Source organism: Gluconobacter kondonii (assembly GCF_002723995.1).
Lineage (GTDB): Bacteria > Pseudomonadota > Alphaproteobacteria > Acetobacterales > Acetobacteraceae > Gluconobacter > Gluconobacter kondonii.
In genome coordinates, this window is the sequence record NZ_BEWP01000002.1 from 1 (window position 1) to 55,682 (window position 55,682).

Genomic DNA, 55,682 nt, shown 5'->3' on the forward strand with positions numbered 1-55,682 from the left:
TGGAAAACGATATTTTTTAAAGGATTTTTCTGAAGTAATTGTAATTACTCATTCTATGGGCGGTTTTTTGGTTTTTATCTAAATAAGTATATAGAAATTTATCTATGCATTGTTTGTAGCCCATATTTATCTCTTTCTTCAGAAGAAATGGACCTTAGCGACAACGATAATAGGGTATTACAGGAGAGGATAAATGGATTTTCCATAGAAAACTATTGTCTAAAGGATGTTAAAATATCAAATTTGGAATTAAAGAATCAAGAAAGACTAATTTTGATAATCGATCCAATCTCGATTGATGATAAAAAAACAGTTCATATGATCGACAAATTTTTAAAAAAATTAACGTTATAATACTCCAAAATTGTGGCCATTTATCGCTATATTACCTAGAAATAAGTCACATAATAAGTTCATTAATAAGAAACAAGATAAAAAATATTGATAATTCATTCATAAAAAAACAGTTATCGAAATATTGCCATTTTATCTTAATTGTGTTTATTTTAGGAGTTCAAAAATTTGCATTAAAAGCCAAATTTATTATAATAATAAAGAATTTTACGGCGATTATTATTCATTTGTGTACAATACATCCATCTCAGAGAGCAATAGCTATTATTGTATAATCCTCAATAAATACGGTTGTATTATGAGTTTTTTCCTTTCAAAATTAGGCATTTCTTGGTCATCAATGCCTTTCGCAGAAGGAAAATTTTCTGCTGTTATTATAGATAGTCACAAAAATATATGTTTTTGCTTCTACGACGAACAATTAATTGAAATGGATTATAAAAAAATTCATTCGGAATTAAATAAATCCGAACATGAGTTTTCTAAAATCCCTTTTTCAAAAGATTTTTTTATAGACTACTTTAATAAACTTACATTTAACGATAAAATTGATCTTTATTCAATAATAAATAGAAAAAAGGTACAAAAAGTCCATTTGGTTCCATTTTTAGAAAAGCTAATTGGATTATAATATATTCATATTAAGAAAATTTCTCCGACCAAAAACCAATGAAGTATTCCGTTAATTATACATGCGTGATGTGATCTGAGTTTATCTGTTTACTATGAAAATTCTCTGTACTGTGGAATAAATATTGTATTTCTGTATTTTTCAAAACCAAACTGGATCAAACATAAAACACCAGAATCAGATTTATTTTGGGGAATGGTTCCGCCAAAGTGAGCCAGAGACCTGTCAGACAGGTTGACGTCAGCATGTCCTTTTAACGTCTCAGCCAGAATAGTTTTTCTCTGTCTTGATGGGGTGCGAGCATGTTGATTGGAACTATCGCTTCGGGGGGCACTGAAGGGAGCGCTCAGATCGCTGGTGGGGAACTGGAACAGGCTGGTACGGATAGTACCAAGACGGGAAAGAAAGCCGACAAGAACGCTGCTTATAATCAAAATCTGGAACAGGGAATGGATACGCTTCAGCAGAGCGATCCTGCCTTGTTTTCAAAGATCATGACAGCCGGAGAGTCCGGAAACGGCAACAGTCTCGTCGAGGATGAGCTTCAGGCTTACAAGGAAGGCGATCTGACCAAAAATCAGGCGATTGCGGCGATTTCCGGTGCCCAGTCACTTGCAAACAATAATGGCGGCGGGCGGATCAGCAAGAAAGAGCGAGCCGAGGCGAAAGAGGTTCTGGGAGGAAGCTATATCAAAGGCGGCCAGACCCGTGCCGGTCATGCGATCCTCAAATTCCTCGAAGATACGTCCCCGATTGCGCAGATCGTGAAGGGTATCAAATCCACGACGTCTGACGGTCCGGGTAAGGAAACGATCCTTCAGGCAGGAAGTGGTGCTTTGTCGACCGCGACACAGCAGGCCATGTCTGATCTGGAGCAGACAGATCCTTCTCTGGCCCAGCAGTTTTCGACCGATGCCAGCAAGAAGAATGGCAATGCCATGGCGCAGGATCTGGAAGTTGCTGGTGAGGAGGCGGCCAGTTCTGGCGGGGCATTCTCCGATGCGGATGCTGCGGCACTGGGAAGCCAGATCGGACAGATGGGGGCAGGCAAGGTCTCGAAGAAGGACGCTGCGGAGTTCGAGGCAGAATTCGGTGAAGGCACGATTGATCGTGGCAGCACGAAGGCCGCCAAAGGATGGGACAAGTTTGAGACGGGGATAGGTAACTTTCTGTCTTCTATGGTCTCTCCGCTGACGGACGGTGTCGGCATGATCGACCAGTTTGCCAAGGGCAACAAAAGTCAGGGTTTGAAAGATCTGGGCGGAATGTTCGAAGGCGTTGCCAGCGATGCAGCGCTGCTTTTTGTCCCCGAGATCGCGCCGGAAGTTGATGGGGCTGAAGCTGCTGCCCGCGCGGCTGATGGTGTTGCGCAGAGTGCTGAAAAGGGAGCATCTTCGATTGGCGATATTCTCAAAAGTGCTGCCGGGAAAGTCGGCAACGGACTTATGACTGGTCTGGATACAGCCGATTATGGCTATAATCTTTACAGCATGGGCCAGGGCGACCCAATTGTGCAGCAGCACAAAAATACAGGCGAAGCCTGAGAGAGACCGTGTTACGCCACTTTGGTGGCGTTTCGGTTTGATGTTCTGAAATCAGAAGCCATGAGCCGGAGCAATATCGCCCCGGTTCATGGCTGTTTCGCCTGATGCCGGATCAGGCGTCTCCGAAATCTGCCGTGTAATGCTGGCTTGTATCCTGTGCCATAGTCATCGGATTGGAACTGGTCGCGTTACGATCGTCATCCGGATGGATATAGGCGTTCCCCGTGCCCAGTTTTGACTCCATATAGGCTCCGCCGTCTTTCATGTCCTGCGTTGAGCCGTCATACCATCCGGTTACGGTCGCACGCCCACCTGCGTCCTTCGTGATGGCGTTGGAAGGGGCATCGTTAGCAATGCTCTGGCTATCGCCTGCGGTTTTGCCGTTGCCGTCAGAGACCTTGATGGAGGCGTTGCGTCCGTCGATGTAGCTGACATCGTCGTTATTGACGCCCTTGGCATCCGCGTAGAATTCCAGACGGCTGGCGGTGGACTGGAAATTGCCGGACGAGTCTGCTTCGGCGTCATAGCCGCCTTGGCCATTCTCGTATTTCAGCGTGCCGGTCTGGCCGGGTTTGAGGTCGATCTCGGCTGTAGGCTGGGTCGTGGAGCCGCCATTGAGAAACTGACCGATCTTTTCGTCGTGATTGCTGGTATTTGTGATGGTGGTCGTGTTGGGGCCGTCTCCTGCACTGGTGCTGGACGTGCCAGACGTTGTGGCAGCAGGGCTGGACGCGTCACTCGAAGCCGGGGTTGTGGGCGACGTAGATTCTGCGGTCGGTGTCGCAGAGGCGGAAGAGCCAGCAGCCGGAGAGATAGCCGGGCTTGTCGTATCGGAGCCGGAGTTTGTGGAGCCTTCCTGGTTCCCCTGCTTCAACAGAGCCATAAGTTCCTGAAAGACTTCCGCAAGTTTGGCCTCTTCCTGCGAGTTCTGGGTCCCAGTGCTCTGGCCTGTGCCGCTTGCGCTTCCGGTCCCGGAAGACAGGCTTCCGGACTGCATTGCGGCCAGCAGTTCCTGGATCAGGCTCTGGGTGTCGGGCGTGATTGAAGTGCTCATGTCGTCCTCATCGTGCGGCTGAAAGCGGGCATGGCAAACGGATTCATGGCCGCGTTTTTCTGCACGGTCTGTTTACGATGCAAAGCTGACGTCAGCCTGATTTGAGCCCTAACCACATTACGAGGGAAGGTTCTGAAGAATACGCGCAACCGGCTGAAAAAATTCAGGCGTGATTGTTGTTCCGGGTTTGAATTTTTCCGCAAGGTTTCGCGCAAGTTCATAATCCCAGACGACAGGAATACGGCTCTCCTGAGCGATCGTGCGATAGATCTCCGCCTGTTCTCCATGCGCCCGACAGACAATGCGCGGAAGAGGCGTCTGCGGCGGTTGATAGCGCAGGCCGATGGCAACAGCGTTTCCACAAATCATGACGCTGGCCTGCTTCGGGCCAAGCGGTGCGGTATTGCGACGGGCCTGGCTCTGGAGGCGCCGCTGCTGGCGCTTGATGAGCGGATTGCCCTGACTTTCCTTGCGTTCGTTCTTCGCTTCGGTGGGCGTCATCCGCATTTCCTTGAGGAACATCTGCCGCTGGATCAGCAGGTCGATCACGCCGGCAACCATGTAGAAAACACAGGCGGCACTGAAGATCGGCATCAGCAGCGTGAAGAGAATGCGGGGCAGTTCGGTAATTCCGGCTTCCGGCACACGGACGAGGCCGCCAATCGCACCATGAATAATGAGCGCCAGTGTTCCGCCGAAAAACAGAACTTTGACCAGTGACATGCCCAGATCCACGAAAGTCCGGGCTTTAAAGAGATTTGCGAACCCCGAAACCGGATTGATCTTCTCAAACTTCGGCATCACAGGATCGAGTGCGAAAACAAACCCGCCATTGGTCAGCAGCCTGACGAGAATGCCCGTGACGACGGCCAGAGCGAGAGGAGTCAGGGCGTCTTCAAAGCAGATGGTCCTCAGAGCCTGACCCACGCTTGCGATCCCGGATCTGAAATCCATCGTAAGCGCGTTCCCGACCGCATCCATCATCGCTTGCAGATGGATGGCAATCGCGTTTCGCCGCAGGAGAAGCCAGCCGATCAGGATGATGGTCACCACTCCGGACTGAAGATCCGGAGCCTTGGCGATATGGCCTTTGCGACGTTCATCCGCGAGCTTCTTGGCAGATGCCGGGAGAGATTTTTCTTCGCTACTGCTTCCGCTCATGGCTTCAGCAGTTGGTGCATGGTGCCAAGAACATCCCGCGAGGCGACAAGATCATGCCTCATGTATGACACGAGCCACGCGCAGTAGCCGAACATCATCAGGATGAAGACCAGATTGCGCAGGTTCGGGGCGAGATCATAGAGGTGCAGTTTCGGGATGGCGCGCATCAGGAGAATAACGCTCGCCTCACACAGCAGCATCGCCAGCATGACGGGAGCGCCGATTGAAAGGCTCACAGTTTCCAACCGGTCAAGCAGACCCAGCAGAACCATGCCGAACCCCGGCTGCGGCGCCAGCGCCAGAGCGAGCGGAGGCCAGAGTGTTTCGGACGACAGCAGCGTATCGGCCAGAAGATTGAGCCCCCCTGACAGGACAAACAGCGTCGTGACGGCAAGGGCAAAAAAACCGGCGGTTGTGGACTCCTGATTGCCGCTCCCCGGATCTTCGGCCTGTCCCTGCGTTGCGCTGCGCTGGGTGTCGAGCAGTTCGCCCGCGCACTGTACGCCCCAGATCGGCAGACCGATGAGCAAACCGATGATGACGCCGATCACCATTTCCTTGGCCCCGAGCATACCGAGCGCCATCAGGGAGCGGGGATCGGTGAGCAGTCCCGCATGGATCATGGGGGTTGCGGGAATAGCGAGCGCGAAGGCAATAGCCCCCGTGATGGGGCCGCCAAGCTGCATGCGTGTAAAGACCGGCAACACGATGGCCGCCCCCGCCGGGCGGCTCATCGCCAACGCGATGGAGCTCAGCCAGGGCATCATCTGTTGTAGGACAGTAATGGCGTCAGTGGCAGGCACGGCTCAGAAGCGCGTCATGGCCGGGAAATCGGTCAGGACGTGTTCGGTAAAGGCCAGCAGAGGCGGAAAGAGTGTCGAGGCCATAAGCACCAGTGTCGCGCAGACGGCGACGACCTTGAAGGTCAGCGGCATTGTCTGGTCTTGAAGCTGAGTTACAGCCTGCAAAAGCCCGATCAGAAGCCCGACCACCAGCGCGATCGCCAGCGGCGGTCCCGCGATTGAGGCGAACAGGAAAAGCGCGGAAGAGAGTTCCTGCGTAAGGGCCGCATCATCCACAGGCAGTGTTCTTCCGCAGATGCGCGCGAAGTGGCGGCCTACGCATAGCTCATCACCAGTCCGTGCAGCAGGCGTGTCCAGCCGCTGGCCAGAACGAACAGCAGCAGCTTGAGCGGAACCGAAATCGTGTTGGGCTGCACCTGAGACAGGCCCATCGCGATCAGGATTGTGGTCACGACGAGGTCAATGGTGATGAACGGCAGATAGATCAGGAAGCCGATTTCAAACGCACGTTTGAGCTCTCCCGTCAGGAAGGACGGCAGAAGGATCGGGAGAGATTCCGGCGTCAGGCTGTCGCGCATGTCCTCGGGCCACAGGCGCTGGGTGGCGTTCATGAAGAAGTTGCGTTCGGGCGCCTGTGTGAAGCGGAGCAGATGCTGGGCGACAGGCGCCTGTACGCGTTCATAGGCATCCACATAATCCGTCAGTGTCTCGTATTTCTGGTCGCTCTCCATGGCCGCCTTGTAGATGTCGTGGCCGAGAGGCGCGGAAATGAAGAGCGTGAGGATCAGCGAAATCGCATAAAGCACGATATTCGGCGGAGACTGCTGGATGCCGAGCGCGGTGCGCAGCAGGAACAGGACGACCGAGATTTTCACGAACGACGTAGTGGTGATGACCGCGAGGATCAGGACGCCGAACCCAAGGGTCAGGACAAGGGCCGTGACGAGATTGGTCGAGCCGATCATGCGGTGATGATCCGCGTTACCCGGATGGCGACGGAGGACCCGAGATCCACGAGTTCGCCTTCGCCAATGCGGCGGCCATTGGCCATGATCGACACGGAACGCTCCGTGAGCGCGCCGATATCAATCACATGTCCTTCTCCGATCGTCCTCAGCTCAGCCAGCGAAACCGGCATCCGCGCCAGTTCAAAAGTCAGGGGGATCTGAAGCTGTTCGATGGCGGAGGCTTCGACTGTCGTGGACTGGTGAGGGTCGGTCGCGGAGGACGGAGGTGTTTCAGTCATGCTATTCCAATCTGCTGGCCAAATCCGGGCGAGAGGCAGAAACCCGCCCTCAAAAACAATCCTGCTGCCGTCATGCCGGACCGCTGCGCCCAGCATCTCGCCCGCAACAATCACATGTCGGACTTGCGCTGCCGTCCCGAGGACCAGTCCGAAACCGGGGCCGAGCGCCATGAGGTCTTCGGGCGAGAGCAGAACGCTGCCGATCCTCAAAGATAACATCACCGGCGGATCGGGAAAGCGGCGCACAAGCGACGGTGCGAGAGGGTGCAGCACAGGCATTAATGCCGGAGGCAGACGCAGCAGTCCGCAAAAGCTGTCCGCTGTGTCAAAACGGGCTTCAAATCCGATTTCGACAAACGCGGGCATGTGGGATGTGGCCTGCTGCGCCGGTTCGATCCGCGTGAACCGGATCGGTGCAATTATCGCTGCCTCCAGCGTCGTCAGGCCCTGATCCAGCAACATCTCAAGCAGCAGCAGGGCTGCCGGCGCTTCCATCGGGGCGCGAGGCTTCGGCTCCGCCAGCGAAACCAGCCTCTGAAGGGTCTCGTGAGGGAGAACACATTGCCCCTCCCTATCATCGATCCGAAAACAGATCGCACTCCACTGTGCTGGTAAGAGGATCGGCGGCGTAAAGCGCACCGAAAGCCGCTCTTCACCTACAAACAGCGCAAAGTCTTGCCGCCCGAGCAGACCTGCTGCCGAAGCGTCATAGCCCAGCGGCCTCGGTGTAAGGCGATGTATCGCGCGTGATAGAGACAGCGTCATGGAGCGTTGAACCGCGACGTTGTGCTGCGTTGGCGGGTGAGCCGTCCGCTGCTCTGGCGCATCATGGCAAGTTCCGCGATGTCCTGTTCCTCGTGCTGTTCCTGCGCCGTGCGGCGTTCTGTCAGAACGCGCTCCAGCAGGTCGCGCGCCTGTTTTTCGCGCTGTTCGTACTGCATCAGGAGGCGACGTGCTGCGGCGACGAGCTGCCGAGCTTTTTCGACGTCCCGTTCCGCTTGCGCGATCCCGTCTTTCAGGCGTTTTTCGTGACGGGCGAGCTCTTCAATATGCTCATGATCCCGACGCAGGAGCACGGCGCTGACCGGCGCATTCTGTGCGCGTGCAGCGATCTCCGTCTGAACCCCAAGCTGATGTGCTTGATGGTCGGACAGGATCTGGCTGGCGTGGTTGAAACGAGCCAGACGCTGATCGACCTGCGATGTTGCCGCCGACAGAAGTTGACGCGCCTCTGCGGCACGGCGCTGGCGCAGCGTCACAAGCTGTCCCGCCGCCTGCGGGCTCAGGCGCAAAGACGGTTCAGCCATTCCAGCATCTCCGCAAAAGACGTCCGCTCGTCATTGCCCTGACGCAGGAAACCCCGCAGCGCGCCGATTTTGGCAATCGCCTCATCCGCCAGTGCGTCACCGCCGGGCTTGTATTCGCCGACCTGCAACAGAAATTCGATCTCCTGATATTTCGCCCACAGGCTCCGGATTTTCGTGGCCGCCGCCTGATGACGGGGATCGGTCACGAGAGACATCACGCGCGACCGGCTGGTCAGGACGTCAATGGCCGGATAGTGCCCCGCCGCCGCCAGTGCGCGCGACAGAATGACGTGGCCGTCCAGAATGCCGCGTGTTTCTTCAGCAATCGGATCATCCATCCCATCCTCGACCAGCACGGTATAAAATGCCGTGATCGACCCCCTCACCCCCATGCCCGCGCGCTCCATGAGCTGGGGCAGAGCCGCGAAAACCGAAGGGGGGAAGCCGCGCCGCGTGGGCGGTTCCCCGGCAGCCAGCCCGATCTCGCGCAGGGCCCGGGCGTAACGGGTGACATTGTCCACGAACAGCAGGACCTTCAGCCCCTGATCGCGGAAATATTCCGCAACTGTCGTGGCGGCCTGTGCACAGACGACACGCTCGGCGGCGGGCCGATCGGAAGTCGCGACGATCAGGACAGCATTTTTCAGCCCGTCCGCCCCCAGATTATGCTCGACGAATTCGCGGACTTCACGGCCACGCTCGCCCACCAGCGCCACGACCGCGACATCGGCAGAACTGCCCTTGACGATGGCGGACATCAGCGTGGATTTGCCCGCCCCGGCCTCGCCATACACCCCGAGCCGTTGCCCTTCGCCACAGGTCAGCAAGCCGTCCAAAGCCCGCAGCCCGACGGGTAGCGGCCGGGCAATAGGCTGACGCTCCATGGCAGGAGGGGGCGCGGCATAGACAGAGCGTGATGGTCCGGCTGGCAGTGGTCCCAGACCATCAATCGGCGTACCAAGCGCATCAAGCACCCGGCCCAGCAACCGTTCGCCGACCGGGAAGCTGCGTCGCCCTCCGGTCGTGACGACTTCCGTGTCCACTGAGACGCCTTCGAGGCCGCCCATCGGCGTCATGAGGACTTCGTTTCCGTCCAGCCCCACCACTTCGGCATCCAGAAACCAGTCCCGGTCGCGGTTCTGCAACCGGCACAGATCGCCCACGGCTACATTCGGCAGAATGGCACGAATGATGGTTCCAGTGGCGCTCACGACACGTCCCTGCATGGGATGTGTGTCGATCCCCGCCGCACGTGAGCGCAGCATGGGCAGGAGGGTTTTCATCCGCGCGATAACATGATCCGCCGTCTGCGACGGATCGCGGCTCACCTGCATCCGGGGCAGAGGATCAGCCTGCCGGTCCTGCATCACGGGCGCGCCGGAAAGACGGGGCATGTTTTCCGGCTCCGGGTTTTCTGAAGCCGGATCGCGTTTGATGAGAGACGCTTCGGACTGATTGGTCCGGGCGTCTTGTGTTTCGGGACCGGGACGGGAAACGGCCTGTTCCGCGTCTTCGGGGGGCAGGTCCTGCTCCGGCTGCGTCTTGTCTGTCTGCTGAAACATGTGCAGGCGGACGAAATCTGCTTCCAGCGCACTGGCGAGAGACACAGCCGGGCGCGCGGCATCCATGATCCCGTCCATGGAAACCGTGTCGTCCGGAGCCTGAGAAGGCGACGTGAGCGGGATGTCAGTCATGCTGCATCCACTGTGCGCTGAGATGCTCCCGAAGCACGGCAAGCTGGGCGTCGACGCCCAGTTCCGCCACGCCCAGTTCGCTCTCCAGCACACACCGTCCGGGCGACAGCATCGGGTCGATCTCAAGACGCAGGCCGGGATTATGGACCGTCAGGTCTTCCACGACCGGGCGCAGGATGTCGGCGCAGTCGGACGCCACCCGCAGCGTGGCGAGCGTGCCATGCCGGATTTTCCCCAGCGTATGTCTGATAGCAGCCGGAAGAGCGCTCCCGATATCAAGCCGACCGAACAGATCCGTCACGACATCCGTCACAATGGCCGGAAGGCTCGTTTCCAGATCCCGGAGCACTTTTGCGACCGCTTCATCGGTCACGAGAAGACGACGCGCCATTTCTGCGGAGGCTTTGTCATGCCCGGTCTGATAGCCACGCCGACATTCCGCATCATAGGCGTTCCGTGTGGCGGAGAGCAGCATCGTGGCGTTGCGGATGGCGGTGTCATAGGCCAGCGACGCATCGCACCAGGCGCTCATGTCTTCGGGGCGCAAGACCGTCGTGGAAGGCCGCATCCGCGAAAACATCCGTTCAGACATGCGAGGCGATCCCTTCCGCGACTTTCAGGATAATCGGATCGTACGCGCTGGAGGCTGCGGGCAGAAGGGTCCTTGCGGGCAGCTTCAGCGTGGCGAGACGCCCGTAATCTCCGGCCAGACTGTCGCGCCAACGAATCAGACAGGACCAGCCGCAATCCGTGATAGTTCTGGTCAGGCCGGCAAGGTCCATGTTGGGTTCGGTCGGTGCTTCTGCGTCCGGGATTGACAGACCAGCCTGCGCCCAGTGAGCTCCGTTGCGGATACCAAACAGTCTGACGCCTTCGCCCAACGCGGCATTAAGGACCGTAATCGCCTGACGGTCCACCTGTTTCGCCAGACTACGCCAGTAAACGACCGCACCCATACGACGTCCTGCGCTCTGAAGACGATCCTCTGACTGAAGCGCCAGAGCTTCCAGCGGGCCTTGTGGAGCGTGGGCTGGTGGCAGTCCCTCACAATCCAGCAATGCAATCAGACGTTCTGATAGTCTCGAACAGGTCTGGAGTTTCTGGACCGTATCGCGGTGCAGCATCGGCAGGCGCAGTTGCAGATGGGACGGATGAATACTTGCCAGCATCTGACTGTAGTCTGACCCGGAAGATGCGCTCATGCTGTGGGCTACGGTCACGCAGCCTCACGCGGCACGATGGCCAGTTCCGTCGTGGTCGGCACCGGTTTCCTGCGAAAGCGCCGCCACAGGAGGCTGGCGCCATATCCGGCAGGGAAGGCGAACGCGAAAAACCATCCGGTCCAGCCGAGCGGACTCATCCATTCCGCCTGAACCGGCGGAAGATGCGGAACCGCGACTGGCAAAAGAATGACGGAGACCCGGTCATAGGCCAGATCCTGGACGGCATTGGCGACCATCAGCTTGATCTTGGGCAGCAGCCCCGATACAGCCGTTCCGGAATCGTACCGGATGACGACAGAGGCCGTGGCCGGTTTGTCCACACCCGTCACCGGGTCGCTCGCGGCAGGTGCGATATGGACACGCGCATCAATCACACCATCAATATCATTGAGCGTGTGCCCAAGCTCCTGACTGATGCCGTAATACAGCTTGGCGCGCTCGGCCGTGGGGGTGCTGATCATGCCCTGCTGCTGGAAAATCTTGTCCATGCTGTCATATCCGTTGCGGGGATAATGACTGCTGCGCAGGATGGAGACGGCATCCGCCACATGCCGTTCCGACACTTCCACAGTGGAACTGCCGTCCTTGGCGATCAGGCGGGTGGCGGAAATCCCGTGCTGCAGAAGGATGGCGATCATCTCCATCGCATCGCGTTCCGAAAGCTCGGTGTAGAGCACGGTCTGACACGCCGTGAGGGACAGGAGAAGGAGCAGGGCGGGAAGGGTGAGAAACAGGCGGCGGATACGGAACATGATCTCAGCCTCCCGGTGTGAGGAGGCTCTTCAGCGTGGAGGTCATATTCTGTGACGACACGGTGATGATATGGGTTTCGAATTCGGAATTGGTGAATGCCATCTGTCGCGTCAGGGCCTCGTTATACATCGCAATCCCCTCCTGCTCGACTTTCTCGAACAGACTGTTCAGGGGGGCAGTCTTTCCATCCGCCTTGCCTGCGGAAGCGACATTGGAAGCGGCTGAAAGTCCCGCTGTTCCGACGCTGCCCTGCGGAAGAGCCAGGTGTTCCGTTCCCGTCGTCGGAATAACAGTCGGCGCCAGCGTATTAAGCGTGGAAAAAGCGCTGCTGATCCGCCCCAGTCCGGACAGGATCTGGTCCCCCAGTGTGTCTGTCGTGGAGAGGGACTGCGTCTCGTATGTCTGGCGGGCAGGTGTGCTCTGCAGGAAGGCAATCTGATCGTCGACGGGCGCAGGCGCTCCTGCGGCCATGCCGCTTGTCTGGTCGGTGAGAGAGCGCTGGGCCAGCGCTGTCGCATCCAATCCCGTAATGCCTGTCATACCTGCGACCCCGAACAATTTCCTGCAACAGGCCCGGACCTATCGGGATCAAGCCTAGGGACGAAAGCTGATCTGAACCTGACCTTCAAACGAGTTGTCCGAAAGTGCCTTCAGGCGTTCGGCAAGAATTGTCGGGCCTCTGCGCGCGGTCTATAGAAGAACAGATGAAGCAGAACTCCAATTGCAGTTCAGAAAAGACGGCGACGTTGCACCAGCGATTTCTCTCCGGCGTTCTGCGGGCCTCTGTGGTGTTGGGCTCTGTTGTGCTGGCACTGCCGCATAGCGTCCGGGCCGAGCCGCTCCCGCTACCCGATCAGGGACGCTATACGGTCATCCATCAGACTTTGCCCGATGTCCTGACCCAGTTCTGTGAAGACGTGAATCTGCGTGTCGTCGTGGACCCATCCATTCAGGGGAATGTACGCTCCGGTTTTACCGCCGAGACGCCGCTGGCATTCCTGAATGCGCTGTCTACCGAATACAGGCTGGACTGGTATTATGACGGCAACACGCTGCACGTTACGCCATCATCCGCGACGACGACACAGTCTTTTCCGCTGGGTGGTGTGTCTTATGCGGCGTTGATGCGGGCTGTAGACGCGAAGAAAATGCTTGAGCCCCATTATTCGGTCCACACCGATGATCGCGGGCGTTCCGTCAGTGTCTTCGGGCCGCCCGATCTGCGCGATCGCATCAGCCAGACGATCCAGTCCCTCAGCGGACCGGGCGCAGGCCATCGGACAGTCAGGATTTTCCGGGGAAGTGCCGTTCAGGACGTCTCGAAATAGATCGGGACGTTTTTTGACGAACGGATATAAAAACTCTTCCCGATCAGAAATTGTGACCGGGAAGAGAAGTGCGCGCAGGTCTCAGGACGTCTGCTGCGAGGGAATGGCGGCCGGATCCGACAGCTGTCCGGTCGTGCCGGAAGCATCGGTTCCCGAAGCGCCACCGGACGTTTCCGTATCCTTCACGCTACTTCCGTTGGAACTGCCGGAAGAGGCCTTGTCCTTGGCCTCTTGTGCCTGAATGAACGTGACCAGGCTGGCAATCTGCGTGAGGGACCCCAGCGGAACGGTCAAAGGCTTCAGGATCTTGTCGAATTTATCGCCAAAATCCTTTGCCTTGTCGCTTTTGGACTTGGTGGGCTTTGCTTTCGGCTCTGCGGTAGCGGTCTCGGTTTCAGTATGAGGGGGGTGCTCAGCAGGCACATGTTCAGACGCTATCGATGGGGGATGCATTCCCGAATCCTGCGAATAAACGGAGCTGGTAGGTCTCGGGGCCGTGTTATGATAGGCCTCGTTGAAATTCGTAATTTCGCTCTGAGGGTTAGAGGTGCTTTCGCCAGTGTGGGGTACAGACGTATGCGGCTCAGGTTCCCTAGATCCAACGCTATGAAGGGTCATCTCTGGCTCTCTCTATAAATCAATGTTGCGTTCATCACCGAAATGCTGAAAGACCGGGACAGAGGGGCAAATCGGCGTGCTTTCATTCTGTAAGAGAGCAGTCTGTCTTTATCCTGATCTGGCTTTAACATTTACAAAGCGCTGTTCCGGTTTCACGGAACCATAATAATCTGATGGAAATCAGGCTTTTGAGCCCTGTCAAAAAAATTCCATATTTCAAAAGGCCGCCTGAAATCGTCAGCATCGAATAAGATTGATAGGTTGCGCCCCTCAGGTCTGTTCTGCGCTTCGTTACGAAAGTTTTTCCATGCGGGTTTCTTTTCCGTCACGTGCTGTGTTCCTTGCTTTCGCGCTGACGGTGCCTCTTGCCGGCTGTGTCTCAAACGCTTCACATAACACACAGGATGTCGCGCGAGAGCGACAGGCGGCGCGAAACCCCGAGACCATGATGAAAGTCGGCGACAGTGCGCGCGCACGCGGAGACTGGACCACCGCCGCAGCCTTTTACGGCCGGGCCGTTGCACTGCGCCCCGGACAGCCGGATTATGTCGGGCCTTATGCCGAAGCGCTCATGCATCAGGGGCGGACGAACGAGGCAATTGAAGCCATTCATGGTGCCGAAGCCAACGCGACGCCTGCCGAACGTGTGCGTCTTGCGCTGCTGCTTGCCCAGTTGCTCAATACCGCACAGCGGTCACAGGAAGCGATCGGGGTTCTCCTCCCCGTGATCCAGCAGAACCCCAATTCCGCTCCTTTGCGGGTGGCGCTGGGAATTTCGTATGAAATTTCCGGAGATGCACAGGGTGCGCGCCAGAGTTATCGCGATGCGCTGCGGATCGACCCGAACAATATCGCCGCCGCCAATGATCTCGCCCTTTCGGAAGCCCTTGGAGGGCAGCCTCATCAGGCGCTGAACGAGCTTCTGGCCCTGAGGACGCAGGCCGTCGAGCGCGGGGCTTCAGCGGCCTCGCTCTCCACGATCGACGGGAATCTGGCGATTGTTTACGCTCTTGAAGGCAAATTATCGGATGCGCGGCAATCCGCACGCTCGGCGGCCCTCAGCAGCGAACAGATCCAGCAGAATATGCGGTTCTATACGCTCCTGCACGCCGCTCAGGGCGTGGATGCCGCCTCGTCCGCAACGGGGGGCTGAGACGCATCAGTCTGCGTCGTGGTGTTTGTGGATGTTGCCGGACTGTCGCTTCCAGTCGTCGCAGACGAACTGGCACCCCCCATGCTTCCACCGCCGATGGCGGACGGGACATTCGACGTCGCAGACGTTCTGTTCTGCGAAGTGCGATCCATCCCCGCCTCCCACAATTCCACAACGCGCCCAAACCGCGCGCCATTGGCCGGTTGCAGATGGGCAGGCTCCAGCAGATCCCCCGGATTGGCAATTTCCGCGGCGAGCGCTGCGGCCTGAAGGCATTGTCCAAGGGGATAAAGGCTGTCGGACGTGTCTCCGGTCCAGGATGGGCGGACGGCCTGACGACAATCGGGTTGGGCTACGACATACGCCCTGAGAACGAGTGTGTTGGACGCATCGTGGACCACGCGGATCCGCGCCGGTTCCACACCGGCACGGACGAGCGCGTGCGTCACCAGAGCCGTAATCTGCGGGTCCGCACCGTTGATCGTGGCGTGAACAGCGCGCGGATCGCCCAGTTTGGTGAGCGCGGCATCGAGCGCACGGTCTGCGTCGGCGGAATCAAGAGGAATGCGATGCTGGTTGACGCCCAGAAGAAGCGGCGGCGGAGGGCCAGACGAACGCGTGCCGCTGAAGGTGCATCCGGCCAGCGACAGTGCGAGAAGGGCGAGGAGCGCGTGTCTCATTCGTAAAGAAACCCGGCCGCACCCTGAAGATGAGGCATGCGTGTGGGATCGGGCGCATCTATTGCGGCGGCCGCCGAGCGTCGGAGCAGCAGCGCCTCGATGGCGGATGTCGGACGGATATAGTCGGTCGGCAGCGCCGGAACACGATCGGATGGATGAACGATATAGGCCGTGACGACGATCAGCAGTTCGCTCTCGTTGCGCTGGAACGACGTGGAGCGAAACAGCGATCCAAGTACCGGAATATCCGCCAGCCCCGGCACCTTGGAGATGGTATTGCTGGCATCGTTTGAAATCAGACCGCCGATAGCAAAACTCTGACCCGATGCAAGCTGAATGGTCGTATCAGCCCGGTTGGTGCGGATGGCGGGAACGACGCTGCTGCCGGAAATGGAATACGCCCCTTCCGACGCTTCCGTGGAAACGGAACTGACTTCCGGTGCGACATGCATGCTGATGGTGCCGTCAGACAGGACCGTTGGCGTGAAATCGACGCTGACGCCATAATTTTTGTAGGTAATCCCGACAGTGCCCAGACCCTGCGGGATCGGAACGGGGAACTGCCCGCCGGACAGGAACTTGGCTGTCTCGCCCGACATGGTGGTGAGGTTGGGTTCTGCCAGCATGGTCGCAAGCCCCTCCGTCGCCATGGCGTCCAGTGTGCCTGTGACGGACGAACTCCCGCTCGTATAGCTTCCCGAAAGCGCATTGCTTGCGCTCGACAGGGCCTTGATGGCGCTGGGAACACCACTCAGTCCGCCCGTAGCGGCACCGATGGCGAAAGAGCCCACACCGTTGAAAACTGTCGTCCAGTTAAAACCCAGATCCTGCGAGAGCTGCCGTTGCACTTCCGCAACGCGCACGACAAGATTGACCTGAACCGGCTCGCTGATGGTCAGGCGGTTAATCAGTTTCGCACCACTCCCGCCATATTGCCGGGCGAGAGCCTCCAGATGCGCGGCGGCTTTGGCATCCGGAACAGAGCCGGACAGGACGACACCTTCAGGCGACATTTGCACCTGAACATTCCGGCCCCCTTCCTTGGCGATCATGGTACGCATCGCGTCCTTGTTGAACGTGACCGTCACGTCGCCGGAAATCATTTTCTGGCCGCTCTGGTCCAGCACGATAAGTGTCGTATGGCCGGGTTTTTTGCCGAAGATGAACAGGCCGTCATTATCGGTATATTGCACGTCCATAACCGTCGGATCGGCAATCATGACATTGCCTGCCGCGCGGGGAAGCTGGATCAGCTGCGCTCCTCCGACCGATAGCGTCATGGACCCACCGTGGCGGGCAGACTGCACCTGCGCGGCTGCGTTTTGCGGAATGGCGCCGACGCATACGGCGCCGAAGAGCAGAAAAGATCCCTGCAATGCGCCTGTGCGGGCGGCCTGCCAGAACCGTATGCGGTGTGTTGAACGGCCTGAAATCATACTGAAAAACTGTTCATCATGCCGTAAGTCCCATGTCCTTATCGAGCCGTGCCGCAAGACGATAACCCACGCCGCGCACGGATTCGATCGTCACGAGGGAGCGTGCCTTTGCAAGCTGCCGCCGAATGCGGCTGACACGCACCTCAAGGGAGTTCGGGCAGTACTCGGCCTGTGCGCCGTAAACGTCATGCTCAAGTCCGGCGCGGGGCACGACGTGACCACGGCGGCGCATCAGTGATTCCAGAATGAGCGTCTCTCGGCGCTGGAGCGTGAGTTCGAGATTACCGACCCGCACTTCACGTGTAGCGGTGCAGAGGGTGAGGTCACTGAACTGATGCTGCTCTGCCGACCGGATGCGCGGGCGACGCATGATAGTGCGAACACGTGCGACCAGTTCGCGGGGGCTCACATCGCGCGTCACGCTGTCATCCGCGCCCGCTTCAAGGGCCGCGATCCGCTCGTCCTGACAATTGGCGATGAGCACGAGGAATTCGTCGCCGTCATGTCGCCGGCAGCGACAGCGCGCCTGCCACCAGACGCTATAGACGCCATCGCCACTTGTGGAATCCAGCAGGACAAGACTGTAATTCGAAGCCGTCAGGGCCTCGTTGGCATCGTCGAGCGTCGTGAAAACATCCGCGCCGAAACCGGCGCTCTGAAGGTTTTTGGCAAGGCTGTCGGCATACCCGCTATCGGGGGACATGATCATCAGTCTCATGTGCGTTTCTCCTGCAAAATCCGTTGATCTGTCATTGCTGTCTGGCAATGGCTGCATCGGCCCCGAACACGTCCGTTCCGATGGACGCGATGGGATGGACCGGGAATTCGTCGGCAAGGTCCTGATACGAGAGAACGGGGTTGTCGAAGCCGTTCCGGATCAGGAATCCCCTGACGAAGCGTCGCGTGTCGACCGAACACACGATGATGGGTTTGGTGGTTTCCGCTTCCGCACCGGATTTCCCGGGGGCGTTGGCCAGACGCTCGCGGACGGCCTCCAGAAGTTTTTGGGACGCATCCACTTCCAGCGCCAGAAACGAACCGGCTGGTGTTTCGCGGACGGACTGTCGCAGAAGCTGGTCCGTTGCCTGCGACAGAACGATCGCGGGGATCGCCCTGTGGTTCGTCGCATAACGGTGGCAGATCTGACGGGACAGGGCATTGCGGACATGTTCGGCCAGCATCGGCACCTTGTTTTCGGTCTCGCCCCACTCCACGAGCGTTTCCAAAATAAGGCGCATGTTACGCAGCGACACATCCTCTTCCACGAGACGCCTGAGAACTTCGGCGAGACGCTGGACGGGCACGAGTTTCGTGGCCTCGCGCGTCAGATCGGCATATTGTGCTTCCACGCGCTGGACGATCTGCCGCGTTTCCTGAAGCCCAAGGAAACGCCCGGCATGGCGACGCAACGCAGCACGGAAGCGGAAAGCAATGATCCCGGCATGATCATGAAACCCTATCCCCGCCGCCCGGAGCCGCCCTTCGCTGACGGAGGGAACCCAGAGGGACGGATCATTGGTCAGCAGAGCAACGCCTTCCTCGCCATCTATTCCGGCAAGGTCCAGATGAACCGGATCGTCATGCAGCAGAAGGAAGTCCTTGCGGAGTTCATGCTCCTCGATGGGAACGTCTTCCAGATCGATCGAAAATCGCAAATCCCCGCTGTCGTCGCGCTGTCGGAGCGTGGGGGGCGGGAACTGGAAGCCTAGATCGTTGCCGATTTCCATGCTGACGCGCGCCAGAAGACGGGTCAGACGTCCCTGATCCAGAGTGGCGTTCAGCTTCTGGCTGAGAGTAATCGCCATCAGGGGGGTGAAGTTTTCCTGAAGTGTCGTGCTGGCGTGCCCCGCCGGTGAGGCGGCGGAGAAGACATCGTCCTGCGCGCCGGGATGCGTTTCGGCGGAGCGTCGGAACACGCGGTTCGTCAGGCCCTTCCAGTCCGGGCGACTGCCGCAGAAGAAAATTGCCGCCAGAATGAGGAAGACGGGTTTAGGAAAACCGGGGATCAGCCCCATCGCCAGAAGCACGACCGACGCCACGCGCAGGGCGCTGCTGTTTGCGGTAAGCTGGGTCGCCATATCGCGGCCCAGATCCATGCCATGACCGCCCACGCGCGTGACCACGACGGCCGCCGTGATGGACAGCAGAAGCGCCGGAATCTGCGAAATCAGAGCATCGCCAACCGTCAGCAGCGTGTAGGTCTGCATGGCTTGACCGATCGCCATGCCATGCTGCGCCACACCAATGCCGATCCCGCCCACCAGATTGACCACGATGATGATCAGCCCGGCAATCGCATCGCCCTTCACGAATTTCAGGGCGCCATCCATGGCACCATGCAGGGCGCTTTCGCTGGCCAGTTCCGTGCGACGGCGTCTAGCCTCGATCGCGTCGATATCGCCCGACCGCAGATCGCTGTCGATGCTCATCTGCTTGCCGGGCATGGCATCGAGCGTAAAGCGCGCCCCCACTTCGGCAACACGTTCGGTGCCTTTTGTGACGACGATGAACTGGACCGTGGTGACGATGGCGAAGACCACCAGACCGACGACGATGTTTCCGCCAATGACGAATTCGCCGAACGTTTCAACAATCGCCCCGGCATCCGCCGTCGTGAGGATCAGCCGCGTGACCGTGACTTCAAGCGCCAGCCGGAACACGGTCGAAACGAGGATCATGCCGGGAAGCGCTGTCAGATCCAGCGGCGACCGCAGATAGACCGCCACCATCAGAAGCAGGACCGACAGGCTGAGATTACATCCGATCAGCACGTCTGCGAAGGCTGCAGGCAGCGGCATGATGAGCATGCCAATCGTCAGGACCAGCACCAGAACGAGGGCCAGATCTTGCCGCTGGCTCATGACCCGGAAAAAGGGCGTGAGATGCTTCATGCCGCAGCGTGCCGCGTATAGTGCGCAAAACAGGTGCGCGCTTCGTCGAGCCGACCAAGCTGATGCAGCGCCCGCGCTCTCAGAAGCGCGTTGCCCGCATCGGGAGTGGTCTCAAGCCTGTCGAGACAGTCGAGCACGACGAGGGCGAGTTCACTGCGGCGGATGACGGTATAGACATGCGCCAGCATTCTCAGACATTCACGGTCTCCCGTGCGCTGGGCGAGCACCAGCAGCAGCATGGGCAGAGCCCGCCAGGGCCGTCCGCAGCAGATATAGAGATAGGCCAAAGACAGCAAAAGATCGCGTTGATCGCTCTCCATGCCTAGCCGCCGATCAGACTGTTGGACGCCTTGAGCAACTGCTCCAGAGCCGCAAGCTCATGCCTGAGCGTCTCCAACCCACCAGGGACGACAGGTGCTGTGCTGGAGCGTGAGGAAGCCTGTTCTTCCAGCCGTCGCAGCAGTTCCTGTCTGCGGGATGGCAGAAGAACCGCCGGGTTGCGGAGATGTGGCATGATGTGGGCGTACACCGCGCCAATGACAGTGGGCGGATCGATGGTTTCGGACAGTGCGTTTTCAGGCGCAAGCGTCTGGCGAAGGGCAGCAACTTCAGCGTTCAACAGACTGTCGTCATGCTGAAGCGACAGATCCTGCAGAGCGCGGTCGAGACGAACAGTGCCTTCAGACCAGACCCTCTGAACCATCTATACTGTCTCCGGCTGATCTACCGGTGAAGCAGATCAGTACTGAAAGTTAACAGGCCGTAAACCCTTGTGCATTATTACGGTATGTTTCCGTATTTCTGAAAGAGACAATCCTGTGACAATTTCAGTGCCGACCCGGTAGCGCTGCGAATGCACGACAATATTGGGATTTTTTCCGCTCCAGACGGCCTGAATGGGCACATCAACCGGCGCAGACTCTGGCGCAACTGAGACGTTCGAAACCCAGACCGCCTGCGTTCCGAAGGACGCATCGAACCATTTTTCGACATCCCGAAATGTTTTCATTTCCTGAGCCGAGAGACTTCCATCGATGATGATAACGCCGGAAGAGGCACTGACCTTGAGTTCAGGAAGATGATTTTGCGTTAGCTGCTGCACAACCAGACGTCCAAGCTCGGCATCGCTGACCGTCTGCTGGGTGGAAGCTGTTTCCAGATCGGGCGTGCGGGAAGGAGAGACGCTGGCCGTTTTGTGCGCGGGCGTTGCGGAGCGTGACAGCGCCTGCATTACGACGAGCATCAGAACAATCGCCATCCCCCCGACGATCATAAATGTGGGATTGGTTTTTCGTTTTGTATCAGGAATATCTTCGGTTGTAGAGGTAAGCGTTTCCGGCGGAGCCGCGATGGTGCCATCAGAACCCAGATGAAGGGAAACAGTGCCAAGCAGGAGTGTTGCGGGACCTGTGACGGTCGTGCTCTCACCAGACGGAAGCGCCACCGTATTCACTACGACATCCGGTGCAAGGGCCTGTAAAATATAGGTACTACCAGACTGTTGCCTGATCGAAAGATGTTGTGCCGCGATGCCGTCATCAAGCAGCGCCATGGTCGCATCCGGGCCTGAGCCGATAATGACAGGCTCTGTGCCGAACGTCATGACGGCATCGCTGTGCAACCCGTTCTGAACAACCAGCATGATGCGTCCCGGCTTGGGAGGACAGGTCCTCCAGGTGATAAAAACGGAAAATGGCCCGCACGACGGGATCTGCTCCCGACATGCAGGCCATGTCCGACGATGCGGAAATCAGTCCTTCGTGAAGGCAGACTTCGCGTTGCTTTCCATCGTCTGGGCAAAGTCGTTTGCAAACGTCTGGGCGTTGGAGATTTCAGACATCTGTTCCTGCTTCTGCAGGTTCTGGTCTTCCATGGCTTCGGACTCCTGCATGATCTGCTGCATGGTTGAGTCGCTGCTGGCAGAGATGGAACCGCTCATTTTGTTCTCCATGACATTGTTAGTGACTAAAAACAGCGCCGTTTTCTCTCAGCGCCATTCGGAAATTCACATGAACTCCCGAAAACCGTGACGTTCGTAGCGAACGCCTGAATACGCTCTGCACCCTCCCCGCACCCCGAAGGCGCGCGGGGCAGAATGCCGGGCGTCAACCCAGTGCAGACTTCAGTTCAGACGCAGCGGAGCTGCCGTTGAACGTGCCGGACTGAATTTCGCTGGCCAGCATCTTCGCAACATCGGCAAGGCTGTTGTTGCCAGCGTTCGAGGCTTCGCGAGCCAGAGCATTGAGATTGTTGAACTCATCCGAGCCGGACTTACCGGACTGCAGGGCATCCGCAATCGTGTCGACGTTGTTGCTCAGCGCATCGACGCTGTTGCCCTGAAGAGCCTGCTTGATAGCATTGCTGCTGCCACCCTGGTCGTAGGTACCATCCGACAGGCTGCGGCCAATATTGCCCGCAACGGAAGAGTCGAGGCCGTTACCCTGCTGGCTGGCTTCCGACGAAACAGCCTGAGCATACTGCTGGAGCGTATTGCCGTTCGTGCCGTTCATGTCGACGAGCGTCTTCAGCGTTTTCATGTCATCGCTGAGATTGCCGGTCAGGGACAGACCCGTGTTTCCAACGGGTGTAGGTGTCGAAGAACCGGTACCGGACGACCCCGTGCCCGAAGCGTTGCCGCTTGCTTCCATTTCCTGCAGGAGCTGGATCAGGGCCTGCTCCATTTCCTGTGCCGTTTCCGTGCTCAGGTTCTGGCCGGTGACTGAAGTGTTGAGGTCGCCCGTGCTCATCGGGCTAAATGTTGTGTTGTAACTGTCAACCGAGGACATGCGGCTCTCCACATCAGAAAATCTGTGATCAGAGAGCAAGATATCGCTTACCCTCTTACCCGAACGTTCCATCAGATGCGGCTGCAGTTCTTATGGTCGTTTCGGTCTGACGAAAGAGATATTTGAGCAGTCTGACCAAAACCTGACGTAAATTTCTTCAGAATTAATTTCTGGGAAAAACCGGAAAATGTTCACTAAATTGCAATCAAAAAGCTACGCGGGCTTAAAAATCCGGAAGAGCGTGTTCCTGATACAGGAACGATCTGGCTGTTCCGTGAACACCTGATGACGCCAATCAGTGTTGTTGAAGTTCCGGAAAACGATTTTTAATATCTTTCAAAAAGGACTGATAAAAGAAATTTTTGAGATTTAAGAATTTATTTTCAATTAAAACGGTAATTTACTAAAAAATTTGGCTTTTCAGAAGAATTTTTACTCACACTCAGATGTAACTTCCTCATCTTCAGAAAGTCGCATATCTTTCCGGCACATTGTTTCTATTTCGAAAAGCCGACACACCATGCCAGACTTCCCCCAGAATGGTCCGCAGGACAACACCCGCTCCGTTCTGGTCGCCTTATTGGCAAGCGCGATTGTCATCAGCGCTATCTGGATCCTCAAACCATTTCTTCCAGCCACAATCTGGGCCGTCACCATCGCGGTGACCACCTGGCCCCTGTTACACCGCCTTCAGACTGTCGTCGGAAATAGTCGCCGGATGGCGGTCTCATTGACAATTCTGATCGCCATGCTGGTTTTCCTTCTCCCGCTCTGGCTCGCCATTACCACCGTTTCCAGTCATTTTGGCGATATTGCCGCCCTGATTTCCATGGCTTCAACACTTCATATTCCCAATGAACCAGAATGGCTCGGCCGCCTTCCTCTGATTGGCCCGCATATCGCGCCGCTCTGGGACCGTGTTCAGCACATGCAACTCCCGGAAATGATTCAAAAAATTATTCCCGCGCCGGAAACGATGATCCACACCTTCCTGGCTTACGCCGGCAGCTTCAGCATTCTGGCCCTGCAATTCATCCTCACGCTTGTCATTCTCGGTGCTCTTCTGATGCGCGCGGAGTCTGCGACTGCCATTGCCAATACTCTTGTCACCATTCTGGCAGGCCAGCGGGGCAGGGAAATGTTGCAACTGGCCGCCTGCACAATTCGAGGCGTGGCTTTTGGCGTCACAGTGACCGCCGTCGTAGAATCTACCGTTGCTGGCATCGGACTAAAACTCGCAGGTGTCCCCTGGGTCAGTATTCTTACCGCCGTCACATTCATGATCTGCCTCTTGCAAGGCGGACCGGGCTTTACCCTGATCCCAGCCGTAATCTGGGTCTATTTTGAACGTGGCCTCGTGCCCGCTGTACTTCTGTTTGCCGTCACGATCATCACGATTATCATCGATAACGTGCTGCGTCCGTTCCTTATCCGCAAACAGGCCGATATTCCGCTCATTCTCATCATGCTCGGCGTTATCGGTGGGCTGGGCGGGCTGGGGCTTGTCGGCATCTTCATTGGCCCACTGATCCTGTCCGTTGCTTACACGCTGACCAAAAGCTGGATCAATGACTCCGCTCAGAAAAACCCTTCCCTCACACCTCCCACGGAACCCTGAACCGACGACGCTACTCGGCCGCTACTAGCCCATAATTTTGCCTGATACGTCGGGCCTGATGAATGAAATAAAGCTTGGCACCTGTCATGCGGACAGAACGAAACACCAGATAAAGCGGTGCCGTCAGGGCCGTGCGAGAGGATAGCGGAATATAGGCCACCTGTCCGGCATGATGCTGCTGCATGGACTGCGGGACGAGAGAGATTCCCAGCCCCCCGGCAACCAGATTGAGAGCCGCTAGAAGCTGCGGCCCCTTCTGATGGATCCGTGGTGTAAAACCCGCTCCCAGACAGGCATCCACGATCGTTTTGTACAGGCCGTTATTGTATTGGCTCTGGTACAGGATGAAGTCCTCATTCTCGAGGTCAGTCAGTTTTAGACCTGAAGCCGGAGCATCTTTCGCCAGACGGTGCGTTCGAGGAACCGCCACCACCATAGGTTCTTCCACGATCAGTTCGACCACAACATCCGACACATCGGGAATGGACGTCCGCACAAAAGCGACATCCACCGTATCCTCCCGCAAGCCTCCCAGAAGCTGGCTGGAATTGCCCTCAGTCAGCGTCAGGCCAACGTCCGGCCAGGTTTCGCGAAACTGTCCCAGCATGTCCGGCAGACTGGGATGACACAGAGCGGAGTTGGTGAACCCGATCGACAGTTCCCCAGTCTCCCCCCGCACGATCCGGCGGACATCTTCGACGGTCTCGTCCATACGCGCGATGACATCATACGCTCCTTTGAGCATGCTCCGTCCTGCGGACGTTAGCCGCATGCCCTTTGCATGACGCTCGAAGAGTTGAACCCCCAGTTCCTGCTCCACTCCTTTGAGAAGCCGCGTCAGCGGGGGCTGCTGAATTCCCAGCCGCTCGGCAGCCCGGGTGAGGTTGCGCTCCTCGGCAATGGCGATGACGGCATGGAGGTGTCTGAGTTCGATCATTCCATACCTTTAAAGTATGATGAAACCCCTCTGCAAACATTGGTTCAGACACGGAACTTCTTTAAGGTCCGCAGCGTCACAGACACATATCCTTTTGACCGGACAGGAACGCGCCATGACCAAGACCATTCCCGCCACACTCATCGCCGGTGACGGAATTGGCCCGGAAATCATGCAGTCGGTCACGACCGTCATGGACGCCCTCGACGCCCCCTTCCTCTGGGATCACCAGAGCGCAGGCGTCGGCGCGTTCGATCAGCACGGAACCGCCCTCCCCGAGGCTACACTCGACAGCATCCGCCGTACTGGACTTGTGTTGAAAGGTCCGCTGACCACCCCCGTCGGCAAGGGCTTCCGCTCCATCAACGTCACGCTGCGTCAGGCGTTCGATCTGTACGCCAACGTCCGCCCGACCCAGACGATCGTGCCCGGCGGACGGTATGAAAACGTCGATCTGGTCGTGATCCGCGAGAACATCGAAGGCCTTTATGCTGCGATGGAGCATTACATGGCCGTGGACGGAGACCCTGAAGCCGTGGCGTATGGCGCCGGCTTCAATACCCGCGCGGAATGCAACCGGATCGTCCGCTTCGCCTTTGAATACGCCATCAAGAACAACCGCAAGAAGGTCACGCTCGTCCACAAGGCGAACATCCTGAAAATTCTGAGCGGCCTGTTCCTGCATGAAGGTCGCAAGGTCGCCGCGGAATATGAAGGCCGCGTGGCGCTGGAAGAGCGTATCGTCGATGCCTGCGCGATGGAACTCGTCATCCGTCCCGAAAATTACGATGTCATCGTCACGACCAACCTGTTTGGCGACATTCTGTCCGATCTGACAGCAGGTCTTGTGGGCGGCTTGGGCATGGCGCCGGGCGCGAATATCGGCGAGAAAATGGGGATCTTTGAAGCCGTGCATGGCTCCGCGCCCGACATTGCCGGGCAGGGCATCGCCAATCCGCTGGCGCTGATGATGGCGGGAAGCATGATGCTCGCCCATGTCGGACGACTGGACCTGTCCGAACGGCTTGACGGTGCGATGAAGCAGATCCTTCAGGTCGAAGGCCTCCGTACCCGCGATCTGGGCGGCAACGCCACCACACAGGACGTCACGCAGGCCCTTCTGCGCGCCATCCAGTAATTTTCTGACAGCCCTCCAAGGAACATTCCTATCATGAAACAGGTTGGACACGACCTTCTGGACTGCCAGCGCGACCTTTCGGTTGAAGGGCGCTCCTATCGCTATTTTTCACTGCCCGTCGCGGCTGAAAAACTCGGAGACATTTCACGCCTGCCCGTCAGCCTGAAGGTTTTGCTCGAAAACGTGCTGCGTTTTACGGATGGCACGACCTATCGCGTTGAAGACGCACAGGCGATTGTCGACTGGACGAAAGCTGCACACTCCACCGCGGAAGTCCCGTTCAAGCCCGCGCGCATTCTGATGCAGGATTTCACCGGCGTTCCGGCCGTGGTCGATCTGGCCGCCATGCGCGACGGTATTGTCTCGCTCGGCGGTGATCCGCAGAAGGTCAATCCGCTCGTCCCCGTCGATCTGGTCATCGACCATTCCGTCATGGTGGACGTGGCCGGACGCAAGGACGCGCTCCAGCAGAACGTCTCGCTGGAATTCGAGCGCAATGGTGAGCGTTATGCGTTTCTGCGCTGGGGTCAGGAAGCATTCGACCAGTTCCGCGTCGTCCCGCCGGGAGCGGGCATCTGCCATCAGGTCAATCTGGAATATCTGTCTCAGGTGGTCTGGACGGGCACGGTCGGGGACGTCACTTACGCCTATCCCGACACGCTGTATGGCACGGATTCCCACACCACCATGGTCAACGGGCTTGGCGTTCTGGGCTGGGGCGTTGGCGGGATCGAAGCCGAAGCCGCCATGCTCGGCCAGCCGATTTCCATGCTCATTCCCGATGTCGTGGGCTTTCGGATGGACGGACGTCTGCCAGAAGGCACGACCGCGACCGATCTGGTGCTGACGGTCACGCAGATGCTGCGCGCCAAGGGCGTAGTTGGCAAGTTCGTGGAATTCTTTGGCCCGGCGCTCGATCATCTGCCGGTCGCAGATCGTGCGACCATCGCCAACATGGCGCCGGAATATGGCGCAACCTGCGGCTTCTTCCCTGTCGATGCGCTGGCGCTCGACTATTTGCGCCAGACCGGCCGTGACGAACACCGCATTGCCCTGACCGAAGCATGGCTGCGCGCGCAGGGCATGTTCCGCGATGCCTCCACGCCGGAGCCGGTCTTTTCGGACGTTCTGACGCTGGATCTGAGCACAGTCACGCCCTGCATTTCCGGCCCCAAGCGCCCGCAGGACCGGATCGAACTCTCCGCTGCCACCCCGGCTTTCGAAAAAGCCCTAACGGAAGCGCTCGGCGTCAAACCGGACGCGATTCACAAGACTGCCCCCGTCGCTGGCACGGATTATGCGATCGGGCACGGTTCCATCGTCATCGCCGCCATCACATCCTGCACCAACACGTCCAATCCCGCCGTTCTGGTCGCAGCCGGACTGGTGGCCCGCAAGGCCCGTGCACTCGGTCTGATGCCGAAGCCGTGGGTCAAAACGTCTCTCGCACCGGGCTCGCAGGTCGTGACAGACTATCTGGATCGCGCCAATCTGAGCGCCGATCTGGACGCGCTGGGTTTTGAGACGGTCGGTTATGGCTGCACGACCTGCATCGGCAATTCCGGCCCGCTGGCGAAGGAACTGGTGGACACGATCGAAGGCAATGGTCTGGTCGCAACGTCTGTCCTGTCCGGCAACCGCAACTTCGAGGGCCGGATTTCGCCCAACGTGCGGGCCAATTATCTCGCAAGCCCGCCGCTTGTCGTCGCCTATGCGCTGCTGGGAACGATGCGCGAGGACATCACGACGGCTGTGCTCGGACATGGTCCCGACGGCACGCCGGTCCACCTGCGCGATATCTGGCCGGCCAACCATGAAATCGCCGAGCTCGTCGGCTCCGCCGTCACGCGCGAAGCGTTCGTCGAGCGCTACAGCCACATCACGGAAGGCACGAAAGAATGGCAGGCTCTGGCCTCTGCCGGAACCTCAGCCACCTATGACTGGCAGCCCGGCTCGACCTATGTGCAGAACCCGCCCTATTTCGACGGGCTGACGGCCGAACCCGCACCTACGAAAGACATTTCAGGTGCGCGGATTCTGGCACTGCTGGGCGACAACATCACGACCGACCACATCTCGCCGGCCGGTGCGATTGCGGCCTCTTCTCCTGCGGGCGTGTATCTTCAGGAGCATCAGGTTGCGGTGAAGGATTTCAATTCCTACGGCTCCCGTCGCGGCAATGACCGCGTCATGGTCCGGGGAACCTTCGCCAATATCCGCATCCGCAACGAAATGGCGCCGGGAACCGAGGGCGGTGTCACGCTGCATCAACCGGACGGCACGCAGATGTCCATCTATGATGCTGCCAGCCGCTACGCACAGGACGACGTACCGCTCGTGGTGTTCGGGGGCAAGGAATACGGGATGGGCTCATCGCGTGACTGGGCCGCGAAAGGCACGCGCCTGTTGGGTATCAAAGCCGTCATCGCCGAGAGCTTCGAGCGCATCCACCGCTCCAACCTCGTCGGCATGGGCGTCCTGCCCCTGACCTTCGAGCCGGGCACGACGCGGAAAACACTGGGTCTGGACGGAACGGAGACGATTGCCATCCACGGCATCGAAACCCTGACGCCGCGCCAGACCCTGACCATGACGATCACCCGTCAGGATGGCAGCACACAGGACGCCCCCCTACTGTGCCGTGTCGATACGGTCGATGAGGCGGACTATTACCGCAACGGAGGCATCCTGCCTTACGTTCTGCGAGGAATGGCGTCAGCCTAAAAAAAGGGCGGGGTTTCGGCCCCGCCATTTTGGTTTGAAGTTCAGGCTCTGCGGCTCAGCGCCAGTTTGAGACTGAACGCCAGAAAAATACTGCCCGTCAGCCGGTCCATGCGGCGCACGACCGTCGCACTCGACAAAAACCGTCCGAGAGGCACCGTCAGCACAACAAGCAGCGCCAGCCACGAGAACGACAACAGCGCCTGAATGGCCGTCAGAAGGAGCGAAAACTCCTTTACGTTCACATGCGGCGGAATGAACTGCGGCATGAACGTCATGTAGAAAATGCCGACTTTGGGATTGAGCAGATTGGTTAGCAGCCCACGGCGAAAGGCCGCCCGGGCATCAGCCTGTACCGGCACTGCATCTGCTGTTCCAAGGGACGTCCGGGGATGGAGGATCAGCCCGATCCCAAGCCACGCCAGATACAGCGCACCGGCCCATTTGACGACCGTAAACGCCGTTTCCGACGCCGCAAGCAGGGCCGTCAGGCCAAATGCCGCCGCAAGCCCCCAGATCCCAAGTCCAAGACAGATCCCCACAACCGCGGCCAGACCGGCCTTCCAGCCCGACGTCGTAGCGGTTCGCAGCGTCATGGCCGTATCGAGGCCCGGTGTAATCGTGAAGACGGCAGCCGCAGCCGCAAAAGTGAGAAGGGGGATCAGATAAGGGTGCATGATCGAAACCTACACCCCGTCCTGAAAATCCCCAATCCCCTTTTCTTTATCCGGCTTTTGCAGCCACGGGCAGACGAATCAGGTAATCGAAGGCGGACAGGGACGCCTTGGCCCCCTCACCCATGGCAATGACGATCTGCTTGTACGGGACCGTCGTCACATCTCCCGCTGCAAACACGCCGGGGACGGATGTCGCACAGTGGTCGTTAATAACGATCTCGCCATACGGGCTGAGTTTCAGCGCGCCCTTCAGCCATTCGGAGTTGGGCAGCAGGCCGATCTGAATGAACACGCCATCCGTCTTGATCTGATGCAGCCCACCATCACCGTCGCTATAGGTCAGACCCGTGACTTCCTTGCCGTCCCCTTCGATCTTCGTGGTCAGGGCGTTCGTCAGGACCGTGACATTCGACAGGCTCAGCAGCTTGTCCTGCAACACCTTGTCGGCTTTCAAATGCGCGCCACGCTGCAAGAGCGTGACATGCGAGACAATGCCTGCAAGGTCAATTGCTGCTTCCACACCGCTATTGCCGCCACCAGCCACCACAACCGGGCGGCCCTTGTAGAACGGACCATCGCAATGCGGGCAGTAGGCCACGCCCTTGGTGCGATATTCGTCTTCGCCCGGAACCCCCAGATGCCGCCAGCGCGCGCCGGTCGCAATAATAACCGTCTTCGAACGGAGCGTCGCGCCGCTTTCCAGAACGATCTGGTGCAGACCACCGACGTCCTCAGCCGGGATCAACTTGGCTGCCAACTGCGAGGCGATAATCTGCACGTCATACTGCCGCACATGAGCCTCAAGTGCTGCTGACAGTTTCGGACCTTCCGTTTCCTGCACGGAAATGAAGTTCTCGATCCCGGCCGTGTCCATGACCTGACCACCAAACCGTTCTGCCACAAGACCGGTCCGTAGGCCCTTACGAGCGGAATAGATCGCAGCTGCATCACCAGCAGGCCCGGCGCCAAGCACCAACACGTCAAACGGAGCCATATCGTTCAGCTTTTCCGCCGAACGCGCGACCGAGGCCGTGTCCAGCTTGGCCAGAATATCCGCCACTTCCATCCGGCCAGACGCAAAAGGCTCACCATTCAGATAGACCTGCGGGACCGAGCGGATGCCGAGGCGCTCTACTTCTTCCTGAAAATCCGCGCCATCAATAGCGGTGTGATGGATTTTCGGGTTCAGCACACTCATCGCATTGAGCGCCTGCACCACGTCCGGGCAGTTCTGGCAGGACTGTGAGAAATACGTCTCGAAATGGAACTCCCCGTCCAGCGCGCGGATCTGTTCGACAACATCCGCATCGATCTTCGGCGGATGGCCGCTGACCTGAAGCAGCGCCAGAACCAGAGACGTGAACTCATGCCCCATCGGCAGACCCGCAAAGCAGACCTGAATATCCGTATCCGGACGGCGGATGACGAATGACGGCGTACGGGAACCCTGCCCCTTGTCCGAAAACGTGACCTTGGGGGACAGGCTGGCAATATCTTCCAGCAGGCCACGCACTTCTGCCGACCGGGCATCTGCGCCAAGGGTCGCCTCAAGCACGACCGCATCACGCAGGTACTCCATATAGGCGCGCATCTGGGTTTTCAGGTCGTCCTGAAGCATCTTTTTTCTCCGGATTACGGGACTGAATATTTGGAACCGGAAGACTGTCCGGCGCAGCCGCCCCTCTCAGGAGGCGGAAGCGGGTGGAGCCCGAAAGCCCCACCCTGATCAGATCCGGGAAGGATCAGATCTTGCCGACGAGGTCGAGGGACGGCTTGAGCGTTTCGCCGCCTTCCTTCCACTTGGCCGGGCAGACTTCGCCCGGATGGCTTGCGACATACTGTGCAGCCTGGATCTTCTCCAGCAGTTCGGTCGCGCTGCGGCCGACGCCACCGGCAGTGATCTCGATGTACTGGATCTTGCCTTCCGGATCGATCAGGAACGTGCCGCGATCGGCCATGCCAGCTTCTTCGATCAGCACATCAAAGTTGCGTGCAATCGCGCCCGTCGGGTCGCCCAGCATCGTGTACTGGATCTTGCCGATGGCCGGGGACGTGTCGTGCCAGGCCTTGTGCGTGAAATGCTTGTCCGTGGAGACGGAGAAGATTTCCACGCCCAGCTTGTCGAAAGCGGCCTGGTTGTCGGCGAGGTCTTCGAGTTCCGTCGGGCAGACGAACGTGAAGTCGGCCGGATAGAAGAAGAAAACGGACCACTTGCCGCGCACGTCGGTGTCCGTGACCGTGAGGAACTCACCGTTGCGGAAAGCATCGGTGGAGAAGGGCTTCAGCGGGGAGTTGATGCGTACCATCAGACTGTCTCCTGACCTTGGGTTGGTGTTGTGTTGCGGACTCTGTGTCACACAGAAAGAGAGGGACAGGAAACAGTTCCTGTCAATATGACTGATCGCTAAAACCGAACTTATGAGATGAAGATATCAAGACTCCCGATCATGATATGAATCCTGCCCGCAGGAAACCGCCTCTTCCGACGTTATTTTTCTTTAACAGGCAGAACCGCACTTCCCCATAACGTTATTCGGTCTTATCTATGGGATATGAGCTATGTTCCCCTTTCCGGCCTATCCCTGCGCGATATCGAATATGTGGTGGCGGTCGATGACCTGCGCAACTTCTCCCGCGCTGCCGAACGCTGCGGCGTCAGTCAGGCCGGGTTGTCAGAACAGGTCCGCAAACTCGAACAGCTTCTGGACGTCACACTTTTCGAGCGTTCGCGGCGTCACGTCGCCCCGACTCCTGATGGCGAGCGTCTGCTCGCGCTCGGACGGGAGGTTCTCGCAGCGGCCCGCAACCTGCTTGAAGTCGCCCGCGCCCAAACCGGGCCGATGGAAGGCGCACTCCGGCTCGGCGTCATTCCCACGCTCGGCCCGTATTACATTCCGGGCCTTCTACCCCGTCTGCGCGAGCATTATCCAGCACTCAGCCTGCGCCTGCGCGAAAGCATGACGGACACGCTGGTCCATGCCCTGCGCAACAGCGAACTGGACGTCGCCCTGATGGCCCTGCCCGCGCCCTCAGACGCTCTGGAAAGCGCACCAATTTTTGAGGAATCTTTTCTTGCCGTGTTTCCGAGCACGCATGAACTGGCGCAGAAACCCAAACTTTCCCTCAGTCAGCTCGGCCGGCCGGACCTGCTGCTTCTGGAGGACGGGCATTGCCTGCGCGATCAGGCCCTGTCCATCTGCCCGACCGTTCCGCGCGAGGGCGAACAGCGTCTGGCCACCAGCCTTGAAATGCTGTGGTACATGATCGGAGCGGGCGAAGGCTTTTCTCTCATCCCCCAGCTTGCACTGCGCAACCGGGTGGACTTCGAGGATCTCATCACCGTTCGCCCGCTTCCCGAACCCGAAGCGCGCCGCACGATCGGTCTGACCTGGCGCGCATCGGACCCACGGGCTCCAGTCTTTCGCGATTTCGCAGCCTATCTCCGGAGCATCACACCGGAAAACTGCCACGCCATCGCCAAAGAACGGTAAAAGCCGGCTTATTCGGCAGCGTTGCAGCGATGGGTTGAGCCGGGGAAATCCGAGCATTCGCCCTTCACGGAATCCCAGCGGAAATCCATTTCATCACCCGCCATGCCGTTCTTCTGGTACGCGGTCGTCACCGCGCTCACATTCGTCACATGGCCTTTGGTGTAAACCAGTTCCACATAACCGTTATAGAAACCCGGGATCTTGCCCACACCTTCGAAATAGGTCGGTTTGCCGTCTTTCCCCGGTACTGCGAACAGCTTGACGACCTGAGCCGGGGTTGCATGTTCCAGCTTGCGCAGGAACTCTGGTGAAAGGGTCTGACAGCTGATTTCCGGGCGTGGGTCTTCGCCCACATTCGACTGCCAGCAGGCCGTCTGGCCCGGCAGCGGCGTCGCGGACGCCAGATGCGGCGCAACGAGCGCCGCCCCAAAAGCTGCGGCCATCGTGACATGCTTCAAACGTATCATCTGTAAAATGCTCCAGCAGAATTCTCTGTTTTCCGAACCTATCACAGCCCTCTTCCGGAACCCACAGACCCTGCCGAACACCTTTTACGGAAATACCCACCCCTATCAGGCCGGAGGCACTTCAACTGCGGAAGGCCTCTCGGGATACAGCCAACGCGCTACCCGCCCCATACTCAGGCCCTGAACAATGATCGTGAACACCACAACACCGTAGCACACAGGCAAAAGCGTATCGCGCAGTTCCCCCGCCGGGAGCCCCAGCGCGAGCGCAACAGAAATACCGCCCCGCAGCCCGCCCCAAGTCAGGAGGCCCAGCGCACGCCCCCGCTCTCCGGGTTGGAGCTGCACGGGAATGGTACACAGGAAAACACTTGCCCCGCGCACCAGAACCGAAAGCGGAATGGCCACCACCATCATCAGGAACGGCGCCAGATGAGGCCTGATTTCCAGCAGTTCAAACCCGATCAACAGAAACAGCAGAGCGTTCAGGATCTCGTCGATCAGGTTCCAGAACCCTACCATTTCTTCACGGGATTGCGGCGTAATGGCCCTGTGCCCCGCCTTGCTGGCCAGACTCATTCCGGCCACTACGACCGCGATTGGTCCGGACATATGCAGCCCGTTCGCAAGGCTATAGGTACCCGCCGCCAGCGCCAGAGAGCCCAGAAGATCGATCTGCGCATCCTCGACGCCGCGTAGCAGCGTCACTGCCAGCCAGCCCGTGAAGGCTCCGAACAACCCGCCTCCCACGGCTTCGACCAGAAAACGCAAGATGAAATCACTGGCCGAGACGGACGCGATGTCTCCCGTAGCCATCCCGATCATCGTTCCGTAAATGACGACACCTACGCCATCATTGAACAGGCTCTCTCCCGCGAATGTCGCCTGAAGCGAGGGCGGCAGCCCCAGACGCCGCAACATGCCCACAACCGAGACCGGGTCGGTCGGCGCCAGCATCGCGCCCAGCAGCACGCACCAGCTGAAAGGCACAGCAAGCCCGAATACGGGAAAAATGAACCAGACCGGAACCGCCAGAAGTGCTACGGCCAGCGATGTTCCCACAATCGCCAGCGCCGCGACCGCCTTACCGCGAGATACGATCATTCCCAGATCGACCTGCATCGCCCCTGCGAACAGCAGGAAGGACAGTGCCCCGTCGAGTAGTGTCCGAGGCAGGTTGATCGTGCCCAGCAAGCTCCGGGGAACCTCTTGCAGATCATAGCCCTCAAAAAGCGGATTCAGGAGCACCACGACCAAAGAAATCAGCATCGAAAACAGCAGGATTCCGATGGCCAATGGGAGTTTCAGGGTTCGGTAATTGATGATTCCAAGCAGCGTTGCCACGGCCAGCAGCAGAGCAAACAGCCCCAGAGAATTCATAACCGCACTGTCCCTTCCCGATCTCTGCCCCCGCAACGACAGACGCCATGACAAGCCAGCCGCGGACAGATCCATCATGCTTAACTACGCGGAGCACCCGGAAGTTTCTTTTGAAAGACGCCACGCACTATCACCAGCACGCTTACGCTTCCTTACCGTTCCTGACATGACAGACGTTACGGCAGCACGCATTCTTTGGCGGAACAGCAACCGGAGGAAACGGAATTCGTGAAAAAGGTCTGCACCGTAACCGTTTTCATCCTGCTCGCAGCCTGCGCCTCGCACGCACCGGCCGACATGGCATCAGCCGCCAATGACGACGATGACTCCGGCTACACAGTCAAAAGTGATCGCGGGCACGGCGGTGGTGGCATGGGCGGTAACGGCAGCGTCTGGGGAGAGGTTTTCAGAACCGCCCTCCAGACCGGCATGGGCTTCGTCCACCATTAAGCCTCAGTAAAGCAGCCGCCACTCCGCCGGTTCGGCCTCCGCCAGCGCATACCATTCCTGTATCAACGGCTGATCGAGCATCGTCCGCACCCAGACCTTCACGACCGGATCAACGGTCAGCTCAAACGTGTGAATGCGGATGGCAATCGGCGCATACATGCAGTCCGCCACCGTCATCCGGTCCCCGAACAGGAACGTCGTCGGCTGCCCCGAGCGCAGAAGTGCGTCTTTGAGTGTGCGGCTCAGCAGCGCCACATCGGCCGCCAGTTCCTCGCTGATTTCCGCCAGAGGCGCAGGAGTACGCTCAACATCCATAGAGCAGTTCTGGCGGATCGGACGGAAACCGGCATGCATCTGCGCGCTGATGCTGCGTGCATGAGCCCGCACAATCCGGTCTTCGGGCCACAGAGACGGTGCGATTTCCGCGCAATATTCGCAGATCGCCAGACTTTCCCAGACATCCGCACCGTCATGCTGAAGATACGGCACCATCCGGTTGGGGGAGCGGACATGAATCTCGGTCGTCCGGCCACCGCCCTTGAGCGCGATAACCTTTTCCGTCACGTCCAGCCCGGCCAGCCGCACCGCCAGCCAGCCCCGCAGAGACCAGGACGAATACCGACGCGATCCCAGAAGCAGCATTCCCGCCATCAGGCCTCTCCCGCAGTAATGAAGCCGCCGCCCAGCACGCGGCTTCCATCATACAACACACAGGCCTGACCGGGCGCAGGCATCGCGGTCTCGTTCAGTTCCACCAGTGCGCCACCATTTTCCAATGGCTTTACGACAGCCTCGCGCAGCTTCTCCCGCGCGCGGATCTGCACACCACAACGCACACCTTCAGCAGGGGCATCAATCAGCCAGTTCATGTCCCGCAGATGCACGGTCCGGCGGCTGTCGGCTTCCGAAAGCTGCACACGCGGCCCGACCACGATGCGCCGCTTGGGCACATCAATGCGCGTCACCATCTGGCGCTCGCCGGTTGCGGTATGGATGTCGCCCAGACGCTTGCTCTGCCCGACCGTATAACGCGCCACGCCTTCGTGACGGCCCAGAACCCTGCCGTCCTCGTCCACGATCTCGCCCTCGCCCCGCACTTCCGGGCGCAGCTTCTCGACCAGTTCGGCATAGGAGCCGGTTGGGACGAAACAGATATCCTGACTGTCGGGCTTGGCCGCAATCGACAGGCCCAGTTCTTCGGCCAGCGCACGGACATGCGCCTTGTCCGGCATCTCGCCCAGCGGAAAGCGCAGATAGTCGAGCTGATCTTTGGTCGTGGCGAACAGGAACCAGGTCTGGTCCCGCTCGGCATCGACGGGACGGTGCATTTCCGCCCCGTCCGGCCCGTCGACACGGCGGACGTAATGCCCGGTCGCCATGGCCTCGCAGCCCAGATCCCGCGCCATGCCCAGAAGATCCGTGAACTTCACGCCCTGATTGCAGGCCACGCAGGGAACAGGCGTCTCGCCACGCGCATAAGCGTCCGCAAAGCTCTCGACCACGCTGTCACGAAAGCGCGTTTCCGCATCAATGACATAGTGCGGAAAGCCCAGACGGTCCGCCACGGCGCGCGCATCCATGATGTCACGCCCCGCACAGCATGCACCCGGCTTGGCGGCCTGTCCGTGGTCGTAAAGCTGGAGGGTGGCGCCAATCACCTCGTGGCCCTGCCGTTTGAGCAACGCGGCCACTACGGAACTGTCCACGCCTCCCGACATGGCAACGAGGATCCGCATGGTGCTCAGCCCGCCTTCGGAAGGCGGACGGTCAGGCCATCCAGCGCATCCGTCATGACGATCTGACAGCCTAGACGGGACGTCTTTTCCAGACCGAACGCCAGATCAAGCATGTCTTCCTCGTCATCGGTGGGCGTGCCCAGCTTGGCAGCCCAGTCCGGATCGACGACCACATGGCACGTCGCGCAGGCCAGCGATCCTTCGCAGGCGCCTTCAAGATCGATGTCATGCTTGTGCGCGATTTCCAGCACCGACAGTCCGACAGGCGCGTCCACGTCACGACGGGTTCCATCACGCTCGATAAAGGTCATCTTGGGCATAGGTCGTCCGTTTTTCCGGTTTCAGTTGGGTTGGCACGTCCGCGCGGCTGCGATCATAAGTTCGGCCGCACGGTCAATATCGGCCTTGGAGGTAGAGCGTCCGACCGACAGGCGCAAGCATTGCGACGCCTTCTGCGCAGAAAGTCCCATCGCCGTCAGCACATAAGAGGGCGCAATCTCCGCTGCCGTACAGGCCGATCCGGTCGAAGCGGCAACATCCGGGCAGGCTTCCAGAACGTCAAGCGCCCGGAGTCCCTCAGGCAGACAGACATTCAACGCCCCCGCCAGACGCGACGCCCTCCCCCCGTTCAGGGCAATCCCCGGCAGGCCGTTTTGAAGCTGCGCCCACAAATCGTCCCGCAACAGGCCCAGCCGCACGGCCTCATCCGCCATGTTCTCAACAGCCAGTTCCGCAGCCACCCCAAACCCGACAACAAGCGGTGTCGGCAGCGTTCCAGACCGGAATCCGCGTTCCTGCCCGCCCCCCGAAAACAACGCCTCCAGCCGGACACGCGGTCGTCGGCGGACATACAGCGCCCCGATCCCTTTCGGCCCATACATTTTGTGCGCGGAAACAGACGCCAGATCCACATCCTTCAACGACACCGGTATTTTCCCGGCCATCTGCGCCAGATCGACATGCATCAGCGCGCCTGCAGCCTTCACAAGTGCCGCAAGCCGCGGAATATCCTGCAACACACCCGTCTCGTTGTTCGCAGCCATCATGCTTACGAGCAGTGTCGGCACCTTCAGAGCCTCCCGCAAAGCCTCAGGATCAACCCGCCCGTCAGAATCCACGCCGAGCACGACCGCCTCAAAGCCCTCAGCCTCCAGCGCCCGCACCGACTCCAGAACGCATTTATGCTCCGTCGCGACCGTGATGATCCGCCGTCGCGGATCGCCCAGCCGTACCAGATACCGCGCCCCTCCCTTGATGGCGAGATTGTTCGCTTCCGTCGCGCCGGACGTGAACACAATCTCCCGCGCTTCCACGCCCAAAAGCCCAGCCACGCCCCCCCGTGCTCGCTCCACGGCCTGCGCCGCTTTCCGCCCCGGCCCATGCACACTGTGCGGGTTGCCGAAATCCTCCCCGAACCACGGCAGCATGGCCGCTACGACAGCCGGATCGCATGGCGTTGTCGAAAGATAATCGAGATAGATCATGCCCGTTTCCCGATCATTTCCTTAAACGGCGCGCCATCGCCTCATACGCCTCGCAAAACGCCTCGACCTGAGCCTCCTGCACATTCCAGGGAAGCGAAACACGGATGGCCTGCGCGGCACCCTCCGTCTCCCCCATCGCCCGCAACACATGCGAAGACGACACTTTCCCAGACGAGCAGGCCGATCCCGCAGAGACGCAGAATCCTGCCAGATCCAGCGTCATAAGCTGCACCTGTGCTGCCACACCGTCCAGAATCAGACAGCTCGTATTCGGCAGCCGCGCCACCGCTTCCCCGGCAACCCGCGCGCCAACAGTTTTCGCCACAGCTTCGACCCGATCCCGAAGACGTTGCACCGGCCCCCAGCCCTGCACACGCGACGCATCAAACGCCGCCGCCATGCCCAGAATGGCCGGAAGCGCCTGCGTTCCGCCCCGGCGACCGCGCTCCTGACCGCCCCCCGCCACCAGAGCGTCCATGGGCTCATCTTCCGCCAGCAGCAGCGCGCCAGCCCCTTTCGGGCCGCCCATCTTGTGCCCCGACACCGCAACACTGCACCCGCCCAACGCAAACGGTACCCGCCCCGCGCTCTGTACAGCGTCCACATGCAGATGCGCGCCCGAGTCGCGACAGACGGCTAACACGTTTTCCAGCGGCGAAAGCACCCCCGTTTCGTTATTGGCGGACATCACACAGACCAGTGCCGGACCACTCTCCCGCAGCCGTACGCGGAGGTGTTCCACATCCAAAATTCCATCCTTGTTTACAGGCAGGATTTCAGCGTCCGGCGCGGCCTTGAGGATGGCATCATGTTCCGTAGCCCCAACAAAAATCCGACACCCCTGCCCGAAAGCATGAACCGCCATAGCATCGGCTTCCGTCGCACCGGACGTGAACACGCAAGCGCCGGAAATCCGCCCGAAACCCGCCGCCATCCGGCTGCGGGCATCTTCAAGAAACCGGCGGGCCTCCCGCCCTTCAGCATGAACCGAAGACGGGTTTCCAGACAGCGTCATCCCCTCCAGCGCAGCGTCCCGCGCACAGGGGCGGAGCGGCTCGGTGGCATTGGCGTCCAGATAGGTCGTCGCGGGAACGGTTTTCAGCGCAGTCATCATGTTTTCCAGATTGGGCAAACAGGCGGAAATCGCAATGGCATGTCGATTTTGGTGGAAATCGGCTTTTGCGAATCGGTATACACAGCACCACCGGACGGCAGAGTTCCAATCCTGCCTGACACAGCGCGAGAGTATTATGCCTGAAGTGATGTTCGCCGGCCCAGACGGCCGGCTTGAGGGTCGTTACCACCACTCCAGCGAACCCAACGCTCCGCTCGCCCTGGTGCTGCATCCCCATCCGCTCCACGGCGGCACCATGAACAACCGCATCACCTACACGATGTATCGCAGCTTCGAGAAAATGGGCTTCTCGGTCATGCGCTACAATTCGCGTGGCGTCGGCCGCTCCCAGGGCCGTTATGACGGCGGTATCGGCGAAATTTCCGATGCGGCTGCCGCCCTTGACTGGATGCAGATGGTCAATCCGAACTCCAACGAACTGTGGATTTCGGGCTATTCCTTCGGCGCGTTCGTCGGCATGCAGCTTCTGATGCGTCGCCCTGAAATCAGCGGCTGGATCAGCGTGGCCCCCCCGGCCAACGACTACGATTTCGGCTTTCTGGCCCCCTGTCCCTGCGGCGGCCTCATGATTGCCGGCGGCAAGGACGAAATGGCCCCCGAGCCCGGCATCCGCAAGCTGGTAGACAAGCTGAACACCCAGAAGAACGTGACCGTCGACTACCGTATCTTCGACGACGCCGACCACATCTTCGCCAAACAGGCCGACCGCGTCGGCGAGGCGCTGGAAGATCACGTCAATACGATGCGTGGCCGCAAGGCACTGGCTCTGGCCGCAGACTGATCCGGGACGAACATCCCGACAGACACCTTCAAAAAGGCTCTCCCTCGCGGAGAGCCTTTTTGATTCCGGCTCCACAAATCCCTGTCAAACGCCGAAATTTCCGCTCCCGCGCCGGTCATGCTAGGGTCCGTGTCCCTTCTTTTCAGCAGCAGCGTAGCAAGACCGACCCATGCCAAAGAGTCCGTTCCTCCTCGAAGCCCAGGCGCGTGGCCTGATCTTCCAATGCACCGACCTCGACGCCCTCGACGAGGCCCTGCTGGCCGGACCGATCACCGCTTATGTGGGTTTCGATCCGACAGCGGACTCCCTGCATGTCGGCAATGCGCTCTCCATTATGGCGCTACGCCTGCTCCAGAAACATGGCCATCGCCCGATCGCCCTGATGGGCGGCGGCACAGCCAAAATCGGCGATCCATCCTTCCGCGACGAAGCCCGCTCCCTCATGACGGGCGAAACGATCGCGCACAACATCGCCGGGATCGAGAAATCCCTGCGTCAGTTCATCACCTTCAGCGATGAAGACCCTTCCAGCGGCGCCATCCTCGCGAACAACGCGGACTGGCTGGACAAACTGTCCTACATTGACCTGCTGCAAGACGTGGGCGTTCATTTCTCCATCAGCCGCATGCTCGCTTTCGACAGCGTGAAGCAGCGCCTGGAGCGGGAACAGGGTCTAACGTTTCTGGAGTTCAATTACTCCATCCTCCAGTCCTACGATTTCCGCGAACTGAACCGCCGCCATGGCGCCATCCTTCAGATGGGCGGCTCGGACCAGTGGGGCAACATCGTCTCCGGGATTGATCTGGCCCGCCGGACGGACGGAAAACAGATCTTCGGTCTGACTACGCCACTCGTCACCACGTCCTCGGGCGCGAAAATGGGCAAGTCCGCCAACGGCGCGACATGGGTTCGGGCCGAGCGTCTGCCCGCATTCGAATACTGGCAGTTCTGGCGCAACACCGAAGACGCCGATGTCGGCCGCTTCCTCAAACTCTTCACGGATCTTCCCGTCGAGGAGTGCGAACGGCTTGGGGCGCTCGAAGGCGCGGACATCAACGAGGCCAAGAAAATACTCGCCACCGAAGCCACCGCCATCTGCCACGGTCGCGCGGCGGCTGAAGACGCCGCCGAAACGGCACGCCGCGTCTTCGAGCAGGGCTCCACTCAGGCTGCCCTGCCAGAAATCGACCTGCCTGCCACTCTGATCGCTGAAGGTCTGCCCGCATTCCGCGTCTTTCAGGAGGCCGGACTGGCCGCAAGTGGCGGAGAAGCCCGCCGCCTGATCCGCGGCGGCGGCGGTCGCGTCAACGACGTGGTAGTTTCGGACGAAAACCAGACTTTCACGCTCGACGACCTGCGCGACGGTGTTCTGAAGGTGTCGTCCGGCAAGAAAAAGCACATCCTGCTCCGTCCGGTCTGACATCCGTCATGACCGATGTCATCCGCGACTCCTGACACTGCACCCTGTTTTTTCTCCGCCGGAACGGGCATCCTCGCCGCAGGTTGCCCCCAACGGAGACGCAGCGCGGATGATGACGGAACGCAAAAACTGGCGTGGCCTGCTGACTGACTGCGCAGGTCTGGCCTTCGCAGCCGTCTGGGCCACACGCGGTGCACAGGCGGGCAAACTGCCCACAGCCTTGACCATCGCACTCATCGCCATCCCGACGCTTCTTCTGGTCCTCGGTTTCGCCCGCCGCGACCTCATCCTGCGACGCCCCGAAATCTCCGTTGACCCGAAGCTGACGCGTCGCATCAAAATCCTGCGTTTCGTAGGGATTTTCGCCGCCGCGTCATGGACCCATTCCCATCACCGGCTGGACCTGTTCTATCCGATGCTCGGGGCCATCATTGGCCTGTCCTACGTCCCGCTGGGCCGCGCCCTGCAAGAACCGGTGCATGTGTTCATGGGCGGCGCCATCGTCCTGATTTCGGGCCTTTCCATGCTTCTGCCCGAACCGCACCATCTGGAAGTCGCAGGTTTCGGCACGGCCCTCGCCATCTGGGTTGGCAGCGCGATACGACTATGGCGGTCCGGCCTGTTCCTGCCTGCCGAACCGGCCTCCATCACCCTCACCTGATGGCCGCAGATTCCCTCTCCCGCCATCTGGCGGATCGTAAAACGCCCTGGCCGCACTTCAACCACTATCTGGTGGCCTATCTGAGCTACCTGCTGTTTTATCCGGTTCCCTGGCTGCTGGGCTATCACCGCCCCACGCTGCCGGGCGTCCTGTTTTCGGCAGCGGCCATGCTGCTGTTTCTGCTGGTCTATTTCGCGCCCTACCGCAAAGATCGCTATTACGGCTATGGCGAAATCATCCTCACCGATCTGATCGGCCATGCCTGTGCCTGGACGCATGGCGACTGGGAAGTCTACTGTATTTTCGCTGCTGGAATGTGTGCGCGCCTGCCCGAAAGGCGACAGTCCATTACGATGGTCATCCTGTTGCAGGTCGTACTCATCATTTCCGGCCATTTCCGACACAAAACCACGCTTGAAGTCATTCCCGGCGCCTTTTTCAGCATCATCACCTATATGGGAACACTCGTGCAGTGGCAGCTCGGCATCCGCAATTTCGAACTGCGCGAAGCCCAGAACGAAATCCGTGCGCTCGCCACAACCGCCGAGCGCGAACGCATCGCCCGTGACCTGCATGATCTTCTGGGCCATTCCCTGACCGTCATTTCCGTCAAGGCCGAACTCTCCGAACGCCTGTTTACAGCCGATCCGCCCCGTGCCCGACAGGAAATCAACGAAATCAGCCAGATCGCCCGCACGTCCCTGCGCGAAGTCCGCGAGGCCGTGTCCGGCATGAACGGGGCGTCCCTCCTGCGCGAACTGGAGCGTGCCCGCAAAGCCCTGCACACGACAGGCATCACGCTCGTTCTCGAGGGCCGCGAGCCTCCTGCTGATGCCCCCCCAAACAGCGTACTCGCCCTCGCCCTGCGTGAAGCCGTTACGAACGTCATCCGTCATTCCGACGCCCGAACCTGCACCCTGACCTTTCTGTACGACGCCAGCGGGCACATCCACACCTTCACCCTCGAAGACGACGGCCCGCTTCAGGCCGCACAACCCGCCCGGACCATCGTCGAAGGCAACGGTCTGCGCGGCATGCGCGCCAGATTGGCCGCCTCGGGCGGCACCCTGACCATCTCTCCCCGCCCCCGGGGTTTCACACTGACTGCGACGACCCTGCCATGATCCGCCTCATCCTTGCCGAAGACCAGACCATGCTCCTCGATGCCTTCGAGGCCCTGCTCCATCTTGAAGACGATATCCAGATCGTCGGACGCGCCACGGACGGGCGCGAGGCGCTCGAGCTGATCCGCGAGCACCGCCCCGATGTGGTCCTGACCGACATCGAAATGCCCCATGTCACGGGCATCGAACTTGCCGAGAAAATCCTTCAGGAAAATCTTCCCAGCCGCGTCATGATCGTGACGACCTTTGGACGCTCCGGCTATCTGCGCCGCGCGCTTCAGGCCGGGGTGCGCGGCTACATGCTCAAGGACGCCCCCATCACACAGCTTGCCGCCGCCATCCGCAAAGTCGCCGCAGGGGGGCGGGCGATCGCACCCGATCTGGCCGAAGCCGTCTGGGACGCTCTGCCCGATCCGCTTTCCGAACGCGAACGCACCATGCTTCGTCTGGCCGAAGCCGGACGCACGAACCGTGAAATTGCGGAAGAACTGTCCCTGTCTTCAGGAACAGTCCGCAACTATTTCTCGGAAATCGTCCAGAAGCTGGACGCTCGGAACCGCATAGAAGCCGGCCGCATCGCCCGCGCGAACGGCTGGCTGTAAGCGGCCCGCCGTTTTATCAGGGCTGAAGCAGAACGCTCAGAGACCGCACCCCCTGAGCACCGTGCACCAGAACCCCTTCAATATCCGCCGTCGCTGACGGGCCGCTCTGGAACACGGCATAATGGGCCTGCAACCATTCCGGACGCTGATAGGCATTGTGCAGGTTGTAAACGATCTGGGCGGGGTCCAGCAGGACGATCAGATGCTGTGGCAGAAAGCCCGTGGTGTTCACATGAAGCTGCTTTTCCGTGAAACACAGCGACCCGGTCTCCGCCACGCCAAACGCCGCACGCAGAACGGCATATTCGACCGGCGCGATATCCGTGGGCTTCGTCTGGGGGGTGATTTTCATATCCCCCTCAAACTCCGGCACACAGGACACGACAGGCCCCGGCTTGACGATGGCCTGCCGCACGGGCGCCATCGGATCAGCCACATCCGGAAGCAGCATTTTCCCGCCCATGCGTTCCAGAGATTTCTGGAACAGAGCCTTCAGATCGACTGGGGCTGCCTGATCGAACAGCGGCACGGCAGGACGGGGATACTCGCCCTGAAGATGAGTGCTGCGGATTGCTCCCAGAATGGCGTCGCGTGAGCCGCTCATGACTTTTCTCCCTCGCTCTGCGACTTCCGGTTCTTGCGATACCATTCATTGAAGGTCTGTTTGGGCGTTTCAGGAATGTCGCGCTTGCGGCCCCAGGTATTGAGCTTGTTATAGAGCATGAAATGCGGCAGGTGCCGCAGCGCGCTCCGCCCCAGAGGCAGGCTCGCCCGATAGACCACAGGCGACGCCAGAACCTCGCCCGCCGCCTTCATCATGACCTTCTTGACCGGAGAAATTTCCCCCTCGCCCGCCAGCGTTTTGCGCCAGTCAGCAATCTGTTCGTGAATATTGATCTTCACTGGGCAAACATTGGTGCAACTCCCGTTCATCGTCGAAGAATACGGCAGGTTACGGTATTTATGGACGTTGAAAGTCGGATCGATAATCAGCCCGATCGGTCCGGCGTAAGTCGCGCCATAACTCAGACCACCACTCCGCCGGAACACCGGGCAGGTGTTCATGCAGGCGCCACAGCGGATGCATTTTAGCCCCGGCCAGAACTTCTCCATCCCCAGACGCTCGGAACGCCCGTTATCCACGAGCACAACATGCATCTCGCCACCCTCACGCGGGCCGCGAAAATGCGAGGTATACTGCGTAATCGGGGACCCCAGAGCGCTCCGCGACAGCAGCCGGATAAAGACCGGCAACTCGTTCAGGCCGGGAATGAGCTTCTCGATCCCGATGGACGCGATATGCAGCGGCGGCGTATTGGCGGACAGATCCGCGTTGCCCTCATTGGTGCAGACAACGAACGTCCCCGTTTCCGCAACCACGAAATTACCGCCCGTCATTCCCGCCTGCGCCGAGAGGATCAGTGGGCGCGTAGCCTCGCGCTGACATTCTGTCAGGTAGTGCGCATCGGCATTGTCAGGGTCGGAGCCGATCGTTTTGGCAAAAACACTGGCGACATCGGTGCGCAACTTGTGCACGGCCGGAACCACGACATGGCTGGGGGCTTCATCATCCAACTGCTGGATGCGTTCGCCCAGATCCGTCTCGATGACCTCGACATTATTGTGGGCCATGAACTCCCGGAAGCCGCATTCTTCCGTCAGCATGGATTTGCTCTTGATCAGCCGCTCGACGCCCCTGCTCCGCAGAATTTCCAGAACAATGGCGTTATGCTCGGCCCCATCCTTCGCCCAGTGAACCTTGATTCCGTTGGCCGTCGCATTTTTCTCGAACAGTTCGAGATAGTAATCGAGCTTCGAAAGCGTGTGTTCCTTGATGCTAGAGGCAAGGTTGCGAAGCTCCTCCCATTCCTCGATCCCATGCATTTCCTTGTCGCGCTTCTGACGCAAATCCCACAGGCGCGCGTCATGCATGGCTTCATGTTCGGTCGCGGCCATGAAGCGGTTCGCAGCTTCGGACTGGTCAACGGGGCGGTTGCCACGGATTTTCGCACCCCGCGGCTGGGGTTCCGAAATCCGGGACTTCAGAGGCGGGGACGAGGCGGCGCCGTGATCGAGGTGTTCGCCATGCGGGTCCGTCAGCTCTTCATGCAATTCGGCGGTCATGCGCGTGCTCCGTTCAGGATCTGGGCGATGTGAATGTATTTGAGATTGGCGCCCATCCGCCGCGCACAGCCTTCCTGATGCATCATGCAGGAACTGTCGGACGACGTGACATATTCCGCGCCGGACTTGAGTTGGTCCGTAACCTTGTCCTGACCCATTTTAGCCGAAACACCTTCCTCGAACACCGAGAACGTGCCGCCAAAGCCGCAGCATTCGTCAGGGCGCGTCAGATCGGCGAATTCAATACCCTTAACCATCCCCAGCAGCGCCTTCGGCTTGGAAAACGGCTCTTCCCGACGTTCGCTCATGCTGGCGATCCGCAGGTTCCGCAGCGTGTTGCAGTTGTTGTGCAAGGCAACACGATGCGGGAACTCAGCCCAAGGGAATGCATCGACCTTGAGAACGTCGTGCAGGAACTCAACCAGTTCATAGGTGCGGCTGCGGACATGTTTGACGGCATCGGTCTGTTCAATGGCGGTCATGTTGTTGCGCACCTGATTGGTGCAGCTTCCGGACGGCGTGACGATATAGTCGTATTTCCCGAAATTGCGGACGAATAACTCTTCCGTCTTGGCGGCCTCGCGCTCGCAGCCGGTATTGGTCATGGGCTGGCCACAGCATGTCTGATCGACCGGATATTCAACGGACAGTCCGAAACGCTCCAGCAGTTCCAGAGTCGCAATTCCTGTTTCGGGATGAAACATGTCCACATAACAGGGAACAAACAGACCGACCTTCATGGGAATACCTTTGCCTTCAATCAACGCGTATGATCACAGTCTCATGAAAACAACATAAAAACAAAAGACAAGTTTACGGGAGAATCGAAGTCATCATAACCAGAGTATTTTAGTCCTGATAGTAATACCAATATCTGATCGTGATTTGAAAAGATGATTCTCAAGTATTCATCGAAGAAGATTAAAAAACCAGAATAGTCTCAGGCTTTCTGCCTGCCAAGCGCATGCTCGGACGCAACCTTTTCCATTAAGGCAACGACATGCCCAAGAATACGGCGCTCGTCGTAAGTTTCCAGCGCCAGTCGTCTTGCAGCGTTGCCCATGGCCTCTCTCAACGCCGCGTCCTGCACCAGAAGACTCAGGGCGCGGGCAAGCGGAGCAGAAAGACCCGGCGGTACCAGAAATCCGGTTGCCCCGTCCACAACCTGCTCTCTGGGTCCGCGAACATCCGTCGCCACGACCGGCAGCCCCGTCAGCATCGCTTCGATGACCGACATGGGCAGACCTTCAAAATGGCTGGGCAACGCGAAAATATCCGCTGCCATCAGAAGCTCGGCCACATCCTCCCGATATCCAAGCATCCGCAGACGTGGCCCCAGATGCTCCCCCGCGCGTTTGAATGGCACCGTCAGATCCACCCCGTGATCCGAAGCCAAACGCTCGCCAACGACCCAGAGTTCGGCATCCGGAACATCTTCCATCGCCCGCAGCAACTCGGGATGACCCTTGTGCCGCACCAGACGCGACACCACGATAACCACCGGTCGATCCTGCGGAACCCCAAGCTCCTCGCGCATCCGGGCCCGAATGGCCGGATCGGGATGAAAGCGTTTCGGGTCGCGGCCGTTGCCAATGGCAATGGGGTTGCGGTTCAGATGCAGGCGACGCGCATCCCGCGCTTCCTCGCGCGAAACGGTCATATACAGATCCGTCATACGCCCCGCCGCCCATTCCAACATCAGGGACAGCACCCGACGGCGCCATGATCCCGGCTGATTGAACAGAAAGCCATGGCAGGTATAGGCCACGATCCGCACTCCGCAGAGACGCGCGGCAAACCGTGCCAGAATACCGCTGATGGGCATATGACCATGCACCAGATCCGGCTTTTCACGCCGGATCAGCCGCAGCAACGCAACAAAAGCGCGATACTGGGCAACCGGCGAGAGCGATCGCGCCATCGGAACGCCATGCACCGTAAAGCCCTCGGCCCGCACGGCCTTGAGATGCGCACCTTCGGCACAGGCCCCCTGAACATCATGCCCGGCCTCGCGCAGTTCCCGCATCAGCGGCAGTAGAAACTGCCTGAGCGCAAAATCCACATTCGTGATTTCAAGGATCTTCACGCCCGCCCCCTGAACACGAGACGGCTTATTCCGGAATACGTTCGAGCAACCATGTCACGCTCTGATGGGTCCGTTTGACCGGCTTCTGCGCTGCGGGTTTTTCAGGCTCGGGAGCGCTGTCGCCCTCAGGCGGGGCAGCGACCTCGGCAACCGGCTGCGGCGTGATGATGATCTGGCGGCAGATTTCGCGTTTTCCACGCCCTAGATACACGTCGTTTTCCAGACGTACGACACCATCGCGTTGCCTGAAACGCCAGATCGTCCCACCGACCTGAAGAATGATGTCCTCGTCATCCTGCGTCACCGTCACATCCGGGTGGATGTGAAAACGGATAGCGAAATCGATATTGCGTTCGCCGTCGATCAGCTCCTGCCCCCGCAGGTCCTCACCATCAGCACCGAAATACAGACGCCGCGTCCATTTCGCGCCCAGCGGGGCATGATAACCGTCATGCGACAGATCCAGCCAGTGCGCGGTCCCGTCCGTCTGATGGTCGCAGGAGACAGTGACCGGACGGCGCGTCATGCCGCCATCAGGCCCGAAATCTGCCGAAGACAGACCATCCGCGACGAGAACCGTATGGGCCGCACTGCTCCGCATGGCGTCCCGCCACGCGCCGATTACGGCACTGCCGCAATTGACGAACAGGCGGTGCCGCTGATGCGAGAACTCAAAAGACAGCGTTCCGGCATGGGCGGTTTTATCGAAACCCGCCGGAGCAGGCGGTCCGCTATCGACAATCAGCAGCGACTTGCCGAGCGCCAGCCGCGTAAAGCGGCCCTGCGGCATGGCAGGCGCGATCAGCTTCTGGCGCGATCCCTGCGCGAGAACATCCTCCACCGCCGCACTGTGCCGTTCGTTCGCCCCGTTGAAGACCGCAAGCCCTCCATCCCCGTGCCGCATGGCTCGCAGAACAGGACAGACCTTGTCCAGAGCCCGGTCGATGAACGGAGGCACACTTGCATGGGCCGTGCGGAACATGACGGACATTTCCGCCAGCTCACGCGCCACCAGAAATTGCGCCTCGGGGCTACGCTCAATCACGGTCCCATCCGCGAGAACAAGGCGCTCCAACTCCGCCGGAAGATAGCGCAGAAAGCGGGACATGAATCCCGTCTGCTCCGGCATCGCCATCGCCGCGGCCAGAAGCCCCCGAAAGGCCATCAACCCACGCGCGCCCTGCGGCGGCAGCGGCAGAAGGGCCGCAATGGTGCGCCCCTCCACCAGCATCCGCTCCATCAAACGCTGCTGAAGTCGCGGATCAGCGGATGCCAGACAGAATTCGTGGTTCGATAGCCATGAGGCCAGACGCGATCCCGTCACACAGGCATCGCGGACCAGAGGATCGGTAGGCGGGTGCGCCAGCCAATCACTAACGAGTCCGCGCGCAGTCAGGCGTGCCCTGTCGCTCCCGAGCGTCCTCAGGTCCCGCAGCCAGCCGAACCCATGCAGCCATTCCCGCGCAGGTTCGGGCCAGGGGCCCCGCTCCCAGTTACCGCTGGGCAAAACATAATCATGCCGGTCGAAACGGAACTTCCCGCCAATCAGGCGTGCACCGTGCTCAGCATCTCCCTTCCAGGGATCACGGAACACATGCACCGGTCCTTCGGGGGCAGGCGCGCCAAACGGCAAACGGGCAAGAGAGAGACGCAGACCGCGAAGCCAGGGACTGCCTGTCATCCGGGGGTCTGTTCCACGAACGGTCCTTCAAGCGCCCGGATCGCCGCGTCCCGGTCTTCTTTTCCAAAAATCGCCGAACCTGCGACGAGCATGGTCGCACCGGCTTCGACAACGCGCGGCGCCGTGCGCGGGTCGATCCCACCATCCACGGCAAGAATGATCTCACGACCACTCTTGCGGATCATCTCCGCCAGCGTCCTGATTTTGGCAAGCTGGCTGTCGAGGAAGCTCTGTCCGCCAAAACCGGGATTGACGGTCATGACGAGGATGATGTCCACCAGATCCATGACTTCCGACAGCGCCACCGCAGGCGTCGCCGGGCAGATCGCCACACCCGGACGGCATCCCAGCGCACGGATGGTCTGAAGCGAGCGGTGCAGATGGGGAGCGTTCTCGACATGCACCGTGATATGGTCGGCACCGGCTTTTGCTGTCGCTTCCAGGTACGGATCGACCGGATCAATCATCAGATGCACGTCGAATTTCGCGTCCGTATGCTTGCGCAGTGCCGCAATCACCGGAGGGCCGAACGAGATATTCGGCACGAAATGCCCGTCCATCACATCAAGATGGAGCCATGGCGCACGCGCAATGGAGGCAATCTCTTCCCCGAGGCGGGAAAAGTCAGCAGCCAGAAGGCTGGGGGCGACAATGATCGAAGAACGCTCAGTCATACACTCATGTATCGGCAAACCCATCGCGCGACGCAAGCCACATCCGTATCAATGCTCATCTTCGTGAGGTTCATGTCTGCGTGTCCAACATTTTGGAACTCCGGCGCTTTTGAAACGTCCTGATGCCCAAATCCGCCGATCTGCCCGGAGCGTCTCATGACCGATCGCCTTTCGCATACCCTGCTCAGCCGCGACAGCTGGATCCGCCGCCCGTCACACCGGGCCTGGCTGGAGATGCAGGGACGTCGCCTTCTGGACTTCAGCAAAGGCGGATGCGTGGACGGAGGCTTCGCGGGGCTGGATCTGGAAGGCACCCTCCCTGAAAACGCCAAACCCGAAGCTACCCTGACCGCACGCTGCGTCCATGCCTATGCCCTGGCCGAGTTGCAGGGCCTTCCCGGAAGCGCTCCGCTTGTCGAGCACGGCATTCACGCCCTGCGCACGCACTTCCGCGATGATGCCCACGGTGGCTGGCAGCATTTCGCGGACAAGGACAATGACCGCAAACAAGCCTACCTCCATGCGTTCGTCGCCCTTGCCGCCTCTTCCGCCGTCCTGATCGGGGCGGAAGGCGCAGGCGAACTACTCAAAGACGCCACCCATCAGATCGACACCCATTTCTGGAGCGAGGACGAGGGGGTCGTGCGCGAGAGCTTCGCGCCGAACTGGTCAGATGAAGAAAACTATCGGGGTGCAAACAGCAACATGCACTCCACCGAAGCCTTCATGGCCTTGGCGGACGTCACCGGAGACGTGAAGTGGCTGCACCGCGCCCGGCGCATCGTCACCCGCTTCGTGCACGAACTGGCCGCCAGGCAGGGTTTCGCCATGCCGGAGCATTTCGATCGCGACTGGACCCTGATGCGCGATTATCACAGCAACAAACCCAATGACGACCTGCGCCCTTACGGCATGACGCCGGGGCATTTCGTGGAATGGGCGCATCTGACCTTAAAGCTCGAAGCCGCCCTGCTCCGTCATGGACTGGAGGCCCCGGACTGGATGCTGCATGATGCGCAGGCGCTGTTCGAAACGGGCATGAAAACCGGCTGGAACGCCGATGGACGGCCAGGAATGCTTTACACGATCAACTGGGAGCACGCTCCCCACAACTGTAGCCGCATCCACTGGGCTCAGGCCGAGGCGCTGACAGCCGCCATCAACCTCTACAAGCGGACCGGAAACCCCCATTACGAGCACTGGTACCGCACGATCTGGGACTATATCGACACGACCCTGATCGACCGGGATTTCGGAAGCTGGTTCAACGAAGTCAGCTCGGAAGGCGACCCCACCGAGACGATCTACAAGGGCAAGGGCGACCTGTATCACGCCTATCAGTCCACACTGGCCCCCATGATGCCTCTGGCACCTTCTCTTGCCACAGCGATCGAACAGATCGGCGTTCCCTACTGAGTCAGCCGGGCGGCGCTTTCGTCAGCACATAAACCGGAAGCGCCACGGAATCGCGAAACAGATACCAGAGTTCCGCAAGCCGAAACCGGGACGGTGCCGCGCCCGAAACCGCCGACACGCCCGCCCGTTCGAGCGCCCATTCCGCGCGCAGGACATGAAACCACTGCGTGACCACGACTGCGCCCTGCGGATGCAGGCGCGCAACATGCAGGGCCGTCAGCCAGGTGTTGTTCCCGTGCGAGTCCACAATGATGGCGGCTTCCGGCACACCCCGCTCCATAAGCCAGTTCGCCATGATCCGGGCTTCGTCACGACGATTGCCGCTCTCGATCGCACCGCTCACCATGACCGTCCGGACAAGGCTGCCGCGCCACAGCCGCAGCCCCTCTTCCAACCGTTCACGCAACGCCGGGCGGGGCTGCCCTTTCGCAGTCACCGCCGTCCCAAAAATAACCGCCATTTCAGAACGCTCCGGAACAGCCGATACTCCGCGAAACGCCACGAATCCCATCCAGAGTAGAAACAGACCCGGCAGAACCGCACCAAACGTCAGCCCGCTCACAACCCAGCCCCTGCGCCCCATCAGGACACCGTTTCCTTACCTGCCTGCGTACGGTGCAAATAAAGCAGCGCCACCCCCGCCGCCAGAATCCCGGCCAAAGACCCCACACCCAGCGCCCAGCGCGGCCCCAGCGAATTGGCTACCATCCCCACCAACGGCGCGCCCAGCGGTGAGGACCCCGCAAAAACCGCAAAACGGATCGACACCACGCGCCCGCGCATGCCCGGATCGGTCGCAAGCTGCATGTAGCTGTTACTCACCGCCGTAAACGTGAGGGACGCCATGCCGGCCATGACCAGCGTGACCGCAAAAGCCCAGTATCCAGGCGAAAGCGCGCCCAGCAGACACGCCAGACTGAACACCACCGCCCCCTGCGGCAGCGCCGAAAACTTCATGGTCCTGCGGCTGGCGGCGAACAGCGCGCCCGTAATCGTCCCGACCGCCATAGCAGAATTGAGAACCCCGTAACCATGCGCCCCGACATGAAAGACACTGACGGCCATGGTCGAAATATAGATCGGGAAATTCAGTCCGAAGGCGCCGAGCAGAAACAGCATGAACAGGATGGTCCGCAGGTCATCGCGCTTCCAGACATACCGCAGGCCCGACAGCAGATCCTGCTTTTCCTGATGGGCGTTTTCCGGCTTTCGGGCCGAAAGACGGTACAGATCCTGCGTCCGCAGAGACAGGAGCGACATCAGCACGCCATAGAACGAAAATCCATTGAGGATGAACGACCACCCCGACCCCAGTTCCGCAATGCAAAACCCCGCCACCGCAGGCCCGATCATGCGACCGGCATTGTAGGACACCGAATTAAGCGCCACCGCATTCGGCAGATCTTCCTCCCCCACCAGTTCACCGGCAAAAATCTGCCGGACCGGACTGTCAAACGCCGCCACACATCCGCTCAAGAAGGCGAACAGATCCACCTCCCACAGCCTGACCATTCCCGTCACCACCAAGGCCCCAAGCGCGATGGCCAGTGTACCAAGAGCAGCCTGCGTCAGAAGCAGAAAGCGATGTTTCTCCACCCTGTCGGCGATTTTTCCGGTCCAGAAAATCAGCAGAAGCGGCGGCGCAAGCTGAAGCGCCGTAACGATCCCGACTGCCGTCGCGTCATGTCGGGTCAGTTCCGTCAGGACCAGCCAGTCCTGCGTCGTCATCTGCATCCAGGTTCCGATATTCGAAACCAGCGCCCCCATGGCCCAGACACGGTAATTCCGCCGCCCCAGAGACCGGAAGGCCCCGCCCATCATGGGCAGACCCTGTCATTCAGCGCAAAAAGAAAGAGCGGACTGACAACCATGAACGTCAGTGTCGGGAATATCGGCTCCGATGTCGAGACATGTCAGGAAAATGCGTCTTTCACTTTCCTGAAAAAGCGTCAGAAACCCGCCGGAGCCAGTTCATGAGGTATGGACCCCGCTCTCCTGCCTGCGGATTGTGCGGGACTGAAACGGAATTTGGACAGTTCGGCGAAAAGATCCTTCGCCTCGTTGCTTAGATTCCGACAGGCCACAGTGACCTCCTCCACCATCGCGGCATTGCGCTGCGTCATCTGGTCCATTTCGCTGATGGCCTTGTTGATCGTCTCAAGACTTTCGGCCTCCCCCGTCGTGGAGCGCGAAATGTCCTCCAGCAGGGCCGTTATTCCGTCCACATGCTCACTGATGACCTTCATAGACCGGTCCGCATCCCCAACAAGCTGGACACCCTCTTCCACCTGCCGACCCGAAGACGTGATGATGTTGCGAATATCCTGCGCCGATTTGGCAGAACGCTGCGCAAGCGCCCGGATTTCCTTCGCCACCACATCAAAACCCTGACCTGCCTCCCCCGCACGAGCCGCTTCGATTCCGGCATTCAACGACAGAAGATTGGTCTGGAACGCGATTTCCTCGATCAGGCCCAGAATGCTCTCGATCTGCCGCGAAGACGTCCGGATTTCGCCCATGGCCCGGTTGGCGGAATGCATAATGCCCGACACCACGACGGTCTGTCCCCGCGTTTCCAGAGCCGTTTCACGCGCCCGCACCGCAGAACGCGCCGTTTTCCCGACCGTCTGGGTGATGCTGTTGATGGAAGCGGCGGACTGGGCCAGCGTGATAGCCTGACGCTCCGTTCGACCGCTCAGTTCCGTCGAAGCCGAGGCGATTTCGGCGGTTCCGTTAGCGATGACAGAGGTCGCATCGGAAATCTTGGCGATCGCCGTCCGGTATATCTGGATGAGCGTGTTGAAATTCTGCCGGAACTCCTCGAACCGGTCCTGAAAACCATCGCCGAACGTGAAGGTCAGATCCCCTTCCTTCACAATCTCCAGCCCAGCGCAGATGGTTCCGATCGTCTCATCCTGCACACGGCGGATCCGATCGCTGCGGCTGGACAGTTCCTTTTGGATCTGCGCCGCATCGCGCGCTTCTTCCGCCGAATTTTCCTGAAGAGTCAGCTGTTTCTGGCTGTTTTCCCGGAACAGCTGAAGAGAGCGTGCCAACCGCCCCGCACAGTCATGATGATGAAGGCACGGAATGGTGATGTTGAGAGCACCAGCCGCGACCTTTTCCGTCGCCGCCGTAATCTGCTCGAACGGTACGGCAATCACATGAATGGCGAACCGCGCGATCAGAAGTGTCAGCGCAACCTGAAACATCAACC

The 55,682-nt window shown here is 59.4% G+C and carries 57 protein-coding genes (1 of these 57 running past the window's edge); 15 read left to right on the plus strand and 42 right to left on the minus strand.

The genetic code is table 11. The annotated features are described in order from the left end of the window. Positions 1 to 652 precede the first annotated feature (652 nt). Both GKO01_RS15740 and GKO01_RS02465 read left to right on the plus strand, forming a co-directional pair. Positions 653 to 985 (plus strand): hypothetical protein, encoded by a 333-nt coding sequence (locus tag GKO01_RS15740; RefSeq protein WP_145994726.1) that lies wholly within the window; start codon positions 653 to 655, stop codon positions 983 to 985. 302 nt (positions 986 to 1,287) lie between these two features. After that, a complete protein-coding gene (locus GKO01_RS02465) occupies positions 1,288 to 2,529 on the plus strand; it encodes a hypothetical protein (RefSeq protein WP_099285598.1) in 1,242 nt (413 codons plus the stop codon). 112 nt (positions 2,530 to 2,641) lie between these two features. Here GKO01_RS02465 and GKO01_RS02470 read toward each other — a convergent pair whose 3' ends face one another. The 12 genes from GKO01_RS02470 to GKO01_RS02525 form a co-directional block, all read right to left on the minus strand. After that, complete coding sequence (locus tag GKO01_RS02470; protein WP_099285599.1) at positions 2,642 to 3,583, minus strand: hypothetical protein; 942 nt, start codon at positions 3,581 to 3,583, stop codon at positions 2,642 to 2,644. A gap of 117 nt (positions 3,584 to 3,700) precedes the next feature. Beyond that, positions 3,701 to 4,744: an EscU/YscU/HrcU family type III secretion system export apparatus switch protein gene (locus GKO01_RS02475; protein WP_099285600.1), complete on the minus strand. Its 1,044-nt coding sequence runs from the start codon at positions 4,742 to 4,744 to the stop codon at positions 3,701 to 3,703. Next, entirely contained in the window at positions 4,741 to 5,547 is an 807-nt protein-coding gene (gene sctT / locus GKO01_RS02480; RefSeq protein ID WP_145994727.1) for a type III secretion system export apparatus subunit SctT, read from the minus strand. Before sctT ends, GKO01_RS02475 begins: the two co-directional genes overlap by 4 nt. Before the next feature lie 3 nt (positions 5,548 to 5,550). Beyond that, positions 5,551 to 5,823, minus strand: a complete 273-nt coding sequence (locus tag GKO01_RS02485; protein ID WP_062029805.1) for an EscS/YscS/HrcS family type III secretion system export apparatus protein — start codon at positions 5,821 to 5,823, stop codon at positions 5,551 to 5,553. Between the two features lie 38 nt (positions 5,824 to 5,861). Beyond that, complete coding sequence (gene sctR / locus GKO01_RS02490; protein ID WP_062029803.1) at positions 5,862 to 6,512, minus strand: type III secretion system export apparatus subunit SctR; 651 nt, start codon at positions 6,510 to 6,512, stop codon at positions 5,862 to 5,864. Next, positions 6,509 to 7,558, minus strand: coding sequence for a FliM/FliN family flagellar motor switch protein (locus tag GKO01_RS02495; RefSeq protein WP_099285602.1), 1,050 nt, complete (start codon positions 7,556 to 7,558; stop codon positions 6,509 to 6,511). Before GKO01_RS02495 ends, sctR begins: the two co-directional genes overlap by 4 nt. Then, entirely contained in the window at positions 7,555 to 8,100 is a 546-nt protein-coding gene (locus tag GKO01_RS02500) for a hypothetical protein (RefSeq protein WP_099285603.1), read from the minus strand. The genes GKO01_RS02495 and GKO01_RS02500 overlap by 4 nt, the downstream gene beginning before the upstream one ends. Further along, positions 8,076 to 9,794, minus strand: coding sequence for a FliI/YscN family ATPase (locus tag GKO01_RS02505; RefSeq protein WP_244901294.1), 1,719 nt, complete (start codon positions 9,792 to 9,794; stop codon positions 8,076 to 8,078). Before GKO01_RS02505 ends, GKO01_RS02500 begins: the two co-directional genes overlap by 25 nt. Continuing rightward, positions 9,787 to 10,386, minus strand: coding sequence for a hypothetical protein (locus GKO01_RS02510; RefSeq protein WP_099285604.1), 600 nt, complete (start codon positions 10,384 to 10,386; stop codon positions 9,787 to 9,789). Before GKO01_RS02510 ends, GKO01_RS02505 begins: the two co-directional genes overlap by 8 nt. Then, entirely contained in the window at positions 10,379 to 10,996 is a 618-nt protein-coding gene (locus tag GKO01_RS02515) for a hypothetical protein (protein ID WP_145994728.1), read from the minus strand. The genes GKO01_RS02510 and GKO01_RS02515 overlap by 8 nt, the downstream gene beginning before the upstream one ends. 14 nt (positions 10,997 to 11,010) lie before the next feature. Then, positions 11,011 to 11,769 carry a type III secretion system inner membrane ring lipoprotein SctJ gene (sctJ, locus tag GKO01_RS02520; protein ID WP_099285606.1) on the minus strand — a complete coding sequence of 253 codons (759 nt, stop codon included), beginning with the start codon at positions 11,767 to 11,769 and terminating at the stop codon, positions 11,011 to 11,013. Between the two features lie 4 nt (positions 11,770 to 11,773). Beyond that, positions 11,774 to 12,310 carry a hypothetical protein gene (locus GKO01_RS02525; RefSeq protein WP_099285607.1) on the minus strand — a complete coding sequence of 179 codons (537 nt, stop codon included), beginning with the start codon at positions 12,308 to 12,310 and terminating at the stop codon, positions 11,774 to 11,776. 164 nt (positions 12,311 to 12,474) lie between these two features. On the opposite strand from GKO01_RS02525, the gene GKO01_RS02530 reads away from it, so the two are divergent. Continuing rightward, on the plus strand, positions 12,475 to 13,098 hold the full coding sequence (locus tag GKO01_RS02530) for a hypothetical protein (protein WP_099285608.1): 624 nt from the start codon (positions 12,475 to 12,477) through the stop codon (positions 13,096 to 13,098). 81 nt (positions 13,099 to 13,179) lie between these two features. Here the strand turns inward: GKO01_RS02530 and GKO01_RS02535 are convergent, their stop codons facing one another. After that, positions 13,180 to 13,551, minus strand: a complete 372-nt coding sequence (locus tag GKO01_RS02535; RefSeq protein WP_099285609.1) for a hypothetical protein — start codon at positions 13,549 to 13,551, stop codon at positions 13,180 to 13,182. Between the two features lie 472 nt (positions 13,552 to 14,023). Between GKO01_RS02535 and GKO01_RS02540 the strand changes: the two genes are divergently transcribed. Continuing rightward, complete coding sequence (locus GKO01_RS02540) at positions 14,024 to 14,869, plus strand: tetratricopeptide repeat protein (RefSeq protein WP_099285610.1); 846 nt, start codon at positions 14,024 to 14,026, stop codon at positions 14,867 to 14,869. Here the strand turns inward: GKO01_RS02540 and GKO01_RS02545 are convergent. The 9 genes from GKO01_RS02545 to GKO01_RS02585 all read right to left on the minus strand — a co-directional run bounded on the left by GKO01_RS02545 (position 14,830) and on the right by GKO01_RS02585 (position 22,662). Continuing rightward, a complete protein-coding gene (locus GKO01_RS02545) occupies positions 14,830 to 15,549 on the minus strand; it encodes a hypothetical protein (RefSeq protein WP_099285611.1) in 720 nt (239 codons plus the stop codon). The two genes, GKO01_RS02540 and GKO01_RS02545, sit on opposite strands and share 40 nt — an antisense overlap. Continuing rightward, positions 15,546 to 16,985, minus strand: a complete 1,440-nt coding sequence (locus GKO01_RS02550) for a type II and III secretion system protein family protein (RefSeq protein ID WP_099285612.1) — start codon at positions 16,983 to 16,985, stop codon at positions 15,546 to 15,548. The genes GKO01_RS02545 and GKO01_RS02550 overlap by 4 nt, the downstream gene beginning before the upstream one ends. Before the next feature lie 16 nt (positions 16,986 to 17,001). Further along, a complete protein-coding gene (locus tag GKO01_RS02555; RefSeq protein ID WP_167383412.1) occupies positions 17,002 to 17,703 on the minus strand; it encodes a winged helix-turn-helix domain-containing protein in 702 nt (233 codons plus the stop codon). A gap of 31 nt (positions 17,704 to 17,734) precedes the next feature. Continuing rightward, a complete protein-coding gene (gene sctV, locus GKO01_RS02560; RefSeq protein ID WP_099285614.1) occupies positions 17,735 to 19,876 on the minus strand; it encodes a type III secretion system export apparatus subunit SctV in 2,142 nt (713 codons plus the stop codon). Continuing rightward, a complete protein-coding gene (locus GKO01_RS02565; RefSeq protein ID WP_099285615.1) occupies positions 19,873 to 20,196 on the minus strand; it encodes a tetratricopeptide repeat protein in 324 nt (107 codons plus the stop codon). The genes sctV and GKO01_RS02565 overlap by 4 nt, the downstream gene beginning before the upstream one ends. A gap of 2 nt (positions 20,197 to 20,198) precedes the next feature. Next, positions 20,199 to 20,579, minus strand: coding sequence for a hypothetical protein (locus GKO01_RS02570; protein WP_099285616.1), 381 nt, complete (start codon positions 20,577 to 20,579; stop codon positions 20,199 to 20,201). Positions 20,580 to 20,615: 36 nt separating this feature from the next. Further along, positions 20,616 to 21,518, minus strand: coding sequence for a SctD/MshK family protein (locus GKO01_RS02575; protein ID WP_099285617.1), 903 nt, complete (start codon positions 21,516 to 21,518; stop codon positions 20,616 to 20,618). 108 nt (positions 21,519 to 21,626) lie between these two features. Beyond that, entirely contained in the window at positions 21,627 to 21,815 is a 189-nt protein-coding gene (locus GKO01_RS02580) for a hypothetical protein (protein WP_141306867.1), read from the minus strand. A 166-nt stretch (positions 21,816 to 21,981) separates the two neighbouring features. Then, positions 21,982 to 22,662, minus strand: a complete 681-nt coding sequence (locus GKO01_RS02585; RefSeq protein WP_099285619.1) for a hypothetical protein — start codon at positions 22,660 to 22,662, stop codon at positions 21,982 to 21,984. 520 nt (positions 22,663 to 23,182) lie between these two features. Between GKO01_RS02585 and GKO01_RS02590 the strand changes: the two genes are divergently transcribed. Beyond that, positions 23,183 to 24,280: an AI-2E family transporter gene (locus tag GKO01_RS02590; RefSeq protein WP_099285620.1), complete on the plus strand. Its 1,098-nt coding sequence runs from the start codon at positions 23,183 to 23,185 to the stop codon at positions 24,278 to 24,280. Positions 24,281 to 24,290: 10 nt separating this feature from the next. Here GKO01_RS02590 and GKO01_RS02595 read toward each other — a convergent pair whose 3' ends face one another. Continuing rightward, positions 24,291 to 25,217, minus strand: a complete 927-nt coding sequence (locus GKO01_RS02595; RefSeq protein ID WP_099285621.1) for a LysR family transcriptional regulator — start codon at positions 25,215 to 25,217, stop codon at positions 24,291 to 24,293. Positions 25,218 to 25,332: 115 nt separating this feature from the next. Between GKO01_RS02595 and GKO01_RS02600 the strand changes: the two genes are divergently transcribed. Next, a complete protein-coding gene (locus tag GKO01_RS02600) occupies positions 25,333 to 26,355 on the plus strand; it encodes an isocitrate/isopropylmalate dehydrogenase family protein (RefSeq protein WP_099285622.1) in 1,023 nt (340 codons plus the stop codon). 33 nt (positions 26,356 to 26,388) lie between these two features. Further along, on the plus strand, positions 26,389 to 29,079 hold the full coding sequence (gene acnA, locus GKO01_RS02605) for an aconitate hydratase AcnA (protein ID WP_099285623.1): 2,691 nt from the start codon (positions 26,389 to 26,391) through the stop codon (positions 29,077 to 29,079). Between the two features lie 41 nt (positions 29,080 to 29,120). Here acnA and GKO01_RS02610 read toward each other — a convergent pair whose 3' ends face one another. The 3 genes from GKO01_RS02610 to ahpC form a co-directional block, all read right to left on the minus strand. Further along, a complete protein-coding gene (locus GKO01_RS02610; protein ID WP_099285624.1) occupies positions 29,121 to 29,753 on the minus strand; it encodes a LysE family translocator in 633 nt (210 codons plus the stop codon). A 46-nt stretch (positions 29,754 to 29,799) separates the two neighbouring features. After that, complete coding sequence (gene ahpF, locus GKO01_RS02615) at positions 29,800 to 31,371, minus strand: alkyl hydroperoxide reductase subunit F (protein ID WP_099285625.1); 1,572 nt, start codon at positions 31,369 to 31,371, stop codon at positions 29,800 to 29,802. Between the two features lie 124 nt (positions 31,372 to 31,495). Further along, a complete protein-coding gene (gene ahpC / locus GKO01_RS02620; protein ID WP_099285626.1) occupies positions 31,496 to 32,059 on the minus strand; it encodes an alkyl hydroperoxide reductase subunit C in 564 nt (187 codons plus the stop codon). A gap of 246 nt (positions 32,060 to 32,305) precedes the next feature. Here ahpC and GKO01_RS02625 point away from each other — a divergent pair, with 246 nt between their 5' ends. Further along, positions 32,306 to 33,244 carry a hydrogen peroxide-inducible genes activator gene (locus GKO01_RS02625; protein ID WP_099285627.1) on the plus strand — a complete coding sequence of 313 codons (939 nt, stop codon included), beginning with the start codon at positions 32,306 to 32,308 and terminating at the stop codon, positions 33,242 to 33,244. 8 nt (positions 33,245 to 33,252) lie between these two features. Here GKO01_RS02625 and GKO01_RS02630 read toward each other — a convergent pair whose 3' ends face one another. Together GKO01_RS02630 and GKO01_RS02635 are read right to left on the minus strand one after the other, a co-directional pair. Next, positions 33,253 to 33,711, minus strand: a complete 459-nt coding sequence (locus GKO01_RS02630) for a hypothetical protein (RefSeq protein WP_099285628.1) — start codon at positions 33,709 to 33,711, stop codon at positions 33,253 to 33,255. Positions 33,712 to 33,816: 105 nt separating this feature from the next. Then, positions 33,817 to 35,091, minus strand: a complete 1,275-nt coding sequence (locus GKO01_RS02635) for a cation:proton antiporter (RefSeq protein WP_099285629.1) — start codon at positions 35,089 to 35,091, stop codon at positions 33,817 to 33,819. 228 nt (positions 35,092 to 35,319) lie between these two features. Here GKO01_RS02635 and GKO01_RS02640 point away from each other — a divergent pair, with 228 nt between their 5' ends. Next, positions 35,320 to 35,541, plus strand: a complete 222-nt coding sequence (locus GKO01_RS02640) for a hypothetical protein (RefSeq protein WP_099285847.1) — start codon at positions 35,320 to 35,322, stop codon at positions 35,539 to 35,541. Between the two features lie 3 nt (positions 35,542 to 35,544). Here GKO01_RS02640 and GKO01_RS02645 read toward each other — a convergent pair whose 3' ends face one another. Genes GKO01_RS02645 through GKO01_RS02665 form a run of 5 tightly spaced genes read right to left on the minus strand, consistent with a single transcriptional unit; the run spans position 35,545 to position 39,875 of the window. Continuing rightward, complete coding sequence (locus GKO01_RS02645; protein ID WP_099285630.1) at positions 35,545 to 36,192, minus strand: glutathione S-transferase family protein; 648 nt, start codon at positions 36,190 to 36,192, stop codon at positions 35,545 to 35,547. Continuing rightward, positions 36,192 to 37,277 carry a tRNA 2-thiouridine(34) synthase MnmA gene (mnmA, locus tag GKO01_RS02650; RefSeq protein WP_099285631.1) on the minus strand — a complete coding sequence of 362 codons (1,086 nt, stop codon included), beginning with the start codon at positions 37,275 to 37,277 and terminating at the stop codon, positions 36,192 to 36,194. Before mnmA ends, GKO01_RS02645 begins: the two co-directional genes overlap by 1 nt. 5 nt (positions 37,278 to 37,282) lie before the next feature. Then, a complete protein-coding gene (locus tag GKO01_RS02655; protein ID WP_062027361.1) occupies positions 37,283 to 37,597 on the minus strand; it encodes a ferredoxin family 2Fe-2S iron-sulfur cluster binding protein in 315 nt (104 codons plus the stop codon). A gap of 21 nt (positions 37,598 to 37,618) precedes the next feature. Then, positions 37,619 to 38,761 carry a cysteine desulfurase family protein gene (locus GKO01_RS02660; protein ID WP_099285632.1) on the minus strand — a complete coding sequence of 381 codons (1,143 nt, stop codon included), beginning with the start codon at positions 38,759 to 38,761 and terminating at the stop codon, positions 37,619 to 37,621. Between the two features lie 13 nt (positions 38,762 to 38,774). After that, a complete protein-coding gene (locus tag GKO01_RS02665) occupies positions 38,775 to 39,875 on the minus strand; it encodes a cysteine desulfurase family protein (RefSeq protein WP_244901295.1) in 1,101 nt (366 codons plus the stop codon). A 136-nt stretch (positions 39,876 to 40,011) separates the two neighbouring features. Here GKO01_RS02665 and GKO01_RS02670 point away from each other — a divergent pair, with 136 nt between their 5' ends. The 5 genes from GKO01_RS02670 to GKO01_RS02690 all read left to right on the plus strand — a co-directional run bounded on the left by GKO01_RS02670 (position 40,012) and on the right by GKO01_RS02690 (position 44,484). Further along, a complete protein-coding gene (locus tag GKO01_RS02670) occupies positions 40,012 to 40,677 on the plus strand; it encodes an alpha/beta hydrolase (RefSeq protein WP_099285634.1) in 666 nt (221 codons plus the stop codon). 169 nt (positions 40,678 to 40,846) lie between these two features. Then, complete coding sequence (gene tyrS, locus GKO01_RS02675; protein ID WP_099285635.1) at positions 40,847 to 42,097, plus strand: tyrosine--tRNA ligase; 1,251 nt, start codon at positions 40,847 to 40,849, stop codon at positions 42,095 to 42,097. Between the two features lie 109 nt (positions 42,098 to 42,206). Further along, the gene (locus GKO01_RS02680; RefSeq protein WP_174694214.1) at positions 42,207 to 42,758 is read left to right on the plus strand and encodes a hypothetical protein; all 552 of its coding nucleotides are present in this window, start codon (positions 42,207 to 42,209) and stop codon (positions 42,756 to 42,758) included. Continuing rightward, the gene (locus GKO01_RS02685; RefSeq protein WP_099285637.1) at positions 42,758 to 43,882 is read left to right on the plus strand and encodes a sensor histidine kinase; all 1,125 of its coding nucleotides are present in this window, start codon (positions 42,758 to 42,760) and stop codon (positions 43,880 to 43,882) included. Before GKO01_RS02680 ends, GKO01_RS02685 begins: the two co-directional genes overlap by 1 nt. Then, complete coding sequence (locus tag GKO01_RS02690; RefSeq protein ID WP_099285638.1) at positions 43,879 to 44,484, plus strand: response regulator transcription factor; 606 nt, start codon at positions 43,879 to 43,881, stop codon at positions 44,482 to 44,484. The genes GKO01_RS02685 and GKO01_RS02690 overlap by 4 nt, the downstream gene beginning before the upstream one ends. 16 nt (positions 44,485 to 44,500) lie before the next feature. Here the strand turns inward: GKO01_RS02690 and GKO01_RS02695 are convergent, their stop codons facing one another. The 6 genes from GKO01_RS02695 to rpe all read right to left on the minus strand — a co-directional run bounded on the left by GKO01_RS02695 (position 44,501) and on the right by rpe (position 51,049). Beyond that, a complete protein-coding gene (locus tag GKO01_RS02695; RefSeq protein WP_099285639.1) occupies positions 44,501 to 45,088 on the minus strand; it encodes a LutC/YkgG family protein in 588 nt (195 codons plus the stop codon). Then, on the minus strand, positions 45,085 to 46,608 hold the full coding sequence (locus GKO01_RS02700) for a lactate utilization protein B (protein WP_099285640.1): 1,524 nt from the start codon (positions 46,606 to 46,608) through the stop codon (positions 45,085 to 45,087). The genes GKO01_RS02695 and GKO01_RS02700 overlap by 4 nt, the downstream gene beginning before the upstream one ends. Then, a complete protein-coding gene (locus GKO01_RS02705; RefSeq protein ID WP_099285848.1) occupies positions 46,605 to 47,348 on the minus strand; it encodes a (Fe-S)-binding protein in 744 nt (247 codons plus the stop codon). The genes GKO01_RS02700 and GKO01_RS02705 overlap by 4 nt, the downstream gene beginning before the upstream one ends. Positions 47,349 to 47,548: 200 nt before the next feature. Further along, the gene (locus tag GKO01_RS02710) at positions 47,549 to 48,694 is read right to left on the minus strand and encodes a glycosyltransferase family 4 protein (protein WP_099285641.1); all 1,146 of its coding nucleotides are present in this window, start codon (positions 48,692 to 48,694) and stop codon (positions 47,549 to 47,551) included. A gap of 25 nt (positions 48,695 to 48,719) precedes the next feature. After that, the gene (locus GKO01_RS02715; protein WP_099285642.1) at positions 48,720 to 50,375 is read right to left on the minus strand and encodes a heparinase II/III family protein; all 1,656 of its coding nucleotides are present in this window, start codon (positions 50,373 to 50,375) and stop codon (positions 48,720 to 48,722) included. Further along, positions 50,372 to 51,049, minus strand: coding sequence for a ribulose-phosphate 3-epimerase (gene rpe, locus GKO01_RS02720; protein WP_099285643.1), 678 nt, complete (start codon positions 51,047 to 51,049; stop codon positions 50,372 to 50,374). The genes GKO01_RS02715 and rpe overlap by 4 nt, the downstream gene beginning before the upstream one ends. Positions 51,050 to 51,205: 156 nt before the next feature. Here rpe and GKO01_RS02725 point away from each other — a divergent pair, with 156 nt between their 5' ends. After that, positions 51,206 to 52,465 (plus strand): AGE family epimerase/isomerase, encoded by a 1,260-nt coding sequence (locus GKO01_RS02725; RefSeq protein WP_099285644.1) that lies wholly within the window; start codon positions 51,206 to 51,208, stop codon positions 52,463 to 52,465. Between the two features lies 1 nt (position 52,466). On the opposite strand, the gene GKO01_RS02730 is transcribed toward GKO01_RS02725, so the two are convergent. From GKO01_RS02730 to GKO01_RS02740, 3 genes are all read right to left on the minus strand, one after another. Then, the gene (locus GKO01_RS02730) at positions 52,467 to 53,048 is read right to left on the minus strand and encodes a YdcF family protein (RefSeq protein WP_099285645.1); all 582 of its coding nucleotides are present in this window, start codon (positions 53,046 to 53,048) and stop codon (positions 52,467 to 52,469) included. Next, positions 53,048 to 54,286: an MFS transporter gene (locus GKO01_RS02735; RefSeq protein WP_099285646.1), complete on the minus strand. Its 1,239-nt coding sequence runs from the start codon at positions 54,284 to 54,286 to the stop codon at positions 53,048 to 53,050. The genes GKO01_RS02730 and GKO01_RS02735 overlap by 1 nt, the downstream gene beginning before the upstream one ends. A 128-nt stretch (positions 54,287 to 54,414) precedes the next feature. Continuing rightward, on the minus strand, positions 54,415 to 55,682 hold the 3' portion of the coding sequence (locus GKO01_RS02740) for a methyl-accepting chemotaxis protein (RefSeq protein WP_244901296.1). It continues 178 nt past the right edge of the window; only the last 1,268 of its 1,446 coding nucleotides appear in the window; its start codon lies off the right edge, out of view — the gene reads right to left on this strand; the stop codon is at positions 54,415 to 54,417.

What these genes read in the sequence shown, in the direction of transcription:
- GKO01_RS02540 (WP_099285610.1), top strand. Translation starts at nt 14,024, where the DNA reads ATGCGGGTTTCTTTTCCGTCACGTGCTGTGTTCCTTGCTTTCGCGCTG.
- GKO01_RS02500 (WP_099285603.1), bottom strand. Translation starts at nt 8,100, where the DNA reads ATGGCTGAACCGTCTTTGCGCCTGAGCCCGCAGGCGGCGGGACAGCTT.
- acnA (WP_099285623.1), top strand. Translation starts at nt 26,389, where the DNA reads ATGAAACAGGTTGGACACGACCTTCTGGACTGCCAGCGCGACCTTTCG.
- GKO01_RS02725 (WP_099285644.1), top strand. Translation starts at nt 51,206, where the DNA reads ATGACCGATCGCCTTTCGCATACCCTGCTCAGCCGCGACAGCTGGATC.
- GKO01_RS02465 (WP_099285598.1), top strand. Translation starts at nt 1,288, where the DNA reads ATGTTGATTGGAACTATCGCTTCGGGGGGCACTGAAGGGAGCGCTCAG.
- GKO01_RS02510 (WP_099285604.1), bottom strand. Translation starts at nt 10,386, where the DNA reads ATGTCTGAACGGATGTTTTCGCGGATGCGGCCTTCCACGACGGTCTTG.
- GKO01_RS02565 (WP_099285615.1), bottom strand. Translation starts at nt 20,196, where the DNA reads ATGGAGAGCGATCAACGCGATCTTTTGCTGTCTTTGGCCTATCTCTAT.
- GKO01_RS02585 (WP_099285619.1), bottom strand. Translation starts at nt 22,662, where the DNA reads ATGTCCTCGGTTGACAGTTACAACACAACATTTAGCCCGATGAGCACG.
- GKO01_RS02700 (WP_099285640.1), bottom strand. Translation starts at nt 46,608, where the DNA reads ATGACCGCCGAATTGCATGAAGAGCTGACGGACCCGCATGGCGAACAC.
- GKO01_RS02690 (WP_099285638.1), top strand. Translation starts at nt 43,879, where the DNA reads ATGATCCGCCTCATCCTTGCCGAAGACCAGACCATGCTCCTCGATGCC.
- GKO01_RS02680 (WP_174694214.1), top strand. Translation starts at nt 42,207, where the DNA reads ATGATGACGGAACGCAAAAACTGGCGTGGCCTGCTGACTGACTGCGCA.
- ahpC (WP_099285626.1), bottom strand. Translation starts at nt 32,059, where the DNA reads ATGGTACGCATCAACTCCCCGCTGAAGCCCTTCTCCACCGATGCTTTC.
- GKO01_RS02600 (WP_099285622.1), top strand. Translation starts at nt 25,333, where the DNA reads ATGACCAAGACCATTCCCGCCACACTCATCGCCGGTGACGGAATTGGC.
- GKO01_RS02550 (WP_099285612.1), bottom strand. Translation starts at nt 16,985, where the DNA reads ATGATTTCAGGCCGTTCAACACACCGCATACGGTTCTGGCAGGCCGCC.
- mnmA (WP_099285631.1), bottom strand. Translation starts at nt 37,277, where the DNA reads ATGCGGATCCTCGTTGCCATGTCGGGAGGCGTGGACAGTTCCGTAGTG.
- GKO01_RS02625 (WP_099285627.1), top strand. Translation starts at nt 32,306, where the DNA reads ATGAGCTATGTTCCCCTTTCCGGCCTATCCCTGCGCGATATCGAATAT.
- GKO01_RS02655 (WP_062027361.1), bottom strand. Translation starts at nt 37,597, where the DNA reads ATGCCCAAGATGACCTTTATCGAGCGTGATGGAACCCGTCGTGACGTG.
- GKO01_RS02610 (WP_099285624.1), bottom strand. Translation starts at nt 29,753, where the DNA reads ATGCACCCTTATCTGATCCCCCTTCTCACTTTTGCGGCTGCGGCTGCC.
- GKO01_RS02495 (WP_099285602.1), bottom strand. Translation starts at nt 7,558, where the DNA reads ATGACGCTGTCTCTATCACGCGCGATACATCGCCTTACACCGAGGCCG.
- GKO01_RS02715 (WP_099285642.1), bottom strand. Translation starts at nt 50,375, where the DNA reads ATGACAGGCAGTCCCTGGCTTCGCGGTCTGCGTCTCTCTCTTGCCCGT.
- GKO01_RS02530 (WP_099285608.1), top strand. Translation starts at nt 12,475, where the DNA reads ATGAAGCAGAACTCCAATTGCAGTTCAGAAAAGACGGCGACGTTGCAC.
- rpe (WP_099285643.1), bottom strand. Translation starts at nt 51,049, where the DNA reads ATGACTGAGCGTTCTTCGATCATTGTCGCCCCCAGCCTTCTGGCTGCT.
- GKO01_RS02575 (WP_099285617.1), bottom strand. Translation starts at nt 21,518, where the DNA reads ATGCTGGTTGTTCAGAACGGGTTGCACAGCGATGCCGTCATGACGTTC.
- tyrS (WP_099285635.1), top strand. Translation starts at nt 40,847, where the DNA reads ATGCCAAAGAGTCCGTTCCTCCTCGAAGCCCAGGCGCGTGGCCTGATC.
- sctJ (WP_099285606.1), bottom strand. Translation starts at nt 11,769, where the DNA reads ATGTTCCGTATCCGCCGCCTGTTTCTCACCCTTCCCGCCCTGCTCCTT.
- GKO01_RS02660 (WP_099285632.1), bottom strand. Translation starts at nt 38,761, where the DNA reads ATGATCTATCTCGATTATCTTTCGACAACGCCATGCGATCCGGCTGTC.
- GKO01_RS02545 (WP_099285611.1), bottom strand. Translation starts at nt 15,549, where the DNA reads ATGAGACACGCGCTCCTCGCCCTTCTCGCACTGTCGCTGGCCGGATGC.
- GKO01_RS02505 (WP_244901294.1), bottom strand. Translation starts at nt 9,794, where the DNA reads ATGACTGACATCCCGCTCACGTCGCCTTCTCAGGCTCCGGACGACACG.
- GKO01_RS02695 (WP_099285639.1), bottom strand. Translation starts at nt 45,088, where the DNA reads ATGAGCGGCTCACGCGACGCCATTCTGGGAGCAATCCGCAGCACTCAT.
- GKO01_RS02670 (WP_099285634.1), top strand. Translation starts at nt 40,012, where the DNA reads ATGCCTGAAGTGATGTTCGCCGGCCCAGACGGCCGGCTTGAGGGTCGT.
- GKO01_RS02630 (WP_099285628.1), bottom strand. Translation starts at nt 33,711, where the DNA reads ATGATACGTTTGAAGCATGTCACGATGGCCGCAGCTTTTGGGGCGGCG.
- GKO01_RS15740 (WP_145994726.1), top strand. Translation starts at nt 653, where the DNA reads ATGAGTTTTTTCCTTTCAAAATTAGGCATTTCTTGGTCATCAATGCCT.
- GKO01_RS02595 (WP_099285621.1), bottom strand. Translation starts at nt 25,217, where the DNA reads ATGATCGAACTCAGACACCTCCATGCCGTCATCGCCATTGCCGAGGAG.
- GKO01_RS02580 (WP_141306867.1), bottom strand. Translation starts at nt 21,815, where the DNA reads ATGAGCGGTTCCATCTCTGCCAGCAGCGACTCAACCATGCAGCAGATC.
- GKO01_RS02475 (WP_099285600.1), bottom strand. Translation starts at nt 4,744, where the DNA reads ATGAGCGGAAGCAGTAGCGAAGAAAAATCTCTCCCGGCATCTGCCAAG.
- sctR (WP_062029803.1), bottom strand. Translation starts at nt 6,512, where the DNA reads ATGATCGGCTCGACCAATCTCGTCACGGCCCTTGTCCTGACCCTTGGG.
- GKO01_RS02590 (WP_099285620.1), top strand. Translation starts at nt 23,183, where the DNA reads ATGCCAGACTTCCCCCAGAATGGTCCGCAGGACAACACCCGCTCCGTT.
- GKO01_RS02570 (WP_099285616.1), bottom strand. Translation starts at nt 20,579, where the DNA reads ATGGTTCAGAGGGTCTGGTCTGAAGGCACTGTTCGTCTCGACCGCGCT.
- GKO01_RS02555 (WP_167383412.1), bottom strand. Translation starts at nt 17,703, where the DNA reads ATGAGACTGATGATCATGTCCCCCGATAGCGGGTATGCCGACAGCCTT.
- GKO01_RS02515 (WP_145994728.1), bottom strand. Translation starts at nt 10,996, where the DNA reads ATGAGCGCATCTTCCGGGTCAGACTACAGTCAGATGCTGGCAAGTATT.
- GKO01_RS02730 (WP_099285645.1), bottom strand. Translation starts at nt 53,048, where the DNA reads ATGGGGCGCAGGGGCTGGGTTGTGAGCGGGCTGACGTTTGGTGCGGTT.
- sctV (WP_099285614.1), bottom strand. Translation starts at nt 19,876, where the DNA reads ATGAAGCATCTCACGCCCTTTTTCCGGGTCATGAGCCAGCGGCAAGAT.
- GKO01_RS02470 (WP_099285599.1), bottom strand. Translation starts at nt 3,583, where the DNA reads ATGAGCACTTCAATCACGCCCGACACCCAGAGCCTGATCCAGGAACTG.
- GKO01_RS02535 (WP_099285609.1), bottom strand. Translation starts at nt 13,551, where the DNA reads ATGCATCCCCCATCGATAGCGTCTGAACATGTGCCTGCTGAGCACCCC.
- ahpF (WP_099285625.1), bottom strand. Translation starts at nt 31,371, where the DNA reads ATGCTTCAGGACGACCTGAAAACCCAGATGCGCGCCTATATGGAGTAC.
- GKO01_RS02525 (WP_099285607.1), bottom strand. Translation starts at nt 12,310, where the DNA reads ATGACAGGCATTACGGGATTGGATGCGACAGCGCTGGCCCAGCGCTCT.
- GKO01_RS02645 (WP_099285630.1), bottom strand. Translation starts at nt 36,192, where the DNA reads ATGGCGGGAATGCTGCTTCTGGGATCGCGTCGGTATTCGTCCTGGTCT.
- GKO01_RS02635 (WP_099285629.1), bottom strand. Translation starts at nt 35,091, where the DNA reads ATGAATTCTCTGGGGCTGTTTGCTCTGCTGCTGGCCGTGGCAACGCTG.
- GKO01_RS02735 (WP_099285646.1), bottom strand. Translation starts at nt 54,286, where the DNA reads ATGATGGGCGGGGCCTTCCGGTCTCTGGGGCGGCGGAATTACCGTGTC.
- GKO01_RS02685 (WP_099285637.1), top strand. Translation starts at nt 42,758, where the DNA reads ATGGCCGCAGATTCCCTCTCCCGCCATCTGGCGGATCGTAAAACGCCC.
- GKO01_RS02705 (WP_099285848.1), bottom strand. Translation starts at nt 47,348, where the DNA reads ATGAAGGTCGGTCTGTTTGTTCCCTGTTATGTGGACATGTTTCATCCC.
- GKO01_RS02665 (WP_244901295.1), bottom strand. Translation starts at nt 39,875, where the DNA reads ATGATGACTGCGCTGAAAACCGTTCCCGCGACGACCTATCTGGACGCC.